This is a genomic window from Streptomyces sp. NPDC048383 (genome assembly GCF_040651775.1).
Classification (GTDB): domain Bacteria; phylum Actinomycetota; class Actinomycetes; order Streptomycetales; family Streptomycetaceae; genus Streptomyces.
In genome coordinates, this window is record NZ_JBEZKS010000004.1 from 56,758 (window position 1) to 112,970 (window position 56,213).

Consider the following 56,213-nt stretch of genomic DNA (forward strand, 5'->3'; position numbering starts at 1 on the left):
CGGGTCCTGCGGGCCCGGGCCGCCCGACCGCGACTGCGCGGGCTGCTGGGGACACGGGGGGTCCCGGCAGCCGAGCGCGCGCCCCTGGCCGAAGGGGTCGTGGAGTCCGACGGAGAGGCCGTACTGGCCCTGGCCGCCCGGCCCGACCGGGACCCCGTACTGCCCCTGCGGTTCGGGGCGGCGGCCGCGCAGGCCGGCCTGCCCGTCTCCCTGCACTCCGTACGCCGCCTCGCGGCCCAGGCCAAGCCGCTGCCCGTGCCCTGGCCGGCGGAGGCACGGGAACAGCTCGTGACCCTGCTCGGCGCGGGCGAGCCGATGGTGGGGGTGTGGGAGGCGCTGGAGGCCGAAGGGCTGATCACCCGGCTGCTCCCCGACTGGGAACGGGTGCGGTGCCGGCCGCAGCGCAACCCGGTGCACACCTGGACGGTGGACCGGCACCTGATCGAGACGGCGGTCCGGGCCTCCGCCCTGACCCGCCGGGTCGGCCGCCCCGACCTGCTGCTCATGGCCGCCCTGCTGCACGACATCGGCAAGGGCTGGCCCGGCGACCACTCGGTGGCCGGCGAGACCATCGCCCGGGACATGGCCGTCCGGGTGGGCTTCGACGCCGAGGACGCCGCCGTGCTGGCCGTCCTCGTACGCCACCACCTGCTGCTCATCGACACCGCGACCCGGCGCGACCTGGACGACCCGGCCACCGTCCGTTCCGTCGCGGCGGCCCTGGGCTCGCTCGGCACCCTGGAGGTCCTGCACGCCCTGACCGAGGCCGACGCCCTCGCGACGGGCCCCGCCGCCTGGAGCACCTGGCGGGGTTCCCTGGTGGCCGACCTCGTGGAGCGGGTCGCCGCCGTCCTGCGGGGCGCGCCGCCCGCCGCCGGCGAGCCGGAGATCCCGAGCACCGAACAGGAACGGCTGGCGGTGGAGGCGCTGCGCACCGGGGAACCGGTGCTGGCCCTGCGCGCCCGGGAGGAGGAGGACGAGGCGGTCGGGGTGGAACTCGTCCTCGCCCTTCCCGACCAGCCCGGGGTGCTCCCGGCCGCCGCCGGGGTCCTCGCCCTGCACCGGCTGACCGTCCGGGCGGCGGACCTGCGCTCGCTGGAACTCCCGGACCTGCCCGGCGAGGTCCTGGTGCTGCGCTGGCGGGTGGCCGCCGAGTACGGGGCGCTGCCCCAAACGGCCCGGCTGCGGACCGACCTGATCCGGGCGCTGGACGGCTCGCTCGACGTCCCGGCGAAGCTCGCGGACCGCGAGGCGGCCTACCCGCGCCGGCGGGGCGTCGTACCGCCGCCCCCGCGCGTGACGGTCGTGCCCGACGTCTCCTCGCTGGCCACCGTCCTGGAGGTGCGGGCCCCGGACGCGGTGGGGCTGCTGCACCGCATCGGCCGGGCCCTGGACGCGGCCGGCGTCCGGGTGCGCAGCGCGCACGTCTCCACCCTGGGCGCCAACGCCGTCGACACCGTCTACGTCGTCGACGCCGACGGCAAACCCCTGACCGGGGCGGGCGCCACCGCCCTGGCCGCGTCGGTCCAGGCCGCGCTGACGTAGCCCGGGGCGTCCGGGCGCCCCTCCCCGCGCCCGGGCCGCACGGTGAACGGGGAGGGACGGGGGAGGAAAGGGGCGAGGCGGGGAACGGAAAAGGCAATGGCGCCCGCAGGGCCGGGCAGGCGGCGCGGCCCGATACCCTGGGGGACGACCACCACGCCCCCGACCCGAGGAATCGCGACCACCGTGTTCGATACGCTTTCCGACCGCCTCAGCGCGACCTTCAAGTCCCTCCGGGGCAAAGGCCGCCTCTCCGAGCAGGACATCGACGCTGCGGCGCGGGAAATCCGTATCGCCCTCCTTGAGGCCGACGTCGCGCTCCCCGTGGTCCGCTCCTTCATCGCGAACGTCAAGGAAAGGGCCCGCGGCGAGGAGGTCAGCAAGGCGCTGAACCCCGGCCAGCAGGTCCTGAAGATCGTCAACGACGAGCTGGTGAGCATCCTCGGTGGCGAGACCCGCCGGCTGCGGTTCGCCAAGACCGCGCCCACCGTGATCATGCTCGCGGGCCTCCAGGGTGCCGGTAAGACCACCCTCGCCGGAAAGCTCGGCCTCTGGCTGAAGGGGCAGGGCCACTCCCCGCTCCTCGTGGCGTGCGACCTCCAGCGCCCCAACGCCGTCAACCAGCTGTCCGTCGTCGCCGAGCGCGCGGGCGTCGCGGTCTACGCGCCCCAGCCGGGCAACGGCGTCGGCGACCCGGTCCAGGTCGCGAAGGACTCCGTCGAGTACGCGCGCACCAAGCAGTTCGACATCGTGATCGTCGACACCGCCGGTCGCCTCGGCATCGACGAGGAGCTGATGCGGCAGGCCGCGGACATCCGCGACGCCGTCAGCCCCGACGAGATCCTCTTCGTCGTCGACGCCATGATCGGTCAGGACGCGGTCAACACCGCCGAAGCCTTCCGCGACGGCGTCGGCTTCGACGGCGTGGTGCTCTCCAAGCTCGACGGCGACGCCCGCGGCGGCGCCGCGCTCTCCATCGCGCACGTCACCGGCAAGCAGATCATGTTCGCCTCGAACGGCGAGAAGCTCGACGAGTTCGACGCCTTCCACCCGGACCGCATGGCGGGCCGGATCCTCGACATGGGTGACATGCTCACCCTCATCGAGCAGGCCGAGAAGACCTTCTCGCAGGCCGAGGCCGAGAAGATGGCGGCCAAGCTCGCCAAGGGCCCCAAGGAGTTCACGCTCGACGACTTCCTGGCCCAGATGGAGCAGGTCCGCAAGATGGGCTCCATCTCCAAGCTCCTCGGCATGCTGCCGGGCATGGGCCAGATCAAGGACCAGATCAACAACATCGACGAGCGCGACGTCGACCGCACGGCCGCGATCATCAAGTCGATGACCCCGGCCGAGCGCCACGACCCGCACATCATCAACGGCTCCCGCCGCGCCCGCATCGCCAAGGGTTCCGGCGTCGAGGTCAGCGCCGTCAAGAGCCTCGTCGAGCGCTTCTTCGAGGCCCGCAAGATGATGTCCCGCATGGCCCAGGGCGGCGGCATGCCCGGAATGCCGGGCATCCCGGGCATGGGCGGCGGCCCCGGCCGGCAGAAGAAGCAGATCAAGCAGGCCAAGGGCAAGCGCAAGAGCGGCAACCCGATGAAGCGCAAGGAAGAGGAGGCCGCCGCCGCGGCCCGGCGCGAGCAGGGTCCCCAGGCGGACGAGCCGGCCGCGGCCGGCAACCCGTTCGGGCTCCCCGCCGGCGGCCAGGGCGGCCAGGACTTCGACCTGCCGGACGAGTTCAAGAAGTTCATGAAGTAGGGCGCAGGGGTGCGGGCGCACGCCGCGCACCTCGGGGAGGGCCCCGGCCGGTGGTGACCGAACAGGTCACCCGGTCGGGGCCCTCCCCTTTTCCGGGGGCTCCCCGCCGGGTGACCTGCGGGGGCGATGATCACGTTTGTCCCTTATCGTCGGCCGGGAGGACGGCATAAGGAGGCCACGTGCCCAGCCCCACCCCCGTACCGCCGCGCGACCGGGCCGACACGCCCTGGCGATCGGAGGGCGCACCGCCCTCCCCGCCGCCCCGCAAGAAGATGCCCGGCGGCTGGCGCGGACTGGTCCTGGCCGCCCTGATCGTCTACCTCATCACCAACCTCGTCCTGTCGTTCTTCAACGAGGGCGACGAACCAGTCATCTCCTACACGGAGTTCAGCAAGCAGGTCACCAACGGCAACGTCTCGAAGATCTACTCCAAGGGCGACGCCATCCAGGGCGAACTCAAGGCGAAACAGCCCCTGCCCGACGGGGACGAGGGCGACTACACCAAGTTCGTCACGCAGCGCCCCGCCTTCGCCGACGACGCCCTCTGGGCCGACCTCACCCGACAGAACGTCACCGTCACCGCCTCACCCGTCGTCGTCCAGCGCAGCTTCCTCGCCAACCTGCTGATCTCCCTCGCCCCGATGCTCCTGCTGGTCCTGCTGTGGGTGCTCATCGCCCGCAGGATGGGAGCGGCCATGGGCGGGGCGGGCCGACTCGGCCGCAAGGCCCCGCCCAAACCGGTGGAACTGGAAGGCACGCAGCGCACCACCTTCGAGGACGTGGCCGGCATCGACGAGGTCGAGGGCGAACTCAACGACGTCGTCGACTTCCTCAAGAACCCCCAGCAGTACCGCCGGATGGGCGCCCGGATGCCCGGCGGCGTCCTGCTCTCCGGCCCTCCCGGCACCGGCAAGACCCTGCTGGCCCGGGCGGTCGCGGGCGAGGCCGGCGTGCCCTTCTTCTCCGCCTCCGCCTCCGAGTTCATCGAGATGATCGTCGGGGTCGGCGCCTCCCGGGTCCGTGAACTCTTCGCCGAGGCCCGCAAGGTGGCCCCCGCGATCATCTTCATCGACGAGATCGACACCATCGGTCGGGCCCGGGGCGCGGGCGCGGGCACGGGCGGCCACGACGAGCGCGAGCAGACCCTGAACCAGATCCTCACCGAGATGGACGGCTTCTCCGGCTCCGAGGGCGTCGTCGTCCTCGCCGCCACCAACCGCGCCGACGTCCTCGACCCCGCCCTGACCCGCCCCGGCCGCTTCGACCGGACCGTGGTCGTCTCCCCGCCCGACCGCCGGGGCCGCGAGGCCATCCTGCGCATCCACACCCGGGACATCCCGCTCGCCCCGGACGTGGACCTCGACCGGGTGGCCCGCAGCACCCCGGGCATGACGGGCGCCGAACTGGCCAACCTCGCCAACGAGGGCGCCCTGCTCGCCGTCAAACGCGGACAGGACGCGGTGACCCGCGCCGACCTGTCCGACGCCCTGGAGAAGGTCCAGCTGGGCGCCGAGCGCTCCCTGGTCATGCCGGAGGAGGAACGCCGCCGCACGGCCTACCACGAGAGCGGGCACGCCCTGTTGGGCATGCTCCAGCCGGGCGCCGACCCCGTACGCAAGATCACCATCGTTCCCCGCGGCCGTGCGCTCGGCGTCACCCTCTCCACCCCGGACGCCGACCGCTACGCGTACACCGAGAAGTACCTGCGCGGCCGGATCATCGGCGCCCTCGGCGGCATGGCGGCCGAGCACGTCGTCTACGAGGTCATCACCACGGGCTCGGAGAGCGACCTCGAACAGGTCACCAACATCGCCCGCGGCATGGCCGGCCGCTGGGGCATGAGCGAGCGCGTCGGCCGACTCACCGCCATCCCCTCCGACGGCCAGAGCCCCTACGGACTCGCCGCCGCCCCGGCCACCCTCGACGCGGTCGACCACGAGATGCGGCGGATCGTCGACGAGTGCTACGCGGACGCCTGCCGGCTGCTGCGCGAGCACCGCCCGCAGCTCGACGACCTCGCCCGGGCCCTGCTGGCCGCCGAAACCCTCGACGAGGCGGCCGCGTACGCGGCCGCCGGCATCCCCCGCCTCACCAAGGACCACGACCCGGCCGACGCGGCGGACTGACCGGATCCGTCAGTCCGCCGCGCCGCCCGCGCCCGGTCCGCCCACCCCGCCGCGGGAGGCGGAACCGGGCCGGGCGCGTTAGGCCACCCGGGCGACGACGTACCGGAAGATGTTCGGCAGCCAGACGGCGCCGTCGCCCCGCTCGAAGGGGTGAAGCGCCTCCGACAGCTCCTTCTCCGCGAGCGCCGGATCGGCCGCGCCGTCGTAGAGCCCCGTGGACAGCAGGCCGCGCACGGCGCTGTCCACGTCCGCGTACCCGAAGGGGCAGAACACCCGCCCCGAACCGTCCGGAACCAGCCCGGCCCCCGCCGTCATCGTGTCCAGGTCCCGCCCCACCGGACCGCCGCCCAGCACCGCCGGCACCGTGCACCGCTCCGGCGGACCCCAGTCGGCCAGCACCACGGCCCCGCCCCGCCGCACCCCGGGGAGGGCCGAGGCCAGCGCCCCCGGGGACGGCGAGAAGGCCAGCAGGACGTCCCACGGCCGTTCCTCGGGCGCCGGGGGATCCGCCACCACCTCCAGCAGTCGTTCCCGGGCCAGCGCCCGGCGGGCCGGATCCGCCTCCACGCCCGTGGCCGCGGCACCCCGCCCCGCGGCCAACAGCAGGGGCAGCCCCGCCCCACAGCCGAGGCCCAGCAGCCGGTCACCCGGCCCGACCTCCAGCCGGTCGTAGACCGCCTCGTAGAGCGGTACCAGCATCCGTTCCTGGATCTCGGCCCAGTCCCGGGCGACGAGCGTCGCCGTCGGCGTCGGTGTCATCGAAAGAGCGCTCCTGATTCCGTATCGCCCCCTTGCCCCCGTTGCCAGGGAACTCCCCATTCGCCCCCGCGTCCAGAGGAGCGCGCCACCCGATTCACGCTCGGCGCGCGCGGCGCCGTACCATTCGCGCCATGGCAAAGGCACCCGTTCTCACCCCGCAGGCGGAGGATTTCCCCCGCTGGTACCAGGATCTGATCAACAAGGCCGAGCTGGCCGACAACGGTCCGGTCCGCGGCACCATGGTCATCCGACCGTACGGCTACGGCCTGTGGGAGCGGATGCAGCAGGAGATGGACGCGCGGATCAAGGACGCGGGCGCCCAGAACGCGTACTTCCCGCTCTTCATCCCCCAGTCCTACCTGACGAGGGAAGCGGAGCACGTCGAGGGCTTCGCCCCCGAGCTCGCGGTCGTCACGCACGGCGGCGGCAAGGAGCTGGACGAGCCGGTCGTCGTCCGGCCCACCTCCGAGACGATCATCAACGACTACTTCTCCAAGTGGGTCCAGAGCTACCGCGACCTGCCCCTGCTGATCAACCAGTGGGCCAACGTGGTCCGCTGGGAGATGCGCCCGCGCGTGTTCCTCCGTACGAGCGAGTTCCTCTGGCAGGAGGGCCACACGGCCCACGCCACCTACGAGGACGCCCGCGACTACGCGGCGCGGATCCACACGGACGTCTACGGCGACTTCATGAAGAACGTCCTCGGCATCGACGTCGTCCTCGGCCGCAAGACCGCCAAGGAGCGCTTCGCCGGAGCCATCAACACCCTCACCCTCGAAGGCATGATGGGTGACGGCAAGGCCCTCCAGCTGGGCACCAGCCACGAGCTGGGCACCAACTTCGCCAAGGCCTTCAACACGCAGTACCTGTCGAAGGAAGGCAAGCAGGAGCTCGTCTGGCAGACCTCCTGGGGCGTGTCGACCCGCATGGTCGGCGGCCTGATCATGTCCCACGGCGACGACAACGGCCTGCGGGTCCCGCCGCGCCTCGCGCACGTCCAGGTCGTCGTCATGGCGATCAAGGGCGACGAGGCCGTGGCCAAGGTCCGCGAGCTGGGCGCCCAGCTCAAGGCCGCCGGACTGCGGGTGTTCGTCGACGACCGCGTCGACACCCCCTTCGGCCGCCGCGCCGTGGACTGGGAGCTCAAGGGCGTACCGGTCCGCATCGAGATCGGCCCCCGCGACCTGGAGGCCGGCACCGCGATGCTGGCCCGCCGCATCCCCGGCGGCAAGACCCCGGTGCAGATCGACGCCATCGCCGACCTGCTGCCCAAGGTGCTGGACGAGGACCAGGCGCAGCTGCTGCGCGAGTCCCGCGAGCGCCGCGAGTCCCGTACGTCGGACGTCGCGACCATCGAAGAGGCCGCCGAGGCCGCCATCGCCGGTGGCTGGGCGCGCATCCCGTGGGCAGACCTGGGCCCCGAGGGCGAGGCCAAGCTGGCCGAACAGGCCGTCTCCGTACGCTGCCTGATCGCCCCGGACGGGTCGGTTCCGGCGACGGACGACGCCCCGGGAACGCTCGCCATCGTCGCGCGCTCGTACTGAGTTCCCGGGCCACGCCCCCGGTGTGCGGCTACGGCCGCGCACCGGGGGCGTGGCCGTTGTCGGTACTCCTTACGTACCGACTCCTCCTGAGATCGGCGCACCCGTCCTCCTCCGGACGCATGAGGCTGAACTGACTGGTACGTGCAAAAAATTTGGAATGGCCCGGAATCGGAACACCGGGGCCCCCCGGCTCGTTGTCACGACGTGAGCACGACACCACCTGTTCTCGCCGCAGAGCTGGCGCAGGCGTGGGCCGACATTCAGCGGTACCACCCCGAGCTGCCTGACCTTGCCGCGCCCGAGTCCCTGATCGGAGAGTCCTCGTCCGCCTGCGGCGCCGAGCTCTCCTTCGAGCGACTGCTGCACGAGGCAGTCCACGGCATCGCAGCCGCCCGCGGAGTCCGGGACACCTCCCGGGCCGGCCGCTACCACAACCGCAGATTCCTCGCGATCGCCGAGGAGATGGGGCTGGACCACTCCGAGGAGCCGCACGCCAGCAGCGGCTTCTCCCTGGTCTCGCTCAATCCCGAGGCGAAGAAGCGCTACCGCCCCACCATCGAGCGGCTCCAGCGCGCCCTCAAGGCGCACACGGTCGCCACCGCGGCCGACACCAAGCGCAGCTTCCGCGGCCCTGCCGCCCGGCACGGCTCCTCCGGCGGCGGCGTCCGGGTCAAGGCGGTCTGCGACTGCGGGCGCAACGTGCGCGTGGTCCCTTCCGTACTGGCCCAGGCGCCGATCGTGTGCGGCGGCTGCATGAAGCCCTTCCGCATCCCGGACGTGGTGGTCACCGCGGCCGCCTCGTAGCGGCCCCGGACGGTTCCGGGTGAGGTCGGCGCGCCTCTCGCGGGCGAGCGCGCCGCAGGCGTATGGCACAATGGCTAGCTGTACTCGACAGTCGCATAGGACCCCTCTCTCCTCCGGCTGACGCGTCCATCGGGCACCCGAGTACCGCAACCCCACGTGGCATCTCATGTGCCCAACCACGTCAAGTTCAGGAGACACCACTCCAGTGGCAGTCAAGATCAAGCTCAAGCGCCTCGGCAAGATTCGCCAGCCGCACTACCGCATCGTCGTCGCCGACGCCCGTACCCGTCGGGACGGTCGCGCGATCGAAGAGATCGGTATCTACCACCCGACGTACAACCCGTCGCGCATCGAGGTCAACGCCGAGCGTGCGCAGTACTGGCTGTCGGTCGGCGCCCAGCCCACCGAGGCTGTGCTCGCCATCCTGAAGCTGACCGGTGACTGGCAGGCGCACAAGGGCCTCCCGGCCCCCGCGCCGCTGCTGCAGCCGGAGACCAAGGAAAGCAAGCGTCGCACCTTCGACGAGTTCGCCAAGGCCCTTGAGGGCATCGGCGAGACCAAGGGCGAGGCCATCACGCAGAAGGCCAAGAAGGCCGACAAGAAGGCGGACGAAGGTGAGGCCGCCGCCGAGTCGACCGAGGCCTGATCATGCTCGAGGAGGCTCTTGAGCACCTCGTGAAGGGCATTGTGGACAACCCCGACGAAGTGCAGGTCGCCTCGCGCGACCTGCGTCGCGGGCAGGTGCTCGAGGTCCGGGTCCACCCGGATGACCTCGGAAAGGTGATCGGCCGCAACGGCCGCACCGCACGTGCCCTGCGTACTGTCGTGGGCGCCATCGGCGGACGGGGCATCCGCGTCGACCTCATCGACGTGGACCAGGTCCGCTGAGCAGTTGAACCACCGGCACGGGCCGGGGAGGGCGTTCGTCGCCCACCCCGGCCCGAGTCGTTTCCGCCCCCGGGTGGAGCCACCATTGACCCGAGAAGCCACGACGGAGAGGTACACCTCCGCGGGAGCGGCGGCGGGTCGGCCGCGCAAGGGAGAAGGACACACAGTGGAGCTGGTAGTCGCGCGGATCGGCCGCGCCCACGGGATCAAGGGTGAGGTCACCGTCGAGGTACGGACCGACGAGCCCGAACTGCGGCTCGGGCCGGGCGCCGTCCTGCGCACCGATCCGGCGTCGGCGGGTCCGCTGACCATCGAGACGGGCCGGGTGCACAGCGGCCGGCTCCTCCTGCGCTTCGCCGGAGTCAAGGACCGCACCGGCGCCGAGGCGCTGCGCAACATCCTCCTCATCGCCGAGGTCGACCCGGCGGAACTGCCGGAGGAGCCCGACGAGTACTACGACCACCAGCTGATGGACCTGGACGTGGTCCTCGCCGACGGCACCCCGATCGGCCGCATCACCGAGATCTCCCACCTGCCCTCGCAGGACCTCTTCATCGTCGAGCGCCCCGACGGCACCGAGGTGATGATCCCCTTCGTCGAGGAGATCGTCGCCGAGATCGACCTGGAGGAGCAGCGCTGCGTCATCACCCCGCCGCCCGGGCTGATCGACGACCGCGCCGAGGTCGCTTCCGCGCGCGACGCCGAGACGACCGGTGCCGAAGCCACCGACGCCACCGCCACCGCCACCGGCACCGACGCCGAGGGCGCTGCCTGATGCGGCTGGACGTCGTCACGATCTTCCCCGAGTACCTCGAACCGCTGAACGTCTCCCTCGTCGGCAAGGCGCGGGCCCGCGGGCAGCTCGACGTACACGTTCACGACCTGCGGGAATGGACGTACGACCGGCACAACACGGTCGACGACACCCCGTACGGCGGCGGACCCGGCATGGTCATGAAGACCGACCCGTGGGGTGAGGCCCTCGACGCGGCCCTCGCCGACGGCTACGAGTCCGGCGCGCACGGCCCGGTGCTGGTCGTCCCCACCCCCAGCGGCCGGCCCTTCACCCAGGAACTGGCCGTCGAGCTGTCCGAGCGCCCCTGGCTGATCTTCACACCGGCCCGGTACGAGGGCATCGACCGCCGCGTCATGGACGAGTACGCGACGCGCATGCCGGTCTACGAGGTCTCCATCGGCGACTACGTCCTGGCGGGCGGCGAGGCCGCCGTCCTGGTCGTGACCGAGGCCGTGGCCCGACTGCTGCCCGGAGTGCTGGGCAACGCCGAATCGCACCGTGACGACTCCTTCGCGCCCGGCGGGATGGCCAACCTGCTGGAAGGTCCCGTCTACACCAAGCCGCCGCGGTGGCGCGGGCGCGGCATCCCCGAGGTGCTGCTCAGCGGCCACCACGGGAAGATCGCCCGCTGGCGCCGGGACGAGGCGTTCCGCCGTACCGCGCGCAACCGCCCCGACCTGATCGAGCGCTGCGAGGCCTCCGCCTTCGACAAGAAGGACCGCGAGATCCTGAGCATCCTGGGCTGGAAGCCGACCGCCGACGGCCGATTTTGGCGCAGGCCCGCCGCCGTGGAAGAATAGGCGGCTGTTGTGTGCTCACGGGCGCCCCTGCCACAGGGGGACCGTCGTCCGGGACGCGACACGACTCCCGAATTCTCTACGGAAATCCGCACCGGCGACCTGTGGCGTCGTGCGAAGAAAGCAGACGAACTCCATGTCCCACCTGCTCGATGGCGTCAACTCCGCCTCGCTGCGCACCGACGTCCCGGCCTTCCGCCCCGGTGACACGATCAACGTGCACGTCCGCGTGATCGAGGGCAACCGCTCCCGTATCCAGCAGTTCAAGGGTGTGGTCATCCGCCGCCAGGGTTCTGGCGTCTCCGAGACCTTCACCGTCCGCAAGGTCTCCTTCAGCGTCGGCGTGGAGCGCACCTTCCCGGTCCACTCCCCGATCTTCGAGAAGATCGAGCTCGTCACCCGTGGTGACGTGCGTCGCGCCAAGCTGTACTTCCTCCGTGAGCTCCGCGGCAAGGCCGCGAAGATCAAGGAGAAGCGCGACCGCTGATCTCCTCTCCGGATCCAGTGGGCGGCCGGATAGGCTCGCCTGCGATGGACACCGAAGCAGAGCTCACACAGCGCGGCCGCTCCGCCCCCGAGAAGGGGGCGGAGGGGCCGCGTTCTGCGTTTTCCGCGCGGTCGGTGGGTTCCGTGTTCTCCGGCGCCCCGGGTTGGCGGCGGGTCGGGGCGCTCGGCGCGGTCTGCGCCGTCTTCCTGCTGCTGTTCGCGAACTTCGTCGTCCAGCCCTTCCTGATCCCGAGCCACTCGATGGAACCGACCCTGCGGGTCGGCGACCGCCTGCTGGTGAACAAGTTGGCGTACCGGTTCGGCGACGAGCCGCGGCGGGGGGACGTGGTGGTCTTCGACGGCACCGGGTCCTTCGTGCGGGAACGCGCCGCGGGCAACCCGGTCGGCGAGGCCCTGCGCGGCGCCGGATCGGCGCTCGGGCTGGCCCGGCCCCGCGACACCGACTTCGTGAAGCGGGTCGTGGGCATCGGCGGGGACGACGTGGTGTGCTGCGACGCGGGGGGCCGGATCCAGGTCAACGGGGTCGCGCTGGACGAGCCGTACCTCTTTCCCGGTGACACCCCCTCGAAGGTGCCCTTCCGGATCGTCGTTCCCCTGGGCACCCTGTGGGTGATGGGTGACCACCGGTCCCAGTCCCGGGACTCGCGCGACCACCTCGGTGAGCCGGGCGGGGGGATGGTGCCGGTGGAGAAGGTGATCGGGCGGGCCGACTGGATCGGCTGGCCGGTATCGCGCTGGGGTTCCGTGACGGGTGCGGACGGTGGCCCGCGTGGGTAGTCGAGGGCGCCCGAAGGGCGGGCGCACGCCGAGATCCGGATCGCAGGGCGGCTCCGGGAGCACCTCCGGGCGGCCGGCCCGCAAGCGGAAGCCGCCGTCCGGGCGGACGGACTTCGGGGCGTGGCCCGGCATCGGCATGGACGCGGACGCCGCGGCCCGGCCGGGCGCGGATCCGGGTCGGAGCGGGGTGAAGGACAGGGGTTCGGCGGTCGGCTCCGGTCAGGAACCGGACTCCGGGCCCGCGGCGGGTGAGGGTGGCAGCAGGGCCGAGCGGCGTCGGGTGGCGCGCCGGGTCCGGCGGCGCCGGCGTACCCGGCGGGTGGGCGAGCTGCCGCTGCTGGTGGTGGTCGCGCTGTGCATCGCCCTGGTGCTCAAGACGTTCCTGGTGCAGGCCTTCTTCATCCCCTCCGGTTCGATGGAACAGACGATCCGGATCGGCGACCGCGTCCTCGTGGACAAGTTGACGCCCTGGTTCGGCTCCCAGGTCGAGCGCGGGGACGTCGTCGTCTTCGAGGACCCGGGCGGCTGGCTCAAGGGCGAGGCGGCCCGACCGGCCGAGGACCCGGCCGGGATCAAGCAGATCAAGGAGACCCTGACCTTCATCGGCCTGCTCCCCTCCGCCGACGAGCAGGACCTGATCAAGCGGGTCATCGGAGTCGGCGGCGACACCGTGAAGTGCTGCGACGACCGGGGTCGCGTGACCGTCAACGGAGCGCCGCTCGATGAGCCGTACGTGTCACCCGGCAACGCCCCCTCGGAGATCCGCTTCGACGTGGAGGTGCCGGCCGGGCGGCTGTTCGTGATGGGCGACCACCGGGCGAACTCGGCCGACTCCCGGTTCCACCTGGACGAGGCCTTCGAAGGCACCATCGACGAGGAGAAGGTGGTCGGGGAGGCCGTGGTGATCGCCTGGCCCTTCGACCACTGGCGCAGGCTGGAGCAGCCGGCGACCTTCCTGACCGTGCCCGACCAGGCCCGGCGGGGGCGTCGGCGCGGGCCGGGCGGGCGCCGTGGGGGCACCCCGTTCGCATAGTGTGTCCTTGGTCTCCCGCGCCTTAGGGAACTCCCGCTCGTTAAGGGAGGGGAGGGCCCGTTCTCCCTTGGGAGCGGGCTGCGATTCTCGATTGAGGAGTGGATGTGGGGGATGTGGCGGTAGGCGCACGATCCGGACGCGATGAGGGCGAGGAGCGGCCGGACGACGCCGTCGAGCGCGAGGCCGAGGAGGACGCCGCCGAGGAGAGCCCGCAGCGTTCCTTCTGGAAGGAGCTGCCGCTCCTGATCGGTATCGCCCTGCTGCTGGCCCTGTTGATCAAGACCTTCCTGGTGCAGGCGTTCTCGATCCCGTCCGACTCGATGCAGAACACGCTGCAGCGGGGCGACCGGGTGCTGGTCGACAAGTTGACCCCGTGGTTCGGCTCGGAGCCCGAGCGCGGCGAGGTCGTCGTCTTCCACGACCCCGCGGACTGGCTGTCCGACCAGCCGACCCCGGAGCCGAACATCGCGCAGAAGGCCCTCAGTTGGATCGGCCTCATGCCGTCCGCCGAGGAGAAGGACCTGATCAAGCGGACCATCGCCATCGGCGGGGACACGGTCTCGTGCAAGAAGGGGGGACCGGTCGTCGTCAACGGCAAGGAGCTCGACGAGCCGTACATCTTCCCCGGCAACACCCCGTGCGACGACGCCCCGTTCGGCCCGATCACCGTGCCCAAGGGCAAGATCTGGGTCATGGGTGACCACCGGCAGAACTCCCGGGACTCCCGCTACCACATGCAGGATTCCACCCAGGGCTTCGTGCCGGTCGACAAGGTCGTCGGGCGTGCCGTGGTCGTCGCGTGGCCGGTCACCCGCTGGTCCACGCTGCCGGTCCCGAAGACCTTCGACCAGCCGGGCATCGGCAACCAGGCCGCGGCGACCGCGCTCGGCCTCGGGGCCGCCGGACTGGCGCCCGTCGGGCTCGGCCCGGCCGCCCTCGGGCTCGCCGGCGCCGTACCGCTCGTCATGTGGCGCAGGCGGAGGCTGACCGACGGTCGTACCGCCCGGTAGGGTGCCGCCCAGGTCGACGATCTCCGAGGTGTGGGGGCGCTGCAATGGGCGGAACGCAGGCGAGCGGTACACGTATACGTGGTGGCAAGGATGGCCGCGGCGGTCTCGGCAGCACACTGTCGGGACTGGCCGTGGCCATCGGTTTTGTGCTCTTCCTCGGTGGTTTCGTCTGGGGCGCGCTCGTGTACCAGCCGTACACGGTGCCGACGGACTCGATGGTCCCGACGGTCAATCCCGGGAACCGGGTGCTCGCGCAGCGGATCGACGGCGCCGAGGTGCGGCGCGGGGACGTGGTCGTCTTCCGGGACGCCATGTGGAGCGACTCGCCCATGGTCAAGAGGGTCGTCGCGGTCGGCGGCGACACCGTCTCCTGCTGCGGCAAGGGCGGCCGGCTGACCGTGAACGGCAAGGAGCTGGACGAGACCTACCTGGCTCCCGCGCGGAACGACGCGGCGGCCGCGGCCGCCGGGGCGGCCTCCGGGACGCCGTTCGAGGTGAAGGTGCCCGAGGGCAACCTCTTCCTGCTGGGGGACCGGCGGGGGGCCTCGCTGGACTCCCGGGCCCACCTGACGGAGGCCGGGCAGGGCACCGCTCCCCGGTCGACGGTGACGGCCCGGGTCGACGCGCTGGCGTGGCCGTCGATGAAGATGCTGGACCCGGCCCGGACCTACGCCGACCTGCCCGGCGGCATCTCGCGGCCGGGGCCGCTGCTGCTCCAGGTGACGGCGGTGGTGGCCGGAGCGGCGCTGGTGCTGCTGGGAGCCGCGTACGGGCCGCTCGCGCGGCTCCTGGGGCGCGGCCGGCGGGAGCGTGCCGGTGGCCGCTGACGGCGCCGGCAGCGGGACGGAGCCGGTCGCGGGGGAGGGGCGGGAGCCCCGGAAGGTGTCGCGGGTGATCCTGCTGGATCCGGCGGACCGGATCCTGCTGCTCCACGGCTTCGAACCGACGGACCCCGCCGACGACTGGTGGTTCACCCCCGGCGGCGGCCTGGAGGGCGCCGAGACCCGGGAGGAGGCCGCGCTGCGGGAGCTGGCCGAGGAGACCGGGATCACCGAGGTGGACCTGGGCCCGGTGCTGTGGCGCCGCTACTGCGCCTTCCCCTTCGACGGGCGGCGCTGGGAGCAGGACGAGTGGTACTTCCTCGCCCGCACCACCCGGACCGAGACGGTGATGGCCGGCCTCACCGAACTGGAACGGCGCAGCGTCTCCGGAGCGCGGTGGTGGACCTCCGAGGAACTGCTGGCGGCGCGTGAGACGGTGTACCCGACCAGACTCGCCGAGCTGCTCCGCACACTGCTCGACGACGGCCCTCCGGACGCTCCGGTGGTCCTGACCCCGGAAATCGTTTAGGGGCGCGGGGCGCCGGCGCACAATAGGGGGACGCACGGCTGAAGGGGAACATGCCATGAGTGCCGAGGACCTCGAGAAGTACGAGACCGAGATGGAGCTGAAGCTCTATCGGGAGTACCGCGACGTCGTCGGGCTGTTCAAGTACGTGATCGAAACCGAACGTCGGTTCTACCTCACCAACGACTACGAGATGCAGGTGCATTCGGTCCAGGGCGAGGTCTTCTTCGAGGTGTCGATGGCGGACGCCTGGGTCTGGGACATGTACCGACCGGCCCGCTTCGTCAAGCAGGTCAGGGTGCTGACCTTCAAGGACGTGAACATCGAAGAGCTGAACAAGACCGACCTGGAACTGCCGGGGGGCTGATCCGGCGGCCGGCCGATCCGGGGGCCGATCGATCCGGGGGCTCCGTTACGGGGCCCCGGTTTTTTCTTGGGGCGGGGCCGGTTCACGCGGGAGAGTGAGGGGGTTTTCCACAATCGCCCGGCTGTCCACCAAGATCCACACGGTGGGCGGGAACGCGGGATCTTCGGTGCCGGAGGTGGTGCCGGATGAACGCGAAGGGCGTGGCACAGCAGGCATTGGGGCGGTACGGGGAGGACCTCGCCGCACGGGCGCTGACCCGGGCGGGGCTGATCGTGATCGCGCGGAACTGGCGCTGCCGGGGCGGCGAGGTCGACATCGTCGCGCGGGACGGGGACGCCCTCGTCGTGTGCGAGGTCAAGACGCGGCGCGTGGGGAACTTCGAACATCCCCTGGCCGCCGTTCGGGCGGCCAAGGCCGCCCGACTGCGCCGGCTCGCCGAGCGATGGCTGGCCGACCACGGGGGGCCGCCGCCCGGCGGAGTACGGATCGACCTGGTCGCCGTCCTGCTGCCACAGCGCGGTGCGCCCGTGGTGGAGCACGTGCGGGGGGTGGCCTGATGGGGTTCGCCCGGGCCTGCTCCGTGGCGCTCGTCGGGGTCGAGGGCGTGGTCGTGGAGGTCCAGGCCGACCTGGAGCCGGGGGTGGCGGCGTTCACGCTCGTGGGCCTCCCCGACAAGACGCTGGTGGAGAGCCGGGACCGGGTGCGGGCCGCCGTGGTCAACTCCGGCGCCCAGTGGCCGCAGAAGAAGCTCACCGTCGGGCTCAGCCCGGCGTCCGTGCCGAAGGCCGGCGCCCATTTCGACCTGGCCGTCGCGGTGGCCGTCCTGGGCGCCGCCGAGGTGATCGACCCCGCCGTGATCGCCGACCTCGTCCTCATCGGCGAGCTGGGCCTCGACGGTCGGGTCCGCCCCGTCCGCGGGATCCTGCCGGCGGTGCTCGCCGCCGCCGAGGCCGGGTACCGGCAAGTGGTGGTGCCGCAACAGTGCGCCGCCGAGGCCTGTCTCGTGCCGGACGTGTCGGTGCTGGGCGTGCGCAGCCTGCGGCAACTGATCGCGGTGCTGACCGACGGGGAAGTGCCCGACGAGGAGCCGCCCGAACGGGCGGGGCGACCCGACGCCATGCTCGCGGGCCTCGTCCTCCCGGGCGCCGGGCTCGGTACGGGCCTCTCCCGCACCGGCGGCGACACCGGGGACCACCCGGACCTCGCCGACGTCGCCGGGCAGCACGGAGCCCGCCGAGCCCTGGAAGTGGCGGCCGCCGGGGGCCACCACCTGTTCCTGAGCGGGCCCCCGGGCGCCGGGAAGACGATGCTGGCCGAGCGGATCCCCTGGGTCATCCCGCCCCTCACCCGGCAGGACTCGTTGGAGGTGACCGCCGTCCACTCGGTCGCGGGCATCCTGCCGCCCGGGGAACCCCTCGTCGGCAGGGCCCCGTACTGCGCGCCGCACCACTCCGCGACCATGCAGTCCCTCGTCGGCGGCGGGGCCGGGATCCCCCGGCCCGGGGCGGTGTCCCTGGCCCACCGGGGCGTGCTGTTCCTCGACGAGGCCGCCGAGTTCAGCACCAAGGCCCTGGACGCCCTGCGCCAGCCCCTGGAGGCGGGGCACGTGGTCATCGCCAGGGCCGCCGGAGTCGTACGGCTGCCGGCCAGGTTCCTGCTGGTGCTCGCGGCCAACCCCTGTCCCTGCGGGCGGCACACGGCGCTCGGGTCCGGCTGCGAATGCCCCGCCTCGGTGGTGCGGCGCTACCAGGCCCGGCTCTCCGGACCCCTGCTCGACCGGGTGGACCTGCGGGTCCGGGTCGAGCCGGTCACCCGCTCCGACCTCCTCGGCCGGGGCGGCAGGGGCGAGAGCAGCGCGGCCGTCGGCGACCGGGTCAGGGAGGCCCGTGAGCGGGCCGCCGGCCGGCTCGCCGAGACGCCGTGGAAGCTCAACAGCGAAGTCCCCGGGCACGAGTTGCGCACCCGTTGGCCCGCCGGACCGGACGCCCTCGCGGCGGCCGAGCGGGACATGGAACGCGGGCTGCTCACCGCCCGGGGGCTGGACCGGGTGCTGCGGGTCGCCTGGACCGTGGCCGACCTGCGGGGCCGGGACCGGCCCGACGCGCTGGACGTGGCCGCCGCGCTGGAGCTGCGCACCGGGATCCCCCGTGGCGCGGTACTCGCCGCGGAGGTGGCGTCGTGAGCGCCGACGGGCGGGAGGGGGGCCGGGGGACGGGCGGGCTGCGCGGGCCTGACGGGCTGCACGGGCCTGACGGGCCTGACGGGCTGCGCGGGCCGAACGGGCCCGACGAGTTGGACGGGCTCCCCGGCCCGGGCGGGTCGAACGGGCTCCCCGGGCCGGATGGGCCGGACGCCGAACGGCTGGCCCGGGCCGCGCTGACCCGGGTCCTGGAGCCCGGGGACGAGCGCGGCGGGCGCTGGCTCCGGGACCGGGGCGCCGTCGGGCTGATGCGACTGCTGACCGGCCCGGGGCCGCAGGCCGCCGTCCTGACGGGAGCCGGACCGGAGCGGCTCGCGGGATACCGCAGACGGGCCGCCGCCGCCGATCCCCGGCGGGATCTCGCGCAGGCCGCGGCGGCCGACTGCAGGTTCGTCTGCCCGGGCTCCCCGGAGTGGCCGACCCAACTCGACGACCTGGGCGACGCGCGGCCCGTGGGCCTGTGGCTGCGCGGCAGGCCCAACCTACGGACCTGGGCCCTGCGTTCGGTCGCCGTCGTCGGAGCCCGCGCATGCACCCCGTACGGGGCGCACATGGCGCAGAACCTGGCGGCGGGACTCGCCGAACGGGGCTGGGTCGTGGTGTCCGGCGCGGCGTACGGCATCGACGCCGCTGCCCACAGGGGCGCGCTCGCCGCGGGCGGAGCCACGGCGGCGGTACTGGCCTGCGGGGTGGACGTGGCCTACCCGCGCGGACATGCCGAGTTGCTCGGGCGGATCTCCGGCCAAGGGCTCGTCCTCGGCGAACTGCCGCCGGGCAGCCATCCCACGCCGAGCAGGTTCGTGCTGCGCAACCGGGTCATCGCCGCCCTCACCCGGGGCACCGTCGTCGTGGAGGCGGCGCACCGCAGCGGCTCCCTGGTCACGGCCCGGCGGGCCCAACAACTCGGCCGCCTGACCATGGGCGTCCCCGGCCCCGCGACCAGCGGACTGTCGGGCGGGGTGCACGAACTCCTGCGCGGTGAGGCCCTGCTGGTGACGGACGCCGCCGAGGTCGTCGAACTGGTCGGAGCCATCGGGGAACTGGCGCCCGAGCGACGCGGCCCGGTGTTCGCCCGCGACCTCCTGGACCGCGACACCGCACGGGTGCTCGAAGCCCTGCCCGCCGGCCGGCCCGCGGACCTCGACGCGATCTCTCTCGCCGCGGGCACCGGCACCGATGAAGTCATCGGCAGACTGTACGAACTTCACTCCCTGGGGTTCGTCGAACGGCAGGGCGACGCATGGCAGTTGACCAGGCGTAGGCCGGGAGCGGGGGTGCAATCGGAAGCCACCCGGCGAGGCGGTCGTTGACCTGGGGCGTTCCGGTGAAAGAGTGACGGCGATGAGAGACGCGGTCTTCCCGGTGCCAGCCGCCGGGGCCGAGCGCAGGGCGCCGGTCCCGGGCCGCCCGCGCGAGTCCGGGCGCCCATACGGCCCCGCGTCATCCCGTACTCTTCGCGCACCGCGACACTTCCGTCACGCTACGCTCCCAAGGAATCCCGCTCCGGCAAAGGCGAAGCATGCCCCAGCACACCTCAGGGTCCGACCGCGCCGCTGTGCCCCCCGCTGCTCGTGGCAGCGTGCGGTCCACCGCGCCCTCGTCCCTGGAGGTCCTCTGGCGCTCATACAAGGACTCGGGTGACGAGCGGCTGCGGGAGCAGCTGATCCTGCACTACTCGCCGCTGGTGAAGTACGTGGCGGGCCGGGTCAGCGTGGGCCTGCCGCCCAACGTGGAGCAGGCAGACTTCGTCTCCTCCGGGGTCTTCGGCCTGATCGACGCCATCGAGAAGTTCGACATCGAGCGTTCCATCAAGTTCGAGACGTACGCGATCACCCGGATCCGCGGCGCGATGATCGACGAACTGCGGGCACTGGACTGGATCCCGCGCTCCGTGCGGCAGAAGGCGCGGGCCGTGGAGCGCGCGTACGCCACGCTGGAGGCCCAGTTGCGGCGCACCCCCTCCGAGGGTGAGGTCGCGGCGGAGATGGGCATCGCGGTGGAGGAACTCCACACGGTGTTCAGCCAGTTGTCGCTGGCCAACGTGGTGGCCCTGGAGGAGTTGCTGCACGTCGGGGGCGAGGGCGGTGACCGGCTCTCCCTGATGGACACCCTGGAGGACCACGCCGCCGACAACCCGGTGGCGGTGGCCGAGGACCGGGAGCTGCGGCGGTTGCTCGCCCGCGCCATCAACACCCTGCCCGAGCGGGAGAAGACGGTGGTGACCCTCTACTACTACGAGGGCCTCACCCTCGCCGAGATCGGCAACGTCCTGGGCGTCACCGAGAGCCGGGTCAGCCAGATCCACACCAAATCGGTCCTCCAGCTGCGCGCGAAGCTGGCCGATGTCGGCCGCTGAGCCGAACAGCCCGTGATGACCCCTCGGAACCTCCGTAGAGTGGTCACGTGCCCAGGATTCGAGCGGCCTCCGTGGCCGAGCACCGGTCGATGCAGCGCGGCGCCCTCTTGGACGCCGCTCGCTCCCTGCTGTCCGAAGGCGGGACGGAAGCGCTGACCTTCCCCGCCCTCGCGGAACGCACCGGCCTCGCCCGGTCCTCCGTGTACGAGTACTTCCGGTCGCGCGCGGCGGTCGTCGAAGAGTTGTGCGCCGTGGACTTCCCCGTCTGGGCGGCCGAGATCGAGGCCGCGATGGAGTCGGCGCAGACGCCGGAGGCGAAGATCGAGGCGTACGTGCGCAGCCAGCTGGGGTTGGTCGGGGACCGGCGGCACCGGGCGGTGGTGGCGATCTCCGCGAGCGAGCTCGACGCGGGCGCGCGCGAGAAGATCCGTGCCGCACACGGCGGCCTGGTGGCGATGATCGTGGAGGCCCTGGCGGCGCTGGGGCAGAGCGAGCCGCGACTGGCCGCGATGCTGTTGCAGGGCGTCGTCGACGCGGCGGTGCGTCGTATCGAACTCGGCGCCGCGGAGGACCCGGTCGTGGTCACCGAAGCCGCCGTCGCCATGGCCCTCCGCGGCGTCCGCGGCTGAGGTCCCGGACCGGCTCGCGCCCGGGTCGGCGGCCCTTGAGCCGCCGGCCGGCGCGGAGCTCCCACTCATGGCCCCGCTCCGTCGACCCAAGGCGAGCCCCCGCCCCGATGGTTCGCCGTGGCGAGTTCCCGCCCGCCGTTGCGGGCGGGGCCGGCTTCCCGTGCCGGCCGAAGGCGACCGCGCCCCCTGCCACGGCCCGCGAGCGGTCGCCGGCGTGCCGGGTCACGACGGGTCCCGTCTGCCGGTGCCCGTGCAGGTGCAGGTGCAGGTGCAGGTGAGGCGTCGGCTCCGAGCTGTCCGGCAGGTTCGTCGGGAGAGGCACCGTTCGCCGTGTCCTCGCTGGAGCGCGGGGCGGTGCGCGGTGGTGACGCGGGCGGGTCGGGCGGCTCCGCCGGGTCGGTCGGGAGGAGGCGGGGGGTGGGGCGGGGGAGCAGCGTGAGCGGGTTGCGGTAGAGGTCCTCGCCCGCGAGCAGGCCCCAGTGGAGGCACGGGGTCGTGCAGTGGGAGCCCGCGGTGAGGACAGCCACGACCTGGCCCGCTTCCACCGTCTCGCCCTCCGCGACCAGCGGCCGGACCGGCTCGTAGGTGGTGCGCAGGCCGCCCGGAAGGGTCAGCGAGAGCACCCCGCGGCCGGCCACCGGCCCCGCGTGGTGGACCCGACCCGGACCGACGGCGCGCACCCGCGTACCCACCGGAGCGGACAGGTCGACGCCCCGGTGCCCGGCCGCGTACGGGGTCGGCGGCGGATCCCACCAGCGCGCCACGGACAGCGGCGGCGGTAACGGCCGTCCGCCCGGGGCCGGCGCCCCGGGCGGCGGGCCGACCCCGGGCGCCCGGGACACCGGCGCCGCCCGAAGGGGTGTCGGCGGGGGCCCGTTCCCCGTAGTCAGGGGCAGGGGGGTCAGGGTCAGGGTCAGGAGCAGGGTGAGCAGCAGTTTCGGCATGTCGCCCAGCGTCCCGCCTCCCCGGTCCCGGACCGGCGGGCCTGTGGACGGCCGGCGGAGTGTGGACAACGGCGTCACCCGGCATACCGGTGGGTCCCGTACACTTCTTGTGGCGATCCGGGTCACCGGGTCGACTTCGCACGCCCCAGCACCGACCCCTGGCAGGTCGGGTGAAAGCGCCTCTCGGTCCCTTTTCGGGGCAGGGCGCGTCGGGGCGTCAGGAACCAAACCGAGAAACCAAGGAGATGGCCATGGCCGTCGTAACGATGCGGGAGCTGCTGGAAAGCGGCGTCCACTTCGGTCACCAGACCCGTCGCTGGAACCCGAAGATGAAGCGCTTCATCTTCACGGAGCGCAACGGCATCTACATCATCGACCTGCTCCAGTCGCTGTCGTACATCGACCGCGCCTACGAGTTCGTGAAGGAGACCGTCGCGCACGGTGGCTCCGTCATGTTCGTCGGTACGAAGAAGCAGGCCCAGGAGGCCATCGCCGAGCAGGCGACCCGCGTGGGCATGCCGTACGTCAACCAGCGGTGGCTCGGTGGCATGCTCACCAACTTCTCCACCGTCTACAAGCGCCTCCAGCGTCTGAAGGAGCTTGAGGGCATCGACTTCGAGGACGTCGCCGCCTCGGGTCTCACCAAGAAGGAGCTCCTGGTCCTCTCTCGCGAGAAGATCAAGCTGGAGAAGACCCTCGGTGGTATCCGCGAGATGTCGAAGGTCCCCAGCGCCGTCTGGATCGTCGACACCAAGAAGGAGCACATCGCCGTCGGTGAGGCGCGCAAGCTCCACATCCCGGTCGTCGCGATCCTCGACACCAACTGCGACCCCGACGAGGTCGACTACAAGATCCCGGGCAACGACGACGCGATCCGCTCCGTCACCCTGCTCACCCGCGTGATCGCCGACGCCGTCGCCGAGGGCCTCATCGCCCGCTCCGGTGCCGCCACCGGTGACTCGAAGCCGGGCGAGAAGGCCGCTGCTGAGCCGCTCGCCGAGTGGGAGCGCGACCTGCTCGAGGGCGAGAAGAAGGCCGACGACGCCGAGGCCCCCGCCGCTGAGGCCGTCGCTGCCGACGCCCCCGAGGCCGACGCTCCCGCTGCCGACGCTCCCGAGGCCGAGGTCGCCGTCGAGGCTGCTGACGAGGCCCCCGCGCCCGAGGCCGAGGCCGTCGTCGAGGCTCCGGCCGCCGACGCCGAGCAGGCCTGACCCTCTGAGAGAGCCCGGCGTTCATCCGCCGGGCACTCGCAGCACGGACGATGACGGCGGGGGAGCCGCGCCACGAGCGCGACTCCTCCGCCGTTCACCCGTTGATCCACGACTTCGAGAGAGAATCACAGACTCATGGCGAACTACACCGCCGCTGACGTCAAGAAGCTCCGCGAGCTCACCGGCGCCGGCATGCTGGACTGCAAGAACGCGCTCGTCGAGGCCGACGGTGACGTCACCAAGGCCAACGAGATCCTGCGCGTCAAGGGCCTGAAGGGTGTCGCCAAGCGCGAGGGCCGTTCCGCCGAGAACGGTGCCGTCACCTCCCTGATCGCCGCCGACGCCACCTCGGGTGTGCTCGTCGAGCTCAAGTGCGAGACCGACTTCGTGGCCAAGAGCCCGAAGTTCCTGGCCGTCGCCGACCAGCTCGCCGCCCACGTCGCCGCCATCAAGCCGGCGGACATCGAGGCGCTGCTGGCGTCCGAGATCGAGGCCGGCAAGACCGTCCAGGCGTTCGTGGACGAGGCCAACGCCAACCTCGGCGAGAAGATCGTCCTGGACCGCTTCGCGTCGTACGAGGGCGCCTTCGTGGCCTCGTACATGCACCGCACCATGCCCGACCTGCCCCCGCAGATCGGTGTCCTGGTCGAGCTGGACAAGGCCGACGCCGAACTGGCCAAGGGCATCGCCCAGCACATCGCCGCGTTCGCGCCGAAGTACCTGACCGCCGACGAGGTTCCGGCCGACGTCGTCGAGTCCGAGCGCCGCGTCGCCGAAGAGGTCACCCGCGCCGAGGGCAAGCCCGAGGCCGCGATCGCCAAGATCGTCGAGGGTCGCGTCAACGGCTTCTTCAAGGACGTCACGCTCCTCGGCCAGCCGTACGCGCTGGACAACAAGAAGTCCGTCCAGAAGGTTCTGGACGAGGCCGGTGTCACCCTGAAGCGCTTCGCGCGCATCAAGGTCGGCATCTGAGTCCGTCCGTACGCGACGGACACCGGACCCCGGTAGGGTCTGAAGCAGTCGTCCGCGCACGCGCGAGACGACCGCAGATCTGACGAGGAGGCCATTGCCGAAGAGGGAACCGCGAGGACCCACCGGCAATGGCCTTCTTCGTATGTGCACGAGGAGATCCCCATGAATCAGGGCGTGGACCCCCACACCGCTTCCGACGACAAGAGCGACCACGGCAAGAAGGGTCGCCGCTTCATGCTGAAGCTGTCCGGCGAAGCCTTCTCCGGCGGCGGCGGACTGGGTGTCGACCCCGACGTCGTGCACGCCATCGCCCGTGAGATCGCGGCCGTGGTCCGTGACGGCGCGGAGATCGCGATCGTCATCGGCGGCGGCAACTTCTTCCGCGGCGCCGAGCTGCAGCAGCGCGGCATGGACCGCGCGCGGTCCGACTACATGGGCATGCTCGGTACCGTCATGAACTGCCTCGCCCTCCAGGACTTCCTGGAGAAGGAAGGCATCGACAGCCGGGTGCAGACCGCCATCACCATGGGCCAGGTCGCGGAGCCGTACATCCCGCTCCGTGCCGTGCGGCACCTGGAGAAGGGCCGCGTCGTCATCTTCGGCGCCGGCATGGGAATGCCCTACTTCTCCACCGACACCACGGCCGCCCAGCGTGCCCTGGAGATCGACGCCGAAGCCCTCCTCATGGGCAAGAACGGCGTCGACGGTGTCTACGACTCCGACCCGAAGACCAACCCGGACGCGGTGAAGTTCGACGCGCTGGAGTACAGCGAGGTGCTGTCCCGGGACCTCAAGGTCGCCGACGCCACCGCCATCACGCTGTGCCGCGACAACCGGCTCCCCATCCTGGTCTTCGAACTCCTCGCCGAGGGCAATATCGCCCGCGCCGTCAAGGGTGAGAAGATCGGCACGCTCGTGAGCGACCAGGGCACCCGGGTCTGAGCCCCGTGGCCGGGCCCTCACCGGGCCCGGTCCGGGCGGCCCGAACCGCCCCGCCCCGCCTGAACCATCCATATCTGACATGCAGGAGCACGTGGTGATCGAAGAAATCCTCCTCGAGGCCGAGGAGAAGATGGAGAAGGCCGTCGTCGTCGCCAAGGAAGACTTCGGCGCGATTCGCACGGGTCGTGCGCACCCGGCCATGTTCAACAAGATCGTGGCCGACTACTACGGCGCCATCACGCCCATCAACCAGCTCGCCTCCTTCGCGGTGCCCGAGCCGCGCATGGCGATCGTGACGCCGTTCGACGCGTCCGCCCTGCGCAACATCGAGCAGGCCATCCGCGACTCCGACCTCGGTGTGAACCCGAGCAACGACGGCCGCATCATCCGGGTGACCTTCCCCGAGCTGACGCAGGACCGCCGCAAGGAGTACATCAAGGTCGCGCGCACCAAGGCCGAGGACTCCAAGGTCTCCATCCGCGCCGTGCGCCGCAAGGCGAAGGACGCCCTCGACAAGCTCGTCAAGGACAAGGAAGCCGGCGAGGACGAGGTGCGTCGCGCCGAGAAGGAGCTCGACGACACCACCGCGAAGTACGTCACGCAGGTGGACGAGCTGCTCAAGCACAAGGAAGCCGAGCTCCTCGAGGTCTGATGAACGACTCTCCCTGGGCCACGGAGCCGGTTCCGGCGGGTCCCGCATACGATGCGCTGGTGGGCCCGCACACTCGGCCCATGCCCATCGTGCCCGATGCCGCCGGCCGTGCCTTCGACGACCGGGAAGCACGCGATCGGGGGGCCGCCTTCGCGGGCGGCCCCCCGCTCCGCGCCGAGACGCCGTTGCAGGAGCCCATGCCCAGCCCTCCGCCTCCGCCTCCGTCCTCGCAGGCACCGCAGGACGCCTCACCGCCTCCGCAGAAGAAGCGCGCGGGGCGGGATCTGCGTGCCGCCATAGGGGTCGGCATCGGCCTCGGAGCGGTGATCTTCGCTTCGCTGTTCATCGTCAAGGCCGTCTTCGTCGGTGTCGTCGTCGTCGCGGTCGTGGTGGGTCTGTGGGAGCTCACCTCCCGGCTCCAGGAGAAGAAGGGCATCAAGGCGCCGCTGGTCCCGCTCGCGGTCGGTGGCGCCGCCATGGTCATCGCCGGCTACGTCCGCGGGGCCGAGGGTGCCTGGGTCGCGATGGCCCTGACCGCGCTCGCGGTCCTGGTGTGGCGGATGACGGAACCGCCCGAGGACTACCTCAAGGACGTCACCGCCGGCGTCTTCGCGGCGTTCTACGTGCCGTTCCTGGCCACCTTCGTCACGATGCTGCTCACGGCGGACGACGGCCCGCAGCGCGTGGTCACGTTCCTGGTGCTGACCGTCGTCAGCGACACCGGGGCCTACGCGGTGGGCTGGCGCTTCGGCAGGACGAAGCTGGCGCCGCGCATCAGCCCCGGGAAGACCCGCGAGGGACTGTTCGGCGCCGTGGCCTTCGCGATGGCCGCCGGCGCGCTGTGCATGGAGTTCCTGATCGACGGGGGCTCCTGGTGGCAGGGTCTGGTCCTCGGCCTGGCCGTCGCGGTCAGCGCGACCCTGGGCGACCTGGGCGAGTCGATGATCAAGCGCGACCTGGGCATCAAGGACATGGGCACGCTGCTGCCGGGCCACGGCGGCATCATGGACCGGCTCGACTCGCTCCTGCCGACCGCTCCCGTCGTGTGGCTGCTCCTGGCGGCCTTCGTCGGCACCGGCTGAGGTCCGCCGCTCCGCCGCTGATCGGCGGCCGATCCACCGGTCGCCGCGGTACCGGGGCGGCCGGTGGAGGAAAAGCCTCGACCGGGCCGGGCGGTTACTCTTGAAGGGCGCGCTGCTTCTGCGGCGCGCCTTTCGTCTTACAAGGAGTACCTGCCATGGCCCGCCCCGTTCCGGGAGAGCTCACCTTCGTCGCCCCTCGTGGGGTCAAGAAGCCGCCCCGGCACCTCGCCGACCTCACCCCGGCCGAGCGCCGGGAGGCGGTGGCCGCGATCGGTGAGAAGCCGTTCCGGGCCAAGCAGCTCTCCCAGCACTACTTCGCCCGCTACGCCCACGACCCGGCGGAATGGACCGACATCCCCGCGGCCTCCCGGGAGAAGCTCCAGCAGGAGCTGCTGCCCGATCTGATGAACGTCCTGCGTCACATCAGCTGCGACAACGACACCACGCGCAAGACCCTGTGGAAGCTGCACGACGGCACGCTCGTCGAGTCCGTGCTGATGCGCTACCCCGACCGGGTCACCATGTGCATCTCCTCGCAGGCCGGCTGCGGCATGAACTGCCCGTTCTGCGCCACCGGCCAGGCCGGTCTGGACCGCAACCTGTCCACCGCCGAGATCGTGCACCAGATCGTGGACGGCATGCGCGCCCTGCGCGACGGAGAGGTCCCGGGCGGCCCGGCCCGGCTGTCGAACATCGTCTTCATGGGCATGGGCGAGCCGCTCGCCAACTACAACCGCGTCGTCGGCGCCATCCGCCGCCTCACCGACCCGGAGCCCGACGGCCTGGGCCTGTCGCAGCGCGGCATCACCGTCTCCACCGTCGGCCTGGTCCCGGCCATGCTGCGGTTCGCGGACGAGGGCTTCAAGTGCCGGCTCGCCGTCTCGCTGCACGCCCCCGACGACGAGCTGCGCGACACCCTGGTCCCGGTGAACACCCGCTGGAACGTCCGTGAGGTGCTGGACGCGGCCTGGGAGTACGCCGAGAAGTCCGGCCGCCGGATCTCCATCGAGTACGCCCTGATCCGCGACATCAACGACCAGGCCTGGCGCGGTGACCTGCTCGGCAAGCTCCTCAAGGGCAAGCGCGTCCACGTCAACCTGATCCCGCTGAACCCGACCCCGGGCTCGAAGTGGACCGCCTCGCGGCCCGAGGACGAGAAGGCGTTCGTCGAGGCCATCGCCCGCCACGGGGTGCCCGTGACCGTACGGGACACCCGCGGTCAGGAGATCGACGGCGCCTGCGGCCAGCTGGCCGCCTCGGAGCGATAGGGCCGAAATTCGGCCATGGTCGATCACATTCGGACGCGGGGTACCCTGTGGCCGAACCAATTTCATATTCCGACAGGGGAGCGCCACAGCGCTGAGAGTGCGGTATCCGTCATCCGCAGACCCTCTGAACCTCGCCCCGGTCATTCGGGGTAGGAAGTTCGGTCACCACTCATGCTGTTGCGCCCTGCCCGGCGTCCGCTCTCGCAGAGCGCCGGGCAGGGCCGCGTCTTCTCCTGGTCATCCCAGGAGGAATCAACCAGTGAGCACCACCCAGAGGATCGCGGGCGCCGCGCTCGTGGCCGCGCTCGGCGTCACCACGCTCAGCGCCTGCGGCGGCGGCGACGCCAAGGACAGGACCGCCGGCGCGAGCGACGCCCCGAAGTCCAAGACGGTCACCCTCGTCTCCCACGACTCCTTCAACGTGACCGACTCGGTCCTGAAGGAGTTCGAGCAGCAGAGCGGCTACACCGTCAAGCGACTGAAGTCCGGCGACGCCGGCACGGCGCTCAACCAGGAGATCCTGACCAAGGGCTCCCCGCGCGGCGACGTCTTCTTCGGTGTCGACAACACCCTGCTCTCGCGGGCCCTCGACAACGGGATCTTCACCCCGTACCAGGTCAAGGGCATGGACGGGATCAAGTCCGAGTTCGTGCTCGACCCGCAGCACCGCGTCACCCCGATCGACTCCGGTGACATCTGCGTCAACTACGACAAGCAGTACTTCGCCGACAAGAAGCTCGCCCCGCCGCAGACGCTGGACGACCTGGTCAAGCCGGAGTACAAGAACCTGCTGGTCACCGAGAACGCCGCGACGTCCTCGCCCGGTCTCGGCTTCCTCCTCGCCTCCGTCGGCAAGTACGGCGAGGACGGCTGGAAGGACTACTGGAGCAAGCTCAAGGCCAACGGCGTCGAGGTCGTCGACGGCTGGGAGCAGGCCTACAACGAGCGCTTCTCGGGCTCCGCGGGCGGTAAGAAGGCCAAGGGCGACCGTCCGCTGGTCGTCTCGTACGCCTCCAGCCCGCCGGTCGAGGTGCTCTACGGCGAGCCGCAGCCGGCCGAGGCCCCCACGGGCGTCTCCACCGGAACCTGCTTCCGCCAGGTCGAGTTCGCGGGCCTGCTGAACGGCGCGAAGAACCCCGAGGGCGGCAAGGCGCTCCTCGACTTCCTGGTGAGCAAGAAGTTCCAGGAGGACATGCCGCTCCAGATGTTCGTGAACCCGGTGGTCAAGGACGCGCAGCTGCCGGAGGTCTTCACGAAGCACGGTGTGGTGATCGAGAAGCCGGAGAACGTCACTCCGGACGCCATCGCCAAGAACCGTGAGCAGTGGGTCAAGGCATGGTCCTCGCTCGTCGTGAAGTAGCACGCGGGAGCTCCCCGAAGGAGGGCGGGCGGACCACCGCCGTCAGGCTGGGCCTGATGGTGGTGCCGCTCGTCTTCTTCGGGCTGTTCTTCGCCTACCCCGTGGCCGCGATCGTCGGCCGCGGGCTCAGGACGGACTCCGGTTGGCAGTTCGGTCGGATCGGCGAGGTGCTGGCCCGGCCCGACATCGCGGACGTGCTGTGGTTCACCACCTGGCAGGCGCTGGCCTCCACGGTGCTCACCCTGCTGATCGCGCTGCCCGGGGCGTACGTCTTCGCCCGCTTCGAGTTCCCCGGCAAGCAACTGTTGCGCGCGGTGGTCACCGTTCCGTTCGTGCTGCCGACGGTGGTCGTCGGCACGGCGTTCCTCGCGCTGGTCGGGCGCGGCGGACTGCTGGACGAGCTGTGGGGAGTCCGCCTGGACACCACGGTTTGGGCGATCCTGCTGGCGCACGTCTTCTTCAACTACGCCGTCGTCGTCCGGACGGTCGGCGGCCTGTGGGCCCAGCTCGACCCCCGTCAGGAGGAGGCGGCCCGGGTCCTCGGCGCGGGGCGTTACGGGGCGTGGCGGCGGGTGACGCTGCCCGCGCTCGGGCCGGCCGTCGCCGCCGCCGCGCTGATGGTCTTCCTGTTCACCTTCACCTCCTTCGGCGTCGTGCAGATCCTGGGCGGTCCCGCGTACTCCACCCTGGAGGTGGAGGTCTACCGGCAGACCGCGCAGTTGCTGGACCTGCCGACGGCCGCCGTCCTGACGATGGTGCAGTTCGTCGCGGTCGGCGCGATCCTCGCCCTGCACGCATGGACCGTGCGCCGCCGGGAGACCGCGCTGCGGCTGGTCGACCCGGCGCGCACGGCGCACCGGCCGCGCGGCTGGGCCCAGCGGGGGCTGCTCGGCGGGGTGCTGCTGACGGTGGCGCTGCTGATCGTGCTGCCGCTGGGCGTGCTGGTCGAGCGGTCCTTCGACGCCCCCGGCGGCTACGGGCTCGGCTTCTACCGGGCCCTGCAGGACGCGGGCTCCGGCGGCGGAACGTTCCTGGTGCCACCGCTGGAGGCGATCGGGAACTCGCTGCGCTACGCGCTGGCCGCCACCGCCATCGCCCTGTTCATCGGGGGGCTCGCCGCCGCCGCGCTGACCCGGCGCGGGGGGCGCTTCGTACGCGGCTTCGACGCGCTGCTGATGCTCCCGCTCGGGGTGTCCGCCGTGACCGTCGGCTTCGGCTTCCTGATCACCATGGACGAACCCCCGCTGGACCTGCGGACCTCCTGGATCCTGGTGCCGCTCGCGCAGGCGCTCGTCGGGGTGCCCTTCGTCGTACGGACCATGCTGCCGGTGTTGCGGGCGGTGGACGGACGGCTGCGGGAGGCCGCCGCCGTACTGGGTGCCTCGCCGCTGCGGGCCTGGCGCGAGGTGGACCTGCCGCTGGTGCGGCGGGCGCTGCTGATCGCGGCGGGCTTCGCCTTCGCGGTGTCCCTCGGCGAGTTCGGGGCGACCGTGTTCATCGCCCGGCCCGACAGCCCGACCCTGCCCGTCGCCGTCGCCCGACTGCTGGGGCGGGCCGGTGAGCTGAACTACGGGCAGGCCATGGCCCTGAGCACGATTTTGATGCTGGTGTGCGCCGTGTCCCTGCTGGTGCTGGAGCGGCTGCGCCCCGACAAAACCTCGGGAGAGTTCTGATGACCCTGCTCCGTCTCGAAGGGGTGACGGTCCGCTTCGGCGAACGCGCGGTCGTGGACGACGTCGACCTGGAGGTCGCCGAGCACGAGACCGTGTGTGTGCTCGGACCCAGCGGGAGCGGCAAGTCCACCCTGCTGCGGGTGGTGGCCGGTCTCCAGCGGGTGTCGGCCGGCCGGGTCCTGCTGGCCGGCGCCGACCAGGCCGGGGTGCCCGTGCACCGGCGGGGCGTCGGGCTGATGTTCCAGGACCACCAGCTGTTCCCGCACCGCGACGTCGGCGGGAACGTCGCCTTCGGCCTGCGGATGCGCGGTTCCACCCGGCACGCCTACGAGGGCCAGGTCGCCGAATTGCTGGAGCTGGTCGGGCTCCCCGGAGCCCAGGGCCGGGCCATCGCCTCGCTCTCCGGGGGCGAGCAGCAACGGGTGGCGCTGGCCCGGGCCCTGGCCCCCTCCCCGCGGTTGCTGATGCTGGACGAGCCGCTGGGCCAGCTGGACCGGGGGCTGCGCGAGCGGCTCGTCGTCGAACTCCAGGGGTTGTTCTCCCGGCTCGGCACGACCGTGCTGGCGGTGACCCACGACCAGGGGGAGGCCTTCGCGCTGGCCGACCGGGTCGTGGTGATGCGGGACGGGCGGATCGCCCAGGCGGGTACCCCGCTGGAGGTGTGGCAGCGGCCCGCCTCGGAGTTCGTCGCCAGGTTCCTCGGCTTCGAGAACGTGGTCCCGGCGACGGTGTCGGCGGGGGGCGCCGCCACCCCGTGGGGCGCGGTCCCCGTACCGGCCGGGTCGGCGGAGGGCGAACGGCGGCTGCTGATCAGGCCCGCCGGGGTGCTCCTGGGGGACGAGGGGTTGCGCTGCGAGGTGCTGTCCCGCACCTTCCGCGGTACGCACGTCGCGCTGTTGCTGCGGCCCGGGGCGGGTCCCGACCTGGAGGCCGAGTGCGGGCCGGTCGGGGCGCCGGCGGTGGGCGACCGGGTGTCGGTGGCCTTCGCCCCGGCCGAGGTGGTGCTGTTGCCGACGGGAACCGGCTGAAGCCCGGACCCCGTGGTGCGGCGCTCCGCAGGGATCCGGTGGACCCCGGCGGAGGGCCGCGGCGACCGCCAGGGATCAGGTGGACCCCCGGCGGAGCGCCGCGGCGACCGGGTCAGTCGCGGATGCCGTCGCAGGCGATCGGCAGGTGGCGGGGGCCGCGCAGCACCGCGTTCTGACGGTACGGCGGCGGGTCCTCCAGCAGCCGCGGGTTCTCCAGCCGGCGGGCCAGCTCGCTCAGCGCCAGCTGGGCTTCGAGCCGGGCCAGCGGCGCCCCGAAGCAGCTGTGAATGCCACTGCCCAGGCCGAGGTGCTGGATGTCCGCGCGATCGGGATCGAAGCGGTCCGGGTTCTCGAACTTCTTGGGGTCGCGGTTTCCCGAGGCGAGGACCAGCCAGAGCGAGGCTCCCTTCGGGATGGTCACGCCGGCGACCTCGATCTCGCAGAGCGTGGTGCGCTGCGGCAGCAACTGCACCGGCGGTTCGAAGCGCAGCAACTCCTCGACGATCGGAACGGACAGCTCGGGGTCCTGACGCAGCCGCTCCAAGACGTCCGGGTGCCGGAGCAGGGTCAGCATCCCGTTGGTGATCAGGTTGACCGTGGTCTCGTGGCCCGCGATCAGCAGCAGCGCCGAGGTGCTCAGCGCCTCGATCGTGGTCATGGCGCCGTCCGGTCCGTCCGCGGTCGCCAGGTGCGACAACATGTCGTCACCGGGGTTCTTGCGGCGCTCCTCGATCAACCCGGCCAGGTACATGCCGAGTTCCATCCGGGCGTCGGCCGGAACGCGGCGCTTCGTCGGGTCGGCGTCCGGGTCCGGGTCGAGGCTGGCGGCGATGGTGTCGGCCCACACGTGGAAGCGCGGCTCGTCCTCGGGGGGTACGCCGAGCAGCCGGCAGATCACCGTGACCGGGAACGGGTAGGCGAACTGGTCGACCAGGTCGATCCGGTCCGGCGAGTCGGCCGCGACGATGCCGTCGATCAGCCCGGACACGATGCCACCCAGCTCGTCCCGCATGTCGTGCACCTTGTGCGGGGAGTGCGGCGGGCCGAAGGGCCGGTTCGTCATCCGGCGGAGCCGGTCGTGGTCGGGCGGGTCGAGCTTGAGGAACGACGGCGGCAACGTCGTCCCCTCCTCCTCGCCATCGGCGAGCGGGTCGCTCGCGGTCGAGGCCAGATTGGCGGCGTCGGAGCTGATCCGCGGGTCGTGCAGGAGGCTCTGGATCTCGTAGTACGTGCTGATCACGTACGGCCCGTCCCCGTCGTGGGCCACCGGCGTCTCGCGGAGCTTTTCGTACAGCGGATACGGATCTGCGCGGTTCGCGTAGTCCATGATCTCCCGCAGGATGGCTTGTGTCATGGCAGGTCCTCGTGCTCCTCAAGGTCCACGGGCCAGGGAGTGCGGTGCGCGTGCGGTCAGAGGCGGGCGGGGGTGAAGGTCATCTTCCGGTCGTCCGGGGAGTAACCGCTGAGGGTGATCGTCGGGCCGTGCGTCGGCACCGACGGGTCCGGGAAGTCCGCGGGCATCGGCTTCTGCCCCTCGGGCCTGCGGTCCACGGTCGGGAACGGCGGCGGGAACGGCGTCGTGGCCTCGATCATCTGCTGGTAGAAGGGCAGCCAGCGGCAGTTGTCGAAGGTCACCGCTCCGATCACGCGGCCCTGGTAGCCGTACACGCCGACGAAGTGCCGCTCGGTGCGCGAGCCCTGGGTGATCATGAGCTCGGTCCCCATGGAGGGCACCCCGACCGACTTGATGTTCACGCCGAACTGGGAGGACCAGAACGCCGGCACCCACATGTGGGGGCGGCGGTCCGCGCTCTCGCTGAGCATGTTGTGCGCCGCCGTCCCGGCCTGGGCCACGGCGTTGCCCCAGTGCTCCAGGGAGAGGAACTGGTACCCGAACAGGGCGTGCGGGGAACGGGCCACGTCGCCCGCCACGTAGATGTCGTCGGTGACGATGCCCCGGATGTCGAAGGCCCGACAGCCCGCGTCGCAGGCGATGCCGCGGGGGCCGGCGCCCAGTCCGGAACCGGCCAGCCATTCCGTGTTGCGCTGGGCGCCGAGGGAGACGACCACGACGTCGGCCTCGATCGTCGACCCGTCGGACAGGTGCGCGGCGCGGACCCGGCCGGCCGGGTCGCCCTCCAGGCCCGTCACCATGATCCCGGTGCGCAGGTCGACGCCGTTCTCGCGGTGCATCTCGGCCGCGACCTCGCCGATGACCCCGCCTAGCGCGCCGACCAGCGGCGCCGCCCCGCGTTCGGCGACGGTGACGGGCAGGCCGCGTTCCCGGCAGGCCGAGGCGATCTCGGAGCCGGTGAAGCCGGCCCCGATCACCAGCACCCGGCGGGGACCGGCCGCGAGACTGCGCTCCAGTGCGACGGCGTCGTCACGGGTGCGCAGGACGAAGACGCCGGTGAGCGCGCCCTCCTCCTCGTTGGGCCACGGCCTGGCCCGTACCCCGGTCGCGATGAGCAACCGGTCGTACTCCACCGCCTCGCCATCGGCCAGCAGGACCCGGCGCCCCGCCATGTCCAGCCCCGAGGCGGGCACCCCCAGCCGCCACTCGGCGCCGATGTCCCGGCGCCGGGGGAGCGCGGTGTGGTCCGCGGCCGCCTTGCCCAGCAGGACCTGTTTCGACAGCGGGGGTCGGTCGTAAGGTTCGTACGGTTCATCGCCGATCATCGTCAGCGAACCGGTGAAGCCCTTGTCGCGCATGGTCTCGGCGGCCCGTAGGCCGGCCAGGGACGCGCCGACGACGACGATGCGTCCGTCGCGCTTGAGCCGTTCCAGGTTCCCGTCAGCGCGCACCGTGCGCCTCCGGGGTGAGCGCCGACATGTCCCGATCTTCGAGCTCGATGAGGATGGCCCCCACGGGGCAGGCGGCGACGGCGCGCATGACGTTCTCGCGCTGCTCCTCGCCCGCCTCGGGGTTGTAGAGCAGCGATTCGTCGCCGTGCATGGAGAACACATCGGGGGCGAGGAACGCGCACTGTGCGTATCCCTGACAGCGGTTGAGGTCGACGACAAGCCTCATGAGGCACCAGCCCTTCCGTGGCCCGAACATCCCGTTCGTCCCCGAGCCCCCGCAGCTTCCCCATCCAATATGCACGGGGCGGGCGGGGTCCGCCTGCCGGGCCCGGGGCGGCCCGACGGGCGGCTAGCGCCGCGCGGAGCGCACGATGTAGGCGCCGACGATCAACGCCCAGGCGGGGAGGATCATCTCGCTCCAGGGCACGCCGGAGCCGATGACGATGAGGACCAGCCCGGTCACGTACCCGAGCAGGGCCAGGGGGCGCGGGAAGATCCCCAGCCGGCGTCCGATGCTGGAGGTCGCGAAGACGAAGACGGCCGCCATGCGCATCGCGTACGTGGTCAGGATCGTGTACGCGTAGTCGCGTCCGAAGGCGGTGTCGGTGCCCTCCTGCAACACGGTGCCCGCGGCGCCGGCGGCGACGAACAGCGTGGCGACGAAGACGATGCCGCTGCCGAGGAAGACGGTGGAGACGAAACGGTCCTCGGCCTCGCCGGCATGGGCGCGCAGGGCGCCCATGAACCACAGGAACAGGATCCCGGCGAACGGCACGATCTCCAGGGCCAGCCGTACCGCCCACCGGTCATCGGGATCGACTCGGGCGTCGGGGGAGCCGCCTTCGGGAACGGCGACGCGCATCAGCGCGATCGCCACCGCGAGCAGTACCGCGAAGGCGATTCCGGCCGTGCCGGCGGCCCGGGGCGTGCGCAACCGCGCGGTCGTGGACTCCTCCATGGACCTCTCGCTCTCTCCCCCGTCCAGCAAGCGCCGGCGGCCGCCCGGCTGCCACCAGGGGGCGGCCGGGCGGGTGAGGGGAGAGCGGGTGCCGGTTTACCGCACCGGTTCGGGGACGGGCGCGGCGGGCGCCCCCGCCGCCTCGTCCTCCTCGGCCCCGTGCTTGCCGAACCAGGCCACGGCCACCGCTCCGGCCACCGCCAGGACGAAGCCGAGTACGGCCAGCCAGGCCAGTCCCGGCCGGGAGGCGTCGCCGAGCCAGAGCACGCCGATGGCGCCCGGGAGCACGGTCTCGCCGACGACCAGGGCCGCCGTGGCGCCGTTCACCGAGCCGATCTGCAGGGCGACGGTGTGCAGGTACATGCCGCCGAAGCCGGCCGCCAGGATCGCGTACAGCGCCGGGTCGCCGAGGAGGGCGCCCAGGTCGAAGGGGTCGATCCCGTTCAGGATGCGGACGCCGACGCCCAGCGCGCCGAAGCCGAGCCCGGACAGCAGACCCGCCAGGATCGCCGCGTTCCCGCCGAGGAGCCGGACGGCGACCGTGCCGCCGATCATCAGGAAGAGGGTGATCCCCAGCAGCCACCAGTGGGTGGACATCGGCGCGTGGTGACCGCCCTCGTGGCCCGCCGCCGTGGCCAGCAGGACCAGCGCCGTGCAGACGACACCGATGGACGTCCACTCCTTGCGGGTGAGGCGGATGCCGAGCATCTTCACGCTCAGCACGGCCGTGATCACCAGGTTGGCGCTGATCACGGTCTGCGAGAGGAAGAGCGGCAGCATTCGCGCGGCCAGCGCGCCGAGCCCGAACCCCACGAAGTCGAGGATGGTGCCGACGATGAACTCCCAGGTCATCGCGGCTTTGGCGGTGGAAGTCAGGTTGGGTCCGCCGTGCGCGGTCACCCCGGCGGCGGCCGGGGACATCCGGGCCGCCCGCCGCGAGCCCACGGCTTGCAGGACGGATCCCGTGCCGTAGCAGATGGACGCCGCGACAGCGGTCAGCAGGCCTATGAGCACAGAAGGCTCCGTTCACGTCTGGCAGGTTTTCGCGTTACCTCTGCCAGACGTGGGAAACGGACGCGAAGTTGCCTCCGGAGGTCAGCCCATTGCGGCGAGGGCCGCCGGAACCTCGTCCACCGAGTCCACCAGCGCGATCCGGGACTCCATCGCCCGGCCGCGGGCCAGCGCCGTGAGCAGCGGCCAGGCCGGCAAGTGCTCGGTCCAGTGCGTACGGTTCACCAGGACCATCGGGGTCGGTTCCCCGCGCGACGCGTAGTAGTTCGGCGTCGCGTTGTCGAAGACCTCCTGGACGGTGCCGGCCGCGCCCGGCAGGAACACCACGCCCGCGTTGGAGCGGGCCAGCAGCCCGTCCTCACGGGTGGCGTTCGCGAAGTACTTGGCGATGTGGCCCGCGAACGCGTTCGGCGGCTCGTGCCCGTAGAACCAGGTCGGGATCCCGGTCGAGTCGCCGCCGTCGGGCCAGCGCTCCCGTACGGCGAAGGCCGCGCGGGCCCAGTCGGAGACCGACGGGACGAAGGAGGGGACCTCGGCCAGCAGCTCCAGCGCCTCGGGCAGCGCCTCGTCGGCGGCGGGAGCCAGGTAGGCGCCGAGGTTGGCGGCCTCCATGGCGCCGGGGCCGCCGCCGGTGGCGACGGTGAACCCGGACCGGGTGAGGTTTCGGCCCAGCTCCGCCGCGCCGCGGTAGTCCGTACCGCCCCGGGCCATCGCGTGGCCGCCCATCACGCCCACCACCCGGGCGCCGGTCAGGTGCTCGTCGAGGGCGTCGGAGACGGCGTCGTCGTGAATGGAACGCAGCATCGAGGAGAAGACGTCGCCGTCGGTCCCGGTCTCCTGGAGCCAGGCGTAGGCCTGGGCGTCCGGGGTGGCCTCGTAGCCCTCGTCCAGGCCGGAGAACAGCTCCTCGGCGGTGTACAGCAGGCCCCGGTACGGGTTGAACGGCAGGTCCGGTACCGGGGGGAAGACGAGCGCGCCGTCGGCGCGGACCTTCGCGGAGGCGTCGGGCTCCATCGGGCAGCCCAGGAAGACGGCCGTGGCGGTGTCGGCCGACAACAGCGCGAAGGTCCGCTCCAACAGGTTGACCGACTGGATCCGGTAGCCGCTCAGGGACCCCCTGGCGACGACGCGGTCGAATTCGGCGAGCGTCTCGATCTCGATGTCTGCATTGACCATTCGGCCCACACTAAGGGCCGTTTCCGTCAGCGCGTCAACGCCAGGGACGTCAGTTGCGCCACACCCCAGCTGAGCGGAAGGCACACCGCGAGCAGTGCGCCGGCCCGCACCGTGGCGGCCGTACGCAGCACCGTTCCGGGGGTTCCGAGGTCGAGGAGGGCGGCCCGGGCGGCCGACCGGGACTGCCTGGACTCGACCGCCGATGTGAGAAGGGTCGCGGCCGCGCACAGCGCCACCAGGGTCGCGGCCGGCCAGGTCAGGGGACCCAGCGGGGGGAGCGGCCCGGTGCCGTCGCGCAGGGCCAGGGCCGTCAGGACGGCCACGGCGACCGCGCACAGCACCCCGAGGGGTCGACCCAGCCGGGGCGCCTCCTCCTGCAGGGCCCGTCCGGCCAGCAGCCGCAGCGCGCCCGGGCGGGCGGCCTGTACGAGCGTTCCGCAGGTGTAGGCCAGTCCGGGTCCGGCGAGGGCGAGCCCGGCGACGATCAGGGCCCAGCCGGCCGGCATCGCGGCGCCGTCCGGGCCGGTGTAGGCCTCGACGGACAGTCCGCACGCGGTGAGCGCGACGCCCCACGGCACCCCGGTCAGCGGGGCGGCTCCGGTGGGCGCGGCTCGGTGGCGCAGGGAGAGGGCCGTGGCGACCGAGGCGGTCAGCGGGATCAGGGCCAGCAGGGTCAGCGCGGCCGCCACGGGCAGCGGCTGCTCGGCGTGCAGCAGCCGGGCGCCCGCCCCGTCGAAGGGCAGCCCGGTCAGCTCGCCCCTCAGGTGCAGGAACGCGGCCAGGGCCAGGAGGCTGCCCAGGGTGCAGGCGACGGCGGTGGAGACGGCCGCGGCGAGACCGAGGCGTACGGGTCCCAGTCCGACGGCGTCCAGCCCCTGCCGGGGCCGGGTCGCCGGGTCGGTCCGGGCCACCGCCACGGCGAACTGCACCGTGGCGGCCAGCGGCACCAGGGCCCACAGCAGGCGGGGGAACGATCCGGCGGGCCGGTCCATCGCCCCCGCGAGGACGTACAGGAAGAGGAACCCGGTGCCGGCCGACGCGGCGGCGACGAGCAGCCGCCGCATCTGTACGAGGGGCCGGGAACCGCGGGCTAGGCGGAGAGCGAGCACGCGGCCTGGTCCTCCGTCGCCTGAGGGGGTGTGGCCGCGGCGGAGGCCGGGCGGCCGTCGAGCAGGGCCGTGGTGCGGTCGGCCGCGGCGGCGGTCTCCTCGTCGTGGGTGGCCAGCAGCACGGTGATGCCGTGCGAGCGGGCCGCCGTGGTGAGGGTGCGCAGCAGCAGGGACCTTTCGGCGCGGTGCAGGGGAGCCGTCGGCTCATCGGCGAAGAGCACGGTCGGCTCGGCGGCGAGGGCCCGGGCCAGGGCGACCCGCTGGGACTCGGCCCGGGTCAGTGCGCCGGGGCGCTTGCGGGCGAAGGCACCGATGTCCAGGCGCTCCAGCCATTCGCAGGCGGCGTGCTTCGCGGCGCGGTGCGGTGCGCCGGCGAGCAGCAGGGGCAGGGCGACGTTCTCCCACGCCTTGAGCTCGGGCAGCAGCTGCGGCTCGGGCCCGATCCACGCGAACCGGTCGCGGCGCAGGCGCTCGCGGGTCAGGGCTCCCATGGTGTGGACGGGAACGCTGTTGAACCAGACCTCGCCCTGTTCGGGGACCAGCTGTCCGCTCAGACAGCGCAGCAGCGTCGTCTTCCCGCTGCCGCGGGGTCCGGTCACGGCGAGGATCTCGCCCTGCCGGACTTCCACGGAGACCCCGATCAGGCCGGGGGAACCGCTGTGGGAGTAGTTCAGGGACCGTGCCCACAGGACGTCATTGTCAGGCGGGGCAGTGTCCGGTGGAGCCACCATGGCGTACACCTCCGTCCGGGGGAACGAAGCGGAGCCCTTTCAGTCACTGGCGCCGCAATGAGATGTAAAGAGATGAACCGCTTGGATGGTGACAGCACACGGCCCGGACCCTCGCGTTCTCACTCGAACGGAGGATCCGGGCCGTGTGTTCGGACCAGTCGTGCTCGGACCGGACGGTCGTGCCGGGTGCTGCTACAGCTTGGTCCACGCCTCGGTGAGCACCGAGCGCAGGATGCCTTCGATCTCGTCGAAGGTGCCCTGGTCCGCGATCAGCGGCGGGGCCAGCTGGATGACCGGGTCCCCACGGTCGTCGGCGCGGCAGTACAGGCCGTTCTCGAAGAGCGCCTTGGAGAGGAAGCCGTAGAGCACGCGCTCCGTCTCCTCGTCCGTGAAGGACTCCTTGGTGGCCTTGTCCTTGACGAGCTCGATGCCGTAGAAGAAGCCGTTGCCGCGGACGTCGCCGACGATCGGAAGGTCGTGCAGCTTCTTCAGGGTGTTGAAGAAGTTGCCCTCCTGGTCCAGCACGTGCTGGTTCAGGCCTTCCTTGTCGAAGATGTCGAGGTTGGCGAGCGCCACCGCGGAGGACACCGGGTGTCCGCCGAAGGTGTAGCCGTGCAGGAAGGTGTTGTCGCCCTTGTAGAAGGGCTCCGCGAGGCGGTCCGAGATGATGCAGGCACCGATCGGGGAGTAGCCCGAGGTCATGCCCTTGGCGCAGGTGATCATGTCCGGCACGTAGTCGAACTTGTCACAGGCAAACATCGTGCCGAGGCGGCCGAACGCGCAGATCGTCTCGTCGGAGACGAGGAGCACGTCGTACTCGTCGCAGATCTCGCGGACGCGCTGGAAGTACCCGGGCGGCGGCGGGAAGCAGCCACCGGCGTTCTGCACCGGCTCCAGGAAGACGGCCGCGACGGTGTCGGCGCCCTCGAACAGGATCTCCTGCTCGATCTGGTCGGCGCACCAGCGGCCGTAGGCCTCCGGGTCGTCGCCGAAGATCGGGGCGCGGTAGATGTTGGTGTTGACCACCTTGTGCGCGCCGGGGACCAGCGGCTCGAAGGGGGCCTTGAGGGCCGGCAGGCCGGTGATGGACAGGGCGCCCTGCGGGGTGCCGTGGTAGGCGACCGCACGCGAGATGACCTTGTACTTGGTGTGCTTGCCCTGGAGCTTGAAGTACTGCTTGGCGAGCTTCCAGGCGGTCTCGACGGCTTCGCCGCCACCCGTGGTGAAGAAGACCTTGTTCAGGTCACCGGGGGCGTAGTGGGCGAGGCGCTCGGCGAGCTCGACGGCCTTGGGGTGCGCGTACGACCAGATGGGGAAGAACGCGAGTTCCTGGGCCTGCTTGTAGGCGACCTCGGCCAGTTCCTTGCGGCCGTGACCGGCGTTGACCACGAACAGGCCGGCGAGGCCGTCCAAGTAGCGCTTGCCCTTGTCGTCCCAGATGTAGGTGCCCTCGCCCTTGACGATGGTCGGGACGGGCGAGTTCTCGTAGGACGACATGCGGGTGAAGTGCATCCACAGGTGGTCGTACGCGGTCTTGGAGAGGTCCTGGCTCACGGTTATCTGGTTCCCCACATGTAGGTCTGCTTCTTCAGCTTCAGGTAAACGAAGCTTTCGGTTGATCGCACGCCGGGGAGCGTGCGGATCTTCTTGTTGATCGTTTCGAGCAGGTGGTCGTCGTCCTCGCAGACGATCTCCACCATCAGGTCGAACGACCCCGCGGTCATCACCACGTACTCGCACTCGGCCATGTCGGTCAGCGCGTCGGCCACCGGGTCGAGGTCTCCCTCGACGTTGATGCCGACCATGGCCTGGCGTCGCAGGCCCACGGTGAGCGGGTCGGTGACGGCGACGATCTGCATGACTCCCTGGTCGAGCAGCTTCTGTACGCGCTGGCGTACGGCCGCCTCGGACAGGCCGACGGCCTTGCCGATCGATGCATAGGGACGGCGACCGTCCTCCTGCAGTTGCTCGATGATCGCCAGGGACACAGCATCGACCGAAGGGGACGGTTGTCTGTTCCTGGAATCTGCGCTTCGACTGACCACGACCTCACTGTGCACGAGGAGTCGTCTGTTCCGCAACCCGTAGGCGATGAAATCCGTTGTGCGAGGTCTTCGATTACGCGGATTTCGTAGTTCGGTGTGTCTGGCTCTGTCGAAAGCGTCACCCGAGGGGCTAGGCTGGGGATTCGTCTCAATCATTGGACATGTGATCAGGAGAGTGGCTGTAGTGACCACCGAACTGCGTCGTCTGCGCAACTACATCGGCGGGGAGTTCAAGGACGCCGCCGACGGGCGGACCACCGAGGTGGTCAATCCCGCCACCGGCGAGGCGTACGCGACGGCCCCCCTGTCCGGCCAGGCCGATGTGGACGCGGCCATGGCCGCCGCCGCTGCCGCCTTCCCGGGCTGGCGCGACACGACCCCGTCCGAGCGGCAGAAGGCCCTGCTCAAGATCGCGGACGCCTTCGAGGCGCGCGCGGACGAGCTGGTCGCCGCCGAGTCGGAGAACACCGGCAAGCCGCTGGGCCTGACGGCCAGCGAGGAGCTGCCGCCGATGGTGGACCAGATCCGCTTCTTCGCCGGCGCCGCCCGCCTGCTCGAAGGCCGTTCCGCCGGCGAGTACATGGACGGGATGACCTCGATCGTCCGCCGCGAGCCGGTCGGCGTCTGCGCGCAGGTCGCGCCGTGGAACTACCCGATGATGATGGCGGTGTGGAAGTTCGCCCCGGCGATCGCCGCGGGCAACACCGTGGTGCTCAAGCCCTCGGACACCACCCCGGCCTCCACCGTCCTGATGGCGGAGATCATCGACTCGGTGCTGCCCAAGGGCGTCTTCAACGTCGTCTGCGGTGACCGCGAGACCGGCAAGGCCATGGTCGAGCACTCCACCCCGGCGATGGCCTCCATCACCGGCTCGGTGCGCGCGGGCATGCAGGTCGCCGAGAGCGCGTCCAAGGACGTCAAGCGCGTCCACCTGGAGCTCGGCGGCAAGGCTCCGGTCGTGGTCTTCCAGGACGCCGACCTCGCCAAGGCCGTCGAGGACATCGCGGTCGCCGGCTACTTCAACGCCGGCCAGGACTGCACCGCCGCCACCCGCGTGCTCGTGCACGAGTCGATCCACGACGAGTTCGTGGCCGCGCTCGCCAAGGCCGCGTCCGACACGAAGACCGGGCAGCCGGACGACGAAGACGTGCTCTACGGCCCGCTGAACAACCCGAACCAGCTCAAGCAGGTCGCGGGCTTCATCGAGCGCCTCCCCGCCCACGCGAAGGTCGAGGCGGGCGGTCACCGCGTCGGCGACAAGGGCTACTTCTACGCCCCGACCGTGGTCTCGGGCCTCAAGCAGGACGACGAGATCATCCAGAACGAGGTCTTCGGCCCCGTCATCACCGTCCAGTCCTTCACCGACGAGGCGCAGGCCCTGGACTACGCGAACGGCGTCGAGTTCGCCCTCGCCTCCTCCGTGTGGACCAAGGACCACGGCCGCGCGATGCGGATGTCCAAGAACCTCGACTTCGGCTGCGTGTGGATCAACACCCACATCCCGCTCGTCGCCGAGATGCCGCACGGCGGGTTCAAGAAGTCCGGCTACGGCAAGGACCTCTCCGCCTACGGCTTCGAGGACTACACCCGCATCAAGCACGTCATGACCTCGCTCGACGGCTGATCACGGCACGCTTCACGGCACGCCTCGCGGCACGCCGGTCCGGGGCGGTGATCACACTGATCACCGCAGGACTCCGAAGGGGCGGGCAGTAGACACCTTGTCTATTGCCCGCCCCTTCGGCGTGTTCGAGGCTGTGCGCATGCCTGAACTCGCCTTCTCCCGCCGCGCGGCGCTGCGCGGCCTCGGTGCCGCGGGCCTGCTGGCCGCGCTCACCGGCTGCGGTGTGCCCGCCGCCTACGTCCCCCAGGAGCGACGCCGTGGCGAGGACGTCTCCGCCCGGGACCGGAGCGTCGCCTTCTCGAACTGGCCCCTCTACATCGACACCGGCGAGGAGGACGAGGAGAGCCGCCCGACGCTGGACGCCTTCTCCGAGCGCACCGGCATCGAGGTCCGGTACACCGAGGAGATCAACGACAACGACGAGTTCTTCGGCAAGATCAGCCCGGCGTTGATGAACCGGCAGGCCACCGGCCACGACCTCGTCGTCGTCAGCGACTGGATGGCCGCCCGCTTCGTCCACCTGGGGTGGGCCCAGGCGATGGACCGCTCGACGCAGGCCAACGTCACCCGGTACCTGGACCCGCAGCTGAGTTCCCCCGCCTTCGACGAGGGCCGGCTGCACACCGTCCCCTGGCAGTCGGGCATCACTGGCATCGCCTACAACCGCAAGGCGTTGGGTCGCGAGATCAAGTCGGTGAAGGACCTCTGGAAGCCGGACCTGGCGGGCAAGGTGACGCTCTTCTCCGGGCTCGACGAGTCCTTCGCGCTGCTGATGCAGGGCAACGGCGTCGACATCACGCGGTGGACCGAATCGGACTTCCACCGGATGTGCGACCAGGTCGAGGAGTTGGTGCGCAAGAAGCACATCCGACGGTTCACCGGCAACGACTACACCTCCGACCTGTCCAAGGGGGACGTCCTGGCCTGCCAGGCCTACTCCGGCGACGCCATCCAGCTCCGGGCCGACAACCCCGACATCGAGTTCGTCGTCCCCGAGGAGGGCGCGGAGCTCTGGGCGGAGAGCCTGCTCATCCCCAACCTCGCCCGGCACAAGGCCAACGCCGAGGCTCTCGTCGACCACTACTACGACCCCGAGGTGGCAGCGGAGCTGGCGGCCGCCGTCAACTACGTCTGCCCCGTGCCCGCCGCCCGCGAGGTGCTCGCCGGCTCCCCGGACAAGGAGACCGCCGAACTCGCCGAGAACCCGCTGATCTTCCCCGATGAGGACATGCGCGAACGCCTGGTCGTGGCCCGGGACATCTCCTCGGCCGAACGCCGGAACCTCGCCCGGCGCTGGAACTCCATCGTCGGCCTGTGAGCCCGACCGGGCCGCCCTGCCAAGAGTCCCGCCGCGCCCATGATCCGCGCCCCACCCTGAATTGAACACGTTCATGAAATTGGCTGAACATGTTCAATTCCGGGAGTAGGGTGGCTTCCATGAGCGAGAGAAGCGCCCTTGAGCGGCGGATCCGTGCCTGGCTTGCCCTGTTCCTCGTCTGCCTCGTCCTGAGCGGGGTCACCGCCTTCCCGCTCGTCACCGAGCTCCGGTGGGCCAATGCCCTGGTCTCCAACGAATGGCTCCAGCGCGTCGGTGACGGCCTCATCCGGGCCGATGCCGAGTACCCCTTCCTCCTCTACGGCACCGACTGGCTGGCCTTCGCCCACTTGGTGATCGCCGTCTTCTTTTACGGGGTCCACCGCGACCCCGTGCGCAACATCTGGATCGTCGAGGCCGGCATGGTGGCCTGCGCCGGCATCATCCCGCTGGCCCTGATCTCCGCCCCCGTCCGGGGCATCCCCTTCTGGTGGTCGGTCATCGACATGTCGTTCGGCGTCTTCGGGGTGATACCGCTGCTGATCCTGCGCCGCATGATCAAGCGCCTGGAAGCCCTGCCGGCCGGAGTCCCACCCACCGCAACCCCGCGCACCGCACCCCCGTCCACCGGACGCCGGGCCACCGACACCCCGTCGGCGACGGTGCAGGCATCGACGCCGCGGGCGCAACCCCAGCCGTAACCCCGGCCCCCGACCGACTACTTGGTGAATGCCGCGTACACGATGGCCTCGGCGACCTTGTTCATGTTCCGGCCCTTGGCGTCGGTGGAGTTCACCGAGTAGACGAGGGTGCGCGACAGATCGCGGGTCCCGCCGATCAACGTGTTGTAGCCGTGCCGACCGCCCGTCTTGCCCCACGCCTCCTTGCCGCCCGGCAGGGCGAACCGCTTCATGCCGGCCGTCAGTTCCGCGGGCTGCCCGGTCTCGAAGTCCGGCACGGCGGGCACCGTGAACATCTCCTCCAGCTGAGCCCTCGGCACCAGGCGGCCGCCGAACAGGGCCTTCGTGAAGAGCTCCAGGTCCGCCGTGGTCGATATCAGGTCCCCGGCGGCCCACTCCCGGGACGAGCCCCACACGGAGACGTCGACCAACCTCCGGCCGCCGTCGGGCAGCGGCACCGCCTGGTAGCCCCGGTTGTGCGCACCCGGTATGCGGGTCCCGGTCCGACTCGGCAGCGAAGTGTCCCGCAGGCCCAGGGGCTTGAGGATCCGGGTGGTCACGGCCTTCTCGTAGGACGTGCCGGTCGCCCTCTCGATCAGTACGCCCAGGATCGTGTAGTCGATGTTCAGGTAGTGCTGCCTGGTTCCCGGGTCGAACTCCGGGCCCTTGGCCACGGCGTTGGCGATGAGGGCGCGCGGATCCTCCACGTCGAACCGGTGGGCGTACGCCTCCTCGAAGGTGTCGCCCGGGCCGTCGGCGGAGCGGATCCCGCTCGTGTAGTTCAGCAACTGCCGCACGGTGACCGGCTTGAACGATGCCGGCAGCAGGCCCGGCAGGTACTCCTGCACCGTTCCGTCCAGGCGCAGTCGGCCCTCGGCGGCCAGCTGGAGCACCACCGCCGAAGTGAAGGTCTTCGTCACCGACCCGGCCCGGAAGCGGCCCTCGGCGATCACCGGGCGCTCCGTACGGATGTCCGCGACGCCGGAGCTGCCCCGCCAGTCGCCGCTCGCGCCGCCCACCCGGACCAGTGCGGCCGTCGCCCCCTCGTGCCGCGCCCCGAGGCCCGCGATGGCCTGCTCCAGCGCCGCCGCGTCGGGCGGGGTGGAGAACGTGGGCGGCGCGGTGGTGGCCGCCGACGCGGTCGAGGACGTCGATGCCGGCGCGGCGGCGTGCGCGACCGCCGGGCCGGACGCGATCCCCATGAGCAGGGCGGCGGCGATCAACGTGGTGCGGGTCGTTGCGTTCATGGTGGTTCCCCCCGTGGTGCGGTCAACGGGGCTCGCTGCCCCGATGACCACCATGTTGCTGCGCACAGGGGTGGTGGCGAATCACCGGTGAGAGGGGTCTTCAGCGGTACGACAACTCCCCGACGCGGGGGAGTCGACACCCCGCCCCCTCACTCCCGAGAGGGAGAACCCAACGCCCCGAACCCGCCCGCCCCGGAGGCCACCGTCCCGGCCCCCGCCGCTATCAGCCCCGTCTCGTACGCACAGATCACCGCCTGGATCCGGTCGCGCAGCCCCAGCTTCGCCAGCACGTTCCCCACGTGCGACTTCACGGTGTGCTCGCTCACCACCAGCGCCACCGCGATCTCCGCGTTCGACAACCCCCGCCCCAGATGCAGCAAGGTCTCCCGCTCCCGGGCCGTCAGCGCCTCCAGCCGCCGTGCGGAAAGCTCCCGGACGGCCGACGGCCGGGCGGTCGCCGCCGTGTACTCCTCGATCAACCGCCGCGCCACCGAAGGCGCCAGCAGCGACTCGCCCGCCGACACCACCCGTACCGCGTGCACCAGGTCGTCCCGTCGGACGTCCTTCAGCAGGAACCCGCTCGCGCCCGCGTGCAGCGCCTCGTACACGTACTCGTCCGAGTCGAAAGTCGTCAGCATCACCGTCCGGCACGTGCTGCTCGCCGTGATGCTGCGGCAGGCCTCGATCCCGTCCAGCACCGGCATCCTGATGTCCAGCAGGGCCACGTCCGGGGCCAGTCGCGCCACCGCCTCCACGGCCGCCGCCCCGTCCCCGACCTCCGCCACGACCTCGATGTCCTCCTGGACGTCCAGGATCATCGCGAAGCCGCTGCGGACCAGCTCCTGGTCGTCGGCCACCACCACACGGATCGTCACGTCCCCACCTCCAGCGGCGACGTTACAAGAGCCACCCGCACCACGAACCCGGTGCCGCCCGGCCCCGGCCCCGACCAGGCCGTTCCACCGTGCGCCGCCGCCCGTTCGCGGATGCCGATCAACCCGTGCCCGCCGGACGACCCCGAACCGGGCGACCCCGAGCCCGGCGTCGCCCCGCCCGGGCCCCGACCGTCGTCCGCGACGGTCACCGTCAGCTCCGTCGGCCCGTACTCCAGTCGTACGTCCACCGAAGCCGCCCCGGCGTGCTTGACCACGTTGGTCAACGCCTCCTGCACCACCCGGTGCACCGTCGCCTCCAGCGCCGCGGGCAGGTCGCGGACCGTGCCCGTCCGCTCGTACGACACCCTCGGCCCGCTCGCCCGCACCCGGTCCAGCAGGGCGGGCAACGCCCCGATCCCCGGCTGCGGCGCGCGCGGGGCCGACTCGTCCGTGCGCAGCACGCCCAACATGGTGCGCAGCTGCGCCATCGCGTCCCGGCCCGTCTCCGCGATCGCCTCGAAGGCCGCCTCGGCGCGGGCCGGAGCGCGGCGTACCGCCACCGGACCCGCCTCGGCCTGCACGATCATGATGCTGACCGCGTGCGAGAGGATGTCGTGCATCTCCCGTGCGATACGCGCCCGTTCGCGGGCCGCGGCCTGCTCCGCCTCGATCCGGTTCGCCCGCTCCAACTGCTCCGCCCGGTCCTCGACGGCGGCCGTGTAGGCCTGCCGGGTGTGCCGCGATCGGCCCAGCGCGTACGCGGAGCCGCCCACGAACAGGGTGAAGACCAACTCGCGGGCCGTCCCGGTGTTCCAGTGCACGGCGAGGCAGGCCGCCACCACGACGGCCGCGGACACCGCCAGCCTGGTCCGCCGCGGGCAGCACACGGCCACGGTGTAGAAGGCGACCAGCGGACCGTAGGGCAGCGGTTGCCCCGGCCCGTCCATCCCCAGGTTGTAGCCGAAACCGACGGCGGAGATGACCGCCAGGACCGTCACCGGAGCCCGCCGCCGCCAGATCAGCGGCAGCAGGCCGGCCGTCGTGAACGCGTACGCCGCCCAGCTCTTCGGCGATCCGCCCGGCTGGTCCGGCAGCACGAACGGCATGCTGGAGACCAGCTGCACCAGCAGCGTCAGCCCCAGGTCCTGCCACCGGGGATCGGCGCGCCGAACCCGCTCCGTCAGCCCGCGTATCACCCGGGTGTCAGCGGCCGAGGCCGGCGCGCACGACCGCCAGCGCGTCCAGCCGGTTCGTGGTGATCGAGTCCACGCCGGCCGCCACGAGCGCCCGCATCGACCGCTTGGTGTCCGGGGTCCACGCCGAGACGAGCAACCCGTCGCGGTGCAGGGCCTCCGTCAGCTCCCGGTCGACCAGCCCGAACCGGTAGTTGAGCCAGCGCGGCCCCACCGCGTCGATCAGCACCCGGCGCGGCGGCGACAGCGTCGTCCAGGTCAACGCGATCTCCGCCCCCGGGTCGGCGGCGCGCACCGCCAACATGGTGCCGGGCCCCGCGCAGTAGTACGTGCGCTCGCCCGCCCCGCACTCGCGCACCAGGCCGACGACCGCGCGCACGGCCTCCGTCGAGGCGCCGGGCAGGTCGAGCATCAACCGGCCGGCCCCGGCCGCCATCAGGGCGTCCCGCAGGGTCGGGACCCGGCCCTCCGTCAGCTCCTTGAGCTGCGGGGCCGTGACGTCGTCGAGCCGTACGTCGTGGCCCCACAGCCGCTGCAGGGTCTCGTCGTGGAGCAGGACCGGTACCCCGTCGCGGGTGAGCCGGACGTCGACCTCCACCGCGTCCGCCCCCAGGGCGAAGGCGGAGCGGACGGAGGCGAGGGTGTTCTCACGGAATCGGTAGGGGTCGCCGCGGTGCCCGACGGCGGTGAGGGTGCTCATGCCCCCATTGTCGGGGCAGGTGCGAGCAGTTGGGTCAGCGCGCGAGCCAAGCGGCGGTGTACGTGTCGATCTCGGCGCTCAGCTCCGCCTTGCCGGCCGGGTCCAGGAAGGAGGCCTCGACGGCGTTCTTCGCGAGTTGGGCGAGTCCCGCCTCGTCGAGGTCCAGCAGGCGGGCGGCCACGGCGTACTCGTTGTTGAGGTCGGATCCGAACATCGGCGGGTCGTCGCTGTTGATGGTGACGAGGACGCCCGCGGCCACCATCTCCTTCACCGGGTGCGCGTCGAGGTCGGTGACGGCGCGGGTGGCGATGTTGGAGGTCGGGCAGACCTCCAGCGCGATGCGGTGCTCGGCGAGGTAGGCCAGCAGCTCCGGGTCCTGGGCGGAGGTGGTGCCGTGGCCGACGCGCTCGGCGCCCAGCTCGTGGATGGCGTCCCAGACGGTCTGCGGTCCGGTGGTCTCGCCGGCGTGCGGCACGCTGTGCAGTCCGGCGGCGCGGGCCCGGTCGAAGTACGGCTTGAACTGCGGGCGCGGGACGCCGATCTCGGGGCCGCCCAGCCCGAAGGAGACCAGGCCCTCGGGGCGCAGGTCGACGGCGAGCCGGGTGGTCTCGGCGGCCGCCTCCAGTCCGGCCTCGCCGGGGATGTCGAAGCACCAGCGCAGCACGACGCCGAGCTCGGTCTCGGCCGCCTTGCGGGCGTCCTCGATGGCCTCCATGAAGGCCTTCTCCTCGATGCCGCGGCGGGTGGAGGAGTACGGGGTGATGGTCAGCTCGGCGTAGCGGATGTTCTGCCGGGCCATGTCACGCGCCACCTCGTACGTCAGCAGCCGTACGTCCTCAGGGGTACGGACCAGGTCGACGACCGACAGGTAGACCTCGATGAAGTGGGCGAAGTCGGTGAAGGTGAAGTAGTCCGCGAGCGCCTCGGGGTCGGTGGGGACCTTCGAGTCGGGGTGGCGGGAGGCGAGTTCGGCCACGATGCGCGGGGAGGCCGAGCCGACGTGGTGGACGTGCAGTTCGGCCTTGGGCAGCCCGGCGATGAAGGGGTGCAGGTCGGGCATGGATGCCTCCGTAAGGACGCGGGTGCGGTCAGGTCCGCTTCATCGTAGGCAGCGCCCGGGGGTGTCGGCGGCAGCGCCTAGCATGGCTGTACGAAAAGGGGGGCGCCGCATGACCGACCAGAGCCCGGAACCGAGGGACCCGTGGGCGCCGCCCGAGCAGCCGGCGCCGTACCCCGGCAACGCGCCGGCGAGTCCGGCCGGCCCGCCGGCGCCACCGGTGCACGAGCAGGTGACGATGACCGGGATACCCGGCGGGCCCGGCCCCTCCGGGTACGCCCCGCCCGCGCCGTACGGGTCCCCGACGACCCCGATGCCCGCCGCCCCGGGTCCCGGGGGGACGCCGGCCTACGGGTACCCGGCGCAGCCCGATCCCGGTGGCCCGGGGTACGGGTACCCCTCGTACTCGGCGCCCGCGCCCGGCGGGTACGGGTACCCGGGGCCGCCGGCGTACGCGTACCCGCCCCAGGCGCCGCCGGCGAGCAACGGCATGGCCGTGACCGCGCTGGTGCTCGGCATCCTGTCCGTGGTGCTGTGCGTGACCATGGTGGGCTCGATCGCCCTGGGCATCGCCGCGGTCGTCTTCGGCGCGCTGGGCTGGGGCAGGGCGAACCGCGGTCAGGCCGGCGGTGGCGGCATGGCCATGGCCGGCGTCATCCTCGGCTCCGTCGGCATCGTGCTGGGCATCGTCATGACCGTGGTGGTCTTCCTCGACACCGGCGACAGGGATTCGGGACGGTACGACGACGGCGAGCCGTCCTCGGTCTCGCAGGTCCGCGAGCGGGTCTGAGCGGGTGCGTCGGCCGACCCCGTGCGTCGGCCGACCCCGTGCGTCGGCCGACCCCGTGCGTCGGCCGATCCCGTGCGTCGGCCGACCCCGTGCGTCGGCCGATCCCGTGCACCGGCCGACCCCGTGCGCGGACGCGAGGGACGGTCCCGGTTCAGTCCGGGACGGCCGACAGCAGGGTCGCCACCATCCAGGGCCCGTCCGGCGCGCTCCGCGCCAGCGGTACCCAGCCGAGCCCGACCATCCGGGGGCAGGGGCAGTCCAGGTCCGGGTCCACCCCGAGCCGGGGTTCCCCGGGCGCCGGCGTGACCCGGAAGCAGACGGTCCACCCCGAGGGGTAGGGCGCCTCGTACGCCCGTCGCACCTCCAGGGCGCGCAGGCCGGTCTCCTCGGCGACCTCCCGCCGCACGGCCGCCTCCAGGTCCTCGCCGGGCTCCACGCCGCCGCCGGGCAGGGTCCAGTACTCCGGCCCGTCGTGCAGGCCGGACGGCCCCCTGCCGCGCTCGCGGACCATCAGGACGCACCCGTCCCGGATGATCACGGCAGCCACCCGCTGTCGCGCCGGCCCGCTCACGCGGCGCCCGCGCGCAACCGTTCCCGGGCTTCCATCAGGGCGAAGCCCAGCAGGTTCAGCCCGCGCCAGCGGGCCGGGTCCAGCGCCCGCTCGTCGTCGGCGGCGAGTCCGACGCCCCAGATCCGGTCCATCGGGCTCGCCTCGACCAGCACCCGCGTGCCGGTGCCCAGCAGGTAGGAGCGCAGGGCCTGGTCCGAGGCGAACTTGTGGACGCTGCCCTCGACGACCAGCGCGAACCGTTCCCGCACCCATGTGGCGTCGTCGAATCCGCGCACCAGCCGCCCGGCCGCCTTCGCCTGCGCGGGGCTCTCGGCCTCCAGCGCGGCCCGCTCCGCCGCCGGGTCCTCGAACAGCCGCGCCTTGCCGGCCATCATCCAGTGTTCGGCCGTGGCGTACCGGACGTCACCCACAGTGAAGGGGGACGGCCACCACTGGCTCAGGCAGCTCGGCCCCAGCTGCCCGTCGGGTCGTGCCCGGTGCCCCCAGAACGGCAGGTACTTGACCTTCTCACCGCGCCTGACCTGCTCGATCAACTTGTCGACCATCTCCATGCACGCGAGTCTGGCAGTCACCACTGACACTTCGTACGGGATTTCGGGTGTGCCTCGACACATGGTCGACCGATTCCGTCGCGTAATCAAAAGGCAACAACGGAATCCCTTGGCGGAGGGGAACACCTCTGCCAGGATCGGCACTCAATTCGAGCTGTAGCTACGGTTCGAGCTGTAGCTACGGAGAGCGTGAGAGCGTGATGGGTAACCGCTTCCAGGTCAAGGACCGCTTCGCGGACGGCGCGCAGTACATCGACGGGCAGCTCAGGTCCGGTACCTCGGGCCGCTCGCACACCATCGTCGACCCCGCCACCGGGGACGACGTCCTCACCTACGAACTCGCCGGTACGGCGGACGTCGACGCGGCCGTCGCCGCCGCCAAGCGCGCCTTCCCCGTGTGGTCGGGCGCCACCCCGGGCGAGCGGTCGGACGCCCTGCACCGGCTGGCCGCCGTACTGGCCGAGCAGGCGGACGACTTCGCCCACGCGGAGTCCCTCCAGTGCGGCAAGCCGCTCAAACTGTCCACGGAGTTCGACGTACCGGGGACCATCGACAACACCGCCTTCTTCGCGGGCGCCGCCCGCCACCTCCAGGGCCAGGCGGCCGCCGAGTACTCGGGCGACCACACCTCGTACGTGCGCCGCGAGCCCATCGGCGTCGTGGGCTCGATCGCCCCCTGGAACTATCCGCTCCAGATGGCCGCCTGGAAGATCCTCCCGGCCATCGCCGCGGGCAACACCATCGTCCTGAAGCCCGCCGAGCTGACCCCGCTGACCTCCCTGATGTTCGCCCAGGCGGCGAAGGAGGCGGGACTGCCCGACGGTGTGATCAACATCGTCACCGGGGCCGGCCGGGACGCGGGCGAGCACCTCGTCGGCCACCCCGACGTGGTCATGACCTCCTTCACCGGCTCCACCGCCGTCGGCAAGCGGGTCGCGGAGATCGCCACCGCCACCGTCAAACGGCTCCACCTGGAGCTCGGCGGCAAGGCGCCCTTCCTCGTCTTCGACGACGCCGACCTGGAGGCCGCCGCGCACGGCGCGGTCGCCGCCTCGCTGATCAACACCGGCCAGGACTGCACGGCCGCCACCCGCGCCTACGTCCAGCGTCCGCTGCACGACGCCTTCGTCGCCCGGGTCGCCGAGCTGATGGAGACCGTCCGCCCGGGCGACCCCTTCGCGCCGGGCACCGACCTCGGCCCGCTCGTCTCGCACGCCCAGCGCGACCGGGTCGCCGCCTTCGTGGAGCGGGCCCGCGCCTACGCCACCGTCGTCACCGGCGGTGAGATCCCGACGGGCGAACTCGCCGACGGCGCGTACTACCGGCCGACGCTGATCACGGGCGCCGCGCAGGACAGCGAGGTCGTCCAGTCCGAGATCTTCGGCCCGGTCCTGGTCGTGCTGCCCTTCGACACCGACGACGAGGGCCTGGACCTGGCCAACGACACCCCCTACGGGCTCGCCGCGTCCGCCTGGACCCGCGACCTGTACCGGGCGAACCGAGCCACCCGCGAGATGAAGGCGGGCTGCGTCTGGGTCAACGACCACATTCCGATCATCAGCGAGATGCCGCACGGAGGCTACAAGGCGAGCGGCTTCGGCAAGGACATGAGCTCGTACTCCTTCGAGGAGTACACGCAGGTCAAGCACGTGATGTACGACAACACCGCGGTCGCCGCGAAGGACTGGCACCGCACGATCTTCGGGGACCGATAGCCGAGTACCGCCTGACCCGCGGCACACCCATCCCGAAAGGGCAACGCGCATGGAGCAGTACGAGCCCGACCGTCTCTCGGCGGCGCAACTCGCCGCGATGCGACGCAGTCTGACCAGCGGGCGCGGCGCCCTCACCCGCCGTTCCCTGCTGCGCGCGTCCGGAGTCGGCGCGCTCACCCTCGCGGGCCTGTCCGCCCTCACCGCCTGCGGGATCCCGCCCGCCAAGCGGGAGGGCGACACCGCGGCGGCCTCCGACGACCACTCGGCGCGGGAGAAGGAGCTCACCTTCTCCAACTGGACCGAGTACATGGACACCAGCGACGACGAGAAGAGCCGTCCGACGCTGGAGGAGTTCACCAAGCGCACCGGAATCAAGGTCAAGTACACCGAGGACATCAACGACAACGTCGAGTTCTTCGGCAAGGTCCGCCCGCAGCTGGCCGCCGGCCAGGACACCGGCCGCGACCTGATCGTCGTCACCGACTGGCTCGCCGCCCGCGTCATCCGGCTCGGCTGGGCGCAGAAGCTCGACCCCGCGAACCTGCCCCACGCCTACGCCAACCTGATCCCGCAGTTCCGCAGCCCCGACTGGGACCCGGGCCGCTCCTACAGCTACCCCTGGACCGGCATCGACACCGTCATCGCCTACAACTCGAAGGCCACCGGCGGCAGGACGGTCGACTCCGTCACGCAGATGCTGGACGACCCCACCCTCAAGGGCCGCGTCGGCTTCCTCACCGAGATGCGCGACAGCGTCGGGATGACCCTCCTCGACCAGGGCAAGGACCCGGCGAAGTTCACCGACGCCGACTTCGACGGGGCGATCGGCCGGCTCCAGAAGGGCGTTGACACCCAGCAGATACGCCGCTTCACCGGCAACGACTACACGGCCGACCTCGACAAGGGCGACCTCGCCGCCTGCCTCGCCTGGGCGGGCGACGTGATCCAGCTCCAGGCCGGCAACCCGGACATCAAGTACGCCATCCCCGCCCCCGGTTACATCACCTCAAGCGACAACCTGCTGGTCCCCGCCAAGGCCCGGCACAAGGCCAACGCCGAGAAGCTCATCGACTTCTACTACGAGCCGCCGATCGCCGCCCAGCTGGCCGCCTTCATCAGCTACGTCTGTCCGGTCGACGGAGTCAAGGAAGAACTCGCCGCGATCGACCCCGCGCTCGCGGACAACCCGCTGATCGTCCCGGACAAGGCGATGGCCGCCAAGGCCCACGCCTTCCGTTCCCTGACGAGCGAGGAAGAGACCGCGTACGAGGAGAAGTTCGCCAAGCTCATCGGCGCCTGACGGATCCGCCTCCCGCACGGTGCACCCCCTTGCGCACCCGTGCCTCCCGCCCCTTCCGACGAAACCACCGAAGGCCCAGGCCCATGACTGACAAGTCCGCGAGCGGGGACGTCCGCCTCGCCGGTATCAGCAAGCACTACGGATCCTTCACCGCGGTGCACCCGCTGGACCTCACCATCCCCCAGGGCTCCTTCTTCGCCCTGCTCGGCGCCTCGGGCTGCGGGAAGACCACCACCCTGCGCATGATCGCCGGCCTGGAGGAACCCTCCACCGGCACGGTCAGCCTCGGCGAACGCGAGGTCACGCACCTGCCGCCGTACAAGCGCCCGGTGAACACCGTCTTCCAGAGCTACGCGCTGTTCCCGCACCTCAACATCTTCGAGAACGT

The 56,213-nt window shown here is 71.7% G+C and carries 55 protein-coding genes, 1 pseudogene and 1 riboswitch (2 of these 57 only partly in view); of the genes and pseudogenes, 37 read left to right on the forward strand and 19 right to left on the reverse strand.

Annotation, left to right across the window (positions count from 1 at the left end; translation table 11 throughout):
* The 3 genes from AB0D46_RS05100 to ftsH all read left to right on the forward strand — a co-directional run.
* Positions 1-1,545, forward strand: the 3' portion of a protein-coding gene (locus AB0D46_RS05100) for a [protein-PII] uridylyltransferase (RefSeq protein WP_362875887.1). It extends 897 nt beyond the left edge of the window; 1,545 of the gene's 2,442 nt are visible here — the last part of the coding sequence; the start codon falls outside the window, past its left edge; it ends in the stop codon at positions 1,543-1,545.
* 183 nt (positions 1,546-1,728) lie between these two features.
* Complete coding sequence (gene ffh / locus AB0D46_RS05105; protein ID WP_362875888.1) at positions 1,729-3,300, forward strand: signal recognition particle protein; 1,572 nt, start codon at positions 1,729-1,731, stop codon at positions 3,298-3,300.
* Positions 3,301-3,572: 272 nt separating this feature from the next.
* Positions 3,573-5,426, forward strand: coding sequence for an ATP-dependent zinc metalloprotease FtsH (gene ftsH, locus AB0D46_RS05110; RefSeq protein ID WP_362875978.1), 1,854 nt, complete (start codon positions 3,573-3,575; stop codon positions 5,424-5,426).
* Between the two features lie 78 nt (positions 5,427-5,504).
* Here ftsH and AB0D46_RS05115 read toward each other — a convergent pair whose 3' ends face one another.
* Entirely contained in the window at positions 5,505-6,185 is a 681-nt protein-coding gene (locus AB0D46_RS05115) for a methyltransferase type 11 (RefSeq protein WP_362875889.1), read from the reverse strand.
* A gap of 131 nt (positions 6,186-6,316) precedes the next feature.
* On the opposite strand from AB0D46_RS05115, the gene proS reads away from it, so the two are divergent.
* The 18 genes and pseudogenes from proS to AB0D46_RS05205 all read left to right on the forward strand — a co-directional run bounded on the left by proS (position 6,317) and on the right by AB0D46_RS05205 (position 21,240).
* The gene (gene proS, locus AB0D46_RS05120) at positions 6,317-7,729 is read left to right on the forward strand and encodes a proline--tRNA ligase (RefSeq protein WP_362875890.1); all 1,413 of its coding nucleotides are present in this window, start codon (positions 6,317-6,319) and stop codon (positions 7,727-7,729) included.
* 204 nt (positions 7,730-7,933) lie between these two features.
* Complete coding sequence (locus AB0D46_RS05125) at positions 7,934-8,533, forward strand: hypothetical protein (protein ID WP_281206313.1); 600 nt, start codon at positions 7,934-7,936, stop codon at positions 8,531-8,533.
* 205 nt (positions 8,534-8,738) lie between these two features.
* A complete protein-coding gene (gene rpsP, locus AB0D46_RS05130) occupies positions 8,739-9,179 on the forward strand; it encodes a 30S ribosomal protein S16 (RefSeq protein WP_362875891.1) in 441 nt (146 codons plus the stop codon).
* 2 nt (positions 9,180-9,181) lie between these two features.
* On the forward strand, positions 9,182-9,421 hold the full coding sequence (locus AB0D46_RS05135) for an RNA-binding protein (RefSeq protein ID WP_362875892.1): 240 nt from the start codon (positions 9,182-9,184) through the stop codon (positions 9,419-9,421).
* A gap of 166 nt (positions 9,422-9,587) precedes the next feature.
* Positions 9,588-10,196: a ribosome maturation factor RimM gene (gene rimM / locus AB0D46_RS05140; protein WP_362875893.1), complete on the forward strand. Its 609-nt coding sequence runs from the start codon at positions 9,588-9,590 to the stop codon at positions 10,194-10,196.
* Positions 10,196-11,017, forward strand: a complete 822-nt coding sequence (gene trmD, locus AB0D46_RS05145) for a tRNA (guanosine(37)-N1)-methyltransferase TrmD (RefSeq protein WP_362875894.1) — start codon at positions 10,196-10,198, stop codon at positions 11,015-11,017. The genes rimM and trmD overlap by 1 nt, the downstream gene beginning before the upstream one ends.
* Before the next feature lie 133 nt (positions 11,018-11,150).
* Positions 11,151-11,501, forward strand: a complete 351-nt coding sequence (gene rplS / locus AB0D46_RS05150) for a 50S ribosomal protein L19 (RefSeq protein WP_079429989.1) — start codon at positions 11,151-11,153, stop codon at positions 11,499-11,501.
* 44 nt (positions 11,502-11,545) lie between these two features.
* Positions 11,546-12,298 carry a signal peptidase I gene (lepB, locus tag AB0D46_RS05155; protein WP_362875895.1) on the forward strand — a complete coding sequence of 251 codons (753 nt, stop codon included), beginning with the start codon at positions 11,546-11,548 and terminating at the stop codon, positions 12,296-12,298.
* Between the two features lie 187 nt (positions 12,299-12,485).
* Positions 12,486-13,473, forward strand: a pseudogene (gene lepB / locus AB0D46_RS05160) (signal peptidase I); the annotation flags it as partial.
* On the forward strand, positions 13,445-14,341 hold the full coding sequence (gene lepB, locus AB0D46_RS05165; RefSeq protein ID WP_362875896.1) for a signal peptidase I: 897 nt from the start codon (positions 13,445-13,447) through the stop codon (positions 14,339-14,341). The pseudogene lepB (AB0D46_RS05160) and the gene lepB (AB0D46_RS05165), both read left to right, overlap by 29 nt.
* 44 nt (positions 14,342-14,385) lie before the next feature.
* The gene (gene lepB, locus AB0D46_RS05170) at positions 14,386-15,168 is read left to right on the forward strand and encodes a signal peptidase I (protein ID WP_362875897.1); all 783 of its coding nucleotides are present in this window, start codon (positions 14,386-14,388) and stop codon (positions 15,166-15,168) included.
* Complete coding sequence (locus AB0D46_RS05175) at positions 15,158-15,691, forward strand: NUDIX hydrolase (RefSeq protein WP_362875898.1); 534 nt, start codon at positions 15,158-15,160, stop codon at positions 15,689-15,691. The genes lepB (AB0D46_RS05170) and AB0D46_RS05175 overlap by 11 nt, the downstream gene beginning before the upstream one ends.
* A 55-nt stretch (positions 15,692-15,746) precedes the next feature.
* Positions 15,747-16,055: a DUF2469 domain-containing protein gene (locus tag AB0D46_RS05180; RefSeq protein WP_008745401.1), complete on the forward strand. Its 309-nt coding sequence runs from the start codon at positions 15,747-15,749 to the stop codon at positions 16,053-16,055.
* 185 nt (positions 16,056-16,240) lie between these two features.
* Entirely contained in the window at positions 16,241-16,612 is a 372-nt protein-coding gene (locus AB0D46_RS05185; RefSeq protein WP_362875899.1) for a YraN family protein, read from the forward strand.
* Positions 16,612-18,237 (forward strand): YifB family Mg chelatase-like AAA ATPase, encoded by a 1,626-nt coding sequence (locus AB0D46_RS05190; protein WP_362875900.1) that lies wholly within the window; start codon positions 16,612-16,614, stop codon positions 18,235-18,237. The genes AB0D46_RS05185 and AB0D46_RS05190 overlap by 1 nt, the downstream gene beginning before the upstream one ends.
* Before the next feature lie 110 nt (positions 18,238-18,347).
* Positions 18,348-19,565 carry a DNA-processing protein DprA gene (gene dprA, locus AB0D46_RS05195; RefSeq protein WP_362875979.1) on the forward strand — a complete coding sequence of 406 codons (1,218 nt, stop codon included), beginning with the start codon at positions 18,348-18,350 and terminating at the stop codon, positions 19,563-19,565.
* A 209-nt stretch (positions 19,566-19,774) separates the two neighbouring features.
* Entirely contained in the window at positions 19,775-20,611 is an 837-nt protein-coding gene (gene whiG, locus AB0D46_RS05200) for an RNA polymerase sigma factor WhiG (protein ID WP_362875901.1), read from the forward strand.
* A gap of 71 nt (positions 20,612-20,682) precedes the next feature.
* Positions 20,683-21,240, forward strand: a complete 558-nt coding sequence (locus AB0D46_RS05205; protein ID WP_362875980.1) for a helix-turn-helix domain-containing protein — start codon at positions 20,683-20,685, stop codon at positions 21,238-21,240.
* A gap of 65 nt (positions 21,241-21,305) precedes the next feature.
* On the opposite strand, the gene AB0D46_RS05210 is transcribed toward AB0D46_RS05205, so the two are convergent.
* A complete protein-coding gene (locus AB0D46_RS05210; RefSeq protein ID WP_362875902.1) occupies positions 21,306-22,184 on the reverse strand; it encodes a M23 family metallopeptidase in 879 nt (292 codons plus the stop codon).
* A 251-nt stretch (positions 22,185-22,435) separates the two neighbouring features.
* Between AB0D46_RS05210 and rpsB the strand changes: the two genes are divergently transcribed.
* From rpsB to AB0D46_RS05255, 9 genes are all read left to right on the forward strand, one after another.
* Positions 22,436-23,395, forward strand: coding sequence for a 30S ribosomal protein S2 (gene rpsB / locus AB0D46_RS05215; RefSeq protein ID WP_362875903.1), 960 nt, complete (start codon positions 22,436-22,438; stop codon positions 23,393-23,395).
* Between the two features lie 135 nt (positions 23,396-23,530).
* A complete protein-coding gene (tsf, locus tag AB0D46_RS05220; protein ID WP_362875904.1) occupies positions 23,531-24,367 on the forward strand; it encodes a translation elongation factor Ts in 837 nt (278 codons plus the stop codon).
* A 162-nt stretch (positions 24,368-24,529) separates the two neighbouring features.
* On the forward strand, positions 24,530-25,309 hold the full coding sequence (gene pyrH / locus AB0D46_RS05225) for a UMP kinase (RefSeq protein WP_362875905.1): 780 nt from the start codon (positions 24,530-24,532) through the stop codon (positions 25,307-25,309).
* 94 nt (positions 25,310-25,403) lie between these two features.
* Positions 25,404-25,961 carry a ribosome recycling factor gene (frr, locus tag AB0D46_RS05230; protein ID WP_362875981.1) on the forward strand — a complete coding sequence of 186 codons (558 nt, stop codon included), beginning with the start codon at positions 25,404-25,406 and terminating at the stop codon, positions 25,959-25,961.
* Positions 25,961-27,043, forward strand: coding sequence for a phosphatidate cytidylyltransferase (locus AB0D46_RS05235; RefSeq protein WP_362875906.1), 1,083 nt, complete (start codon positions 25,961-25,963; stop codon positions 27,041-27,043). Before frr ends, AB0D46_RS05235 begins: the two co-directional genes overlap by 1 nt.
* A gap of 155 nt (positions 27,044-27,198) precedes the next feature.
* Positions 27,199-28,311 (forward strand): 23S rRNA (adenine(2503)-C(2))-methyltransferase RlmN, encoded by a 1,113-nt coding sequence (rlmN, locus tag AB0D46_RS05240; protein WP_362875907.1) that lies wholly within the window; start codon positions 27,199-27,201, stop codon positions 28,309-28,311.
* Between the two features lie 64 nt (positions 28,312-28,375).
* Positions 28,376-28,485: riboswitch (TPP riboswitch) on the forward strand.
* Between the two features lie 85 nt (positions 28,486-28,570).
* Positions 28,571-29,671 (forward strand): thiamine ABC transporter substrate-binding protein, encoded by a 1,101-nt coding sequence (locus AB0D46_RS05245; RefSeq protein ID WP_362875908.1) that lies wholly within the window; start codon positions 28,571-28,573, stop codon positions 29,669-29,671.
* 56 nt (positions 29,672-29,727) lie between these two features.
* A complete protein-coding gene (locus AB0D46_RS05250) occupies positions 29,728-31,344 on the forward strand; it encodes an iron ABC transporter permease (RefSeq protein ID WP_362875909.1) in 1,617 nt (538 codons plus the stop codon).
* Entirely contained in the window at positions 31,344-32,372 is a 1,029-nt protein-coding gene (locus AB0D46_RS05255) for an ABC transporter ATP-binding protein (protein WP_362875910.1), read from the forward strand. The genes AB0D46_RS05250 and AB0D46_RS05255 overlap by 1 nt, the downstream gene beginning before the upstream one ends.
* A gap of 112 nt (positions 32,373-32,484) precedes the next feature.
* Here the strand turns inward: AB0D46_RS05255 and AB0D46_RS05260 are convergent, their stop codons facing one another.
* From AB0D46_RS05260 to AB0D46_RS05305, 10 genes are all read right to left on the reverse strand, one after another.
* Positions 32,485-33,726: a cytochrome P450 gene (locus AB0D46_RS05260; protein ID WP_362875911.1), complete on the reverse strand. Its 1,242-nt coding sequence runs from the start codon at positions 33,724-33,726 to the stop codon at positions 32,485-32,487.
* Between the two features lie 56 nt (positions 33,727-33,782).
* Positions 33,783-35,177, reverse strand: a complete 1,395-nt coding sequence (locus AB0D46_RS05265) for an FAD-dependent oxidoreductase (protein ID WP_362875912.1) — start codon at positions 35,175-35,177, stop codon at positions 33,783-33,785.
* The gene (locus tag AB0D46_RS05270) at positions 35,167-35,403 is read right to left on the reverse strand and encodes a ferredoxin (RefSeq protein ID WP_362875913.1); all 237 of its coding nucleotides are present in this window, start codon (positions 35,401-35,403) and stop codon (positions 35,167-35,169) included. The genes AB0D46_RS05265 and AB0D46_RS05270 overlap by 11 nt, the downstream gene beginning before the upstream one ends.
* Before the next feature lie 123 nt (positions 35,404-35,526).
* Positions 35,527-36,135, reverse strand: a complete 609-nt coding sequence (locus AB0D46_RS05275) for a hypothetical protein (RefSeq protein WP_362875914.1) — start codon at positions 36,133-36,135, stop codon at positions 35,527-35,529.
* 96 nt (positions 36,136-36,231) lie between these two features.
* Complete coding sequence (locus AB0D46_RS05280; RefSeq protein ID WP_362875915.1) at positions 36,232-37,149, reverse strand: hypothetical protein; 918 nt, start codon at positions 37,147-37,149, stop codon at positions 36,232-36,234.
* Between the two features lie 81 nt (positions 37,150-37,230).
* Complete coding sequence (locus AB0D46_RS05285) at positions 37,231-38,322, reverse strand: LOG family protein (RefSeq protein WP_362875916.1); 1,092 nt, start codon at positions 38,320-38,322, stop codon at positions 37,231-37,233.
* A 26-nt stretch (positions 38,323-38,348) separates the two neighbouring features.
* Complete coding sequence (locus tag AB0D46_RS05290) at positions 38,349-39,431, reverse strand: hypothetical protein (protein ID WP_362875917.1); 1,083 nt, start codon at positions 39,429-39,431, stop codon at positions 38,349-38,351.
* Positions 39,413-40,162, reverse strand: coding sequence for an ATP-binding cassette domain-containing protein (locus tag AB0D46_RS05295; RefSeq protein ID WP_362875918.1), 750 nt, complete (start codon positions 40,160-40,162; stop codon positions 39,413-39,415). Before AB0D46_RS05295 ends, AB0D46_RS05290 begins: the two co-directional genes overlap by 19 nt.
* Positions 40,163-40,354: 192 nt before the next feature.
* Entirely contained in the window at positions 40,355-41,734 is a 1,380-nt protein-coding gene (locus AB0D46_RS05300) for an aspartate aminotransferase family protein (protein WP_362875919.1), read from the reverse strand.
* Positions 41,719-42,222, reverse strand: coding sequence for an Lrp/AsnC family transcriptional regulator (locus AB0D46_RS05305; RefSeq protein WP_281207348.1), 504 nt, complete (start codon positions 42,220-42,222; stop codon positions 41,719-41,721). Before AB0D46_RS05305 ends, AB0D46_RS05300 begins: the two co-directional genes overlap by 16 nt.
* 169 nt (positions 42,223-42,391) lie before the next feature.
* On the opposite strand from AB0D46_RS05305, the gene AB0D46_RS05310 reads away from it, so the two are divergent.
* The 3 genes from AB0D46_RS05310 (at position 42,392) to AB0D46_RS05320 (ending at position 45,847) form a co-directional block, all read left to right on the forward strand.
* Positions 42,392-43,831, forward strand: coding sequence for a gamma-aminobutyraldehyde dehydrogenase (locus tag AB0D46_RS05310; RefSeq protein WP_362875982.1), 1,440 nt, complete (start codon positions 42,392-42,394; stop codon positions 43,829-43,831).
* 139 nt (positions 43,832-43,970) lie between these two features.
* Positions 43,971-45,149, forward strand: coding sequence for a spermidine/putrescine ABC transporter substrate-binding protein (locus tag AB0D46_RS05315; RefSeq protein WP_362875920.1), 1,179 nt, complete (start codon positions 43,971-43,973; stop codon positions 45,147-45,149).
* A gap of 119 nt (positions 45,150-45,268) precedes the next feature.
* A complete protein-coding gene (locus AB0D46_RS05320) occupies positions 45,269-45,847 on the forward strand; it encodes a hypothetical protein (protein ID WP_362875921.1) in 579 nt (192 codons plus the stop codon).
* Between the two features lie 17 nt (positions 45,848-45,864).
* Here the strand turns inward: AB0D46_RS05320 and AB0D46_RS05325 are convergent, their stop codons facing one another.
* The 5 genes from AB0D46_RS05325 to AB0D46_RS05345 all read right to left on the reverse strand — a co-directional run bounded on the left by AB0D46_RS05325 (position 45,865) and on the right by AB0D46_RS05345 (position 50,901).
* Positions 45,865-47,073 carry a serine hydrolase domain-containing protein gene (locus tag AB0D46_RS05325; protein ID WP_362875922.1) on the reverse strand — a complete coding sequence of 403 codons (1,209 nt, stop codon included), beginning with the start codon at positions 47,071-47,073 and terminating at the stop codon, positions 45,865-45,867.
* A gap of 149 nt (positions 47,074-47,222) precedes the next feature.
* Positions 47,223-47,948, reverse strand: coding sequence for a response regulator transcription factor (locus AB0D46_RS05330; protein WP_362875923.1), 726 nt, complete (start codon positions 47,946-47,948; stop codon positions 47,223-47,225).
* Positions 47,945-49,144 (reverse strand): histidine kinase, encoded by a 1,200-nt coding sequence (locus AB0D46_RS05335; protein WP_362875924.1) that lies wholly within the window; start codon positions 49,142-49,144, stop codon positions 47,945-47,947. Before AB0D46_RS05335 ends, AB0D46_RS05330 begins: the two co-directional genes overlap by 4 nt.
* A 7-nt stretch (positions 49,145-49,151) precedes the next feature.
* A complete protein-coding gene (locus AB0D46_RS05340; protein ID WP_362875925.1) occupies positions 49,152-49,841 on the reverse strand; it encodes a glycerophosphodiester phosphodiesterase in 690 nt (229 codons plus the stop codon).
* 34 nt (positions 49,842-49,875) lie between these two features.
* Positions 49,876-50,901 (reverse strand): adenosine deaminase, encoded by a 1,026-nt coding sequence (locus AB0D46_RS05345; RefSeq protein ID WP_362875926.1) that lies wholly within the window; start codon positions 50,899-50,901, stop codon positions 49,876-49,878.
* A 109-nt stretch (positions 50,902-51,010) separates the two neighbouring features.
* Between AB0D46_RS05345 and AB0D46_RS05350 the strand changes: the two genes are divergently transcribed.
* On the forward strand, positions 51,011-51,688 hold the full coding sequence (locus AB0D46_RS05350) for a DUF4190 domain-containing protein (protein ID WP_362875927.1): 678 nt from the start codon (positions 51,011-51,013) through the stop codon (positions 51,686-51,688).
* 151 nt (positions 51,689-51,839) lie between these two features.
* On the opposite strand, the gene AB0D46_RS05355 is transcribed toward AB0D46_RS05350, so the two are convergent.
* Positions 51,840-52,259 carry an NUDIX hydrolase gene (locus AB0D46_RS05355; RefSeq protein WP_362875928.1) on the reverse strand — a complete coding sequence of 140 codons (420 nt, stop codon included), beginning with the start codon at positions 52,257-52,259 and terminating at the stop codon, positions 51,840-51,842.
* Entirely contained in the window at positions 52,256-52,810 is a 555-nt protein-coding gene (locus AB0D46_RS05360) for an NADAR family protein (RefSeq protein WP_362875929.1), read from the reverse strand. The genes AB0D46_RS05355 and AB0D46_RS05360 overlap by 4 nt, the downstream gene beginning before the upstream one ends.
* A 200-nt stretch (positions 52,811-53,010) precedes the next feature.
* On the opposite strand from AB0D46_RS05360, the gene AB0D46_RS05365 reads away from it, so the two are divergent.
* The 3 genes from AB0D46_RS05365 to AB0D46_RS05375 form a co-directional block, all read left to right on the forward strand.
* On the forward strand, positions 53,011-54,525 hold the full coding sequence (locus AB0D46_RS05365; protein ID WP_362875983.1) for a gamma-aminobutyraldehyde dehydrogenase: 1,515 nt from the start codon (positions 53,011-53,013) through the stop codon (positions 54,523-54,525).
* Between the two features lie 49 nt (positions 54,526-54,574).
* A complete protein-coding gene (locus AB0D46_RS05370) occupies positions 54,575-55,825 on the forward strand; it encodes a spermidine/putrescine ABC transporter substrate-binding protein (protein ID WP_362875930.1) in 1,251 nt (416 codons plus the stop codon).
* An 83-nt stretch (positions 55,826-55,908) separates the two neighbouring features.
* A protein-coding gene (locus AB0D46_RS05375) for an ABC transporter ATP-binding protein (protein ID WP_362875931.1) crosses the window boundary here: on the forward strand, positions 55,909-56,213 show its 5' end (the start). It continues 883 nt past the right edge of the window; only the first 305 of its 1,188 coding nucleotides appear in the window; the start codon lies at positions 55,909-55,911; its stop codon lies beyond the right edge, outside the window.

Coding starts and splice junctions, on each gene's coding strand:
- AB0D46_RS05260 (WP_362875911.1), bottom strand. CDS start 33,726: ATGACACAAGCCATCCTGCGGGAGATCATGGACTACGCGAACCGCGCA.
- AB0D46_RS05365 (WP_362875983.1), top strand. CDS start 53,011: ATGGGTAACCGCTTCCAGGTCAAGGACCGCTTCGCGGACGGCGCGCAG.
- AB0D46_RS05250 (WP_362875909.1), top strand. CDS start 29,728: ATGGTGGTGCCGCTCGTCTTCTTCGGGCTGTTCTTCGCCTACCCCGTG.
- AB0D46_RS05320 (WP_362875921.1), top strand. CDS start 45,269: ATGAGCGAGAGAAGCGCCCTTGAGCGGCGGATCCGTGCCTGGCTTGCC.
- AB0D46_RS05360 (WP_362875929.1), bottom strand. CDS start 52,810: ATGGAGATGGTCGACAAGTTGATCGAGCAGGTCAGGCGCGGTGAGAAG.
- pyrH (WP_362875905.1), top strand. CDS start 24,530: ATGAATCAGGGCGTGGACCCCCACACCGCTTCCGACGACAAGAGCGAC.
- lepB (WP_362875895.1), top strand. CDS start 11,546: ATGGACACCGAAGCAGAGCTCACACAGCGCGGCCGCTCCGCCCCCGAG.
- AB0D46_RS05190 (WP_362875900.1), top strand. CDS start 16,612: ATGGGGTTCGCCCGGGCCTGCTCCGTGGCGCTCGTCGGGGTCGAGGGC.
- AB0D46_RS05285 (WP_362875916.1), bottom strand. CDS start 38,322: ATGGTCAATGCAGACATCGAGATCGAGACGCTCGCCGAATTCGACCGC.
- AB0D46_RS05340 (WP_362875925.1), bottom strand. CDS start 49,841: ATGAGCACCCTCACCGCCGTCGGGCACCGCGGCGACCCCTACCGATTC.
- tsf (WP_362875904.1), top strand. CDS start 23,531: ATGGCGAACTACACCGCCGCTGACGTCAAGAAGCTCCGCGAGCTCACC.
- AB0D46_RS05210 (WP_362875902.1), bottom strand. CDS start 22,184: ATGCCGAAACTGCTGCTCACCCTGCTCCTGACCCTGACCCTGACCCCC.
- AB0D46_RS05325 (WP_362875922.1), bottom strand. CDS start 47,073: ATGAACGCAACGACCCGCACCACGTTGATCGCCGCCGCCCTGCTCATG.
- AB0D46_RS05135 (WP_362875892.1), top strand. CDS start 9,182: ATGCTCGAGGAGGCTCTTGAGCACCTCGTGAAGGGCATTGTGGACAAC.
- AB0D46_RS05370 (WP_362875930.1), top strand. CDS start 54,575: ATGGAGCAGTACGAGCCCGACCGTCTCTCGGCGGCGCAACTCGCCGCG.
- trmD (WP_362875894.1), top strand. CDS start 10,196: ATGCGGCTGGACGTCGTCACGATCTTCCCCGAGTACCTCGAACCGCTG.
- AB0D46_RS05275 (WP_362875914.1), bottom strand. CDS start 36,135: ATGGAGGAGTCCACGACCGCGCGGTTGCGCACGCCCCGGGCCGCCGGC.
- AB0D46_RS05270 (WP_362875913.1), bottom strand. CDS start 35,403: ATGAGGCTTGTCGTCGACCTCAACCGCTGTCAGGGATACGCACAGTGC.
- AB0D46_RS05345 (WP_362875926.1), bottom strand. CDS start 50,901: ATGCCCGACCTGCACCCCTTCATCGCCGGGCTGCCCAAGGCCGAACTG.
- rlmN (WP_362875907.1), top strand. CDS start 27,199: ATGGCCCGCCCCGTTCCGGGAGAGCTCACCTTCGTCGCCCCTCGTGGG.
- AB0D46_RS05315 (WP_362875920.1), top strand. CDS start 43,971: ATGCCTGAACTCGCCTTCTCCCGCCGCGCGGCGCTGCGCGGCCTCGGT.
- whiG (WP_362875901.1), top strand. CDS start 19,775: ATGCCCCAGCACACCTCAGGGTCCGACCGCGCCGCTGTGCCCCCCGCT.
- AB0D46_RS05255 (WP_362875910.1), top strand. CDS start 31,344: ATGACCCTGCTCCGTCTCGAAGGGGTGACGGTCCGCTTCGGCGAACGC.
- AB0D46_RS05185 (WP_362875899.1), top strand. CDS start 16,241: ATGAACGCGAAGGGCGTGGCACAGCAGGCATTGGGGCGGTACGGGGAG.
- lepB (WP_362875897.1), top strand. CDS start 14,386: ATGGGCGGAACGCAGGCGAGCGGTACACGTATACGTGGTGGCAAGGAT.
- AB0D46_RS05115 (WP_362875889.1), bottom strand. CDS start 6,185: ATGACACCGACGCCGACGGCGACGCTCGTCGCCCGGGACTGGGCCGAG.
- proS (WP_362875890.1), top strand. CDS start 6,317: ATGGCAAAGGCACCCGTTCTCACCCCGCAGGCGGAGGATTTCCCCCGC.
- AB0D46_RS05295 (WP_362875918.1), bottom strand. CDS start 40,162: ATGGTGGCTCCACCGGACACTGCCCCGCCTGACAATGACGTCCTGTGG.
- AB0D46_RS05350 (WP_362875927.1), top strand. CDS start 51,011: ATGACCGACCAGAGCCCGGAACCGAGGGACCCGTGGGCGCCGCCCGAG.
- AB0D46_RS05235 (WP_362875906.1), top strand. CDS start 25,961: ATGAACGACTCTCCCTGGGCCACGGAGCCGGTTCCGGCGGGTCCCGCA.
- ftsH (WP_362875978.1), top strand. CDS start 3,573: ATGCCCGGCGGCTGGCGCGGACTGGTCCTGGCCGCCCTGATCGTCTAC.
- rpsB (WP_362875903.1), top strand. CDS start 22,436: ATGGCCGTCGTAACGATGCGGGAGCTGCTGGAAAGCGGCGTCCACTTC.
- AB0D46_RS05180 (WP_008745401.1), top strand. CDS start 15,747: ATGAGTGCCGAGGACCTCGAGAAGTACGAGACCGAGATGGAGCTGAAG.
- rplS (WP_079429989.1), top strand. CDS start 11,151: ATGTCCCACCTGCTCGATGGCGTCAACTCCGCCTCGCTGCGCACCGAC.